Source organism: Bradyrhizobium sp. in8p8, from assembly GCF_000426845.1.
Lineage (GTDB): Bacteria > Pseudomonadota > Alphaproteobacteria > Rhizobiales > Xanthobacteraceae > Bradyrhizobium > Bradyrhizobium japonicum_C.
In genome coordinates this window covers 1-57,671 of record NZ_AUGD01000026.1, presented here as the reverse complement: position 1 = coordinate 57,671, position 57,671 = coordinate 1, and the positions used below count along the sequence as shown (strand labels likewise).

The window sequence follows — 57,671 nt, the reverse complement described above, 5'->3', positions numbered from 1 at the left end:
GCATGATTTGCTGTCGGCTTACCACGCCGTCCATCCCCCGTCGACCGCAATGCACTGTCCCGTCACATAGGCAGAGAGGTCGCTGGCCAGATAGGCCACAGCGCCCTTCATATCGTCCTCGCTTGCCATGCGTGCAAGCGGCGTCCGGGCCACATAGCGGCTCAAAAACGGCTCCGGCGTCGCCCTGAAGACGCCGCCAGGCGCGACCGCATTGACACGTACCTTGGGTGCCATGGTGGTGGCGAGCCACCGCGTCATCTGGATCAGGCCGCCCTTGCTGGCGGCATAGGCGGCCGGGTTCCCGAGCGGGGTCCCCTCGTAGAGCCGCCAGTCGGGTCCAGCGAGGCCGTAGATGGAGGAAATATTGATCACACTGCCATGGCCCGATTTGGCAAGATCCTCGGCGGCGGCCTGGATCAGGACGAAGGGCGCCGTGAGGTTGACCTCGATCGCCCGCCGCCAGGTCGCATCCGACTGCTGCGCGAACGGCACTGCCCAGCCCTCGAGTCCGCTGGTGCCGACGAAAGCCGCGCAATTGACGATGATGTCGATGCCGCCAAAAGCCTCGCGCACCCGCCGCGGCAGATCCTTGACCGCATCGCCCTGCTCGAAATCGCAGTCGAACATGGCTGCCGTGACGGAGTAACTCGCAGTCAGCTTCGCCGCCGCTTCAGTGCCTGCTGACGCAGCGATATCGACCAGCGCGATGCTGGCGCCGAGTTCGGCAAGGCCCCCCGCAATGGCGCGGCCGATATGGCCGGCGCCGCCGGTGATGACGGCAACCCGGCCGTCGAGCGACATCATCTCGCGGAGCGAACGTTCGCTGCTCATCCAAAAATCCTCTGGAATTCGTCGGAGGCGCGCTGCAGATCGTCGAGCCGGCCGACGTCGATCCAGTATTCCCGCAACGGGAAGACCACCGACGGCTTGCCCTTGGCGATGGTGCGCTCGATCAGCGTCGGCATGTCCACGGCCTCGTTGGCGTCAAGATGGTCGAGCACGGCGGGATCGAGCAGATAGACGCCGGCATTGACGAAGAATTTTTGCGTCGGCTTCTCGCGGATGCCGAGCAGGCGGTGATCGTCGAAGTCGATCACGCCAAACGGCACGGTCACCGAATGCTCGCGCACGCAGACGGTGGAGAAGGCCTGATGCTCGCGATGATATTTCAGCATCTGCTCGAAATTCACCGTCGTCAGCAGATCGCCGTTCATGACGAAGAACGGCTGCGTCGGCCGTTCCGGGAGCAGCGACAGCGCGCCTGCCGTTCCGAGCCGCTCGTTCTCCTGCAGATAGTTGATCTCCACGCCCCAGGCCGAGCCGTCGCCAAAATAGTCGCGGATCATGTCGGCCTTGTAGTTGACCGAGATGAAGAACTTGCCGAAGCCGGCCTTGACGAAACCGCCGAGCACGGTCTCCAGGATCGGCTTGTCGCCGACGCGGATCAGCGGCTTCGGGACCTCGTCGGTCAGCGGCTTCAATCGCGAGCCGAGGCCGCCGGCCATCAGCACGACCCAATGATCGGATTGCTGCGCGAGCGCGAGATCGTCGATCAGCTTGACCTCGACCACCCGCCCCTCGGTGTCGACCAGCGGAAGTTGGTGGATGGAGTGCTTGCGCATCAGATTCAGCGCGGCCGGATTCGAGATGCCGACCGGCGCCGTGATCGGCGTGCGGTTCATCACCAGGCTGACGGAAGCGTCGAGCCCCGTACCGCCGAGCAGCGCGCGCCGCACGTCGCCGTCGGTGACGGTGCCGACGATTTTGCCCTCGCGCTCGACGATGGCGAGTTGCAGATTGCCCTGATCGATCCGCCGCAGCGTTTCGATCAGAGGGGTATCTTCATTGACGACAAACGCGCCCTTCATGACAAACCAATCCTATTCGTTGCCGGCGAACCCGCCGGCCGCGACATCTTTTGTAACCACCGCGCCCGCGGCGACGACGGCTCCGGCGCCCACCTTGACGCCGACCAACACAACGGCGCAGGCGCCGACATGGACGCTCTCGCCGATCGACACGCCCCCGCACAGCACCGCCCCCGGCGCGATATGCGCGTGATCGCCGACGATGCAATCGTGCTCGACCACCGCGCGCGTATTCACCAGCACGTTCCGCCCGATCCGCGCCGCCGGCTGGATCACGGCACCCGCCATCACCTGTGCGCCGGCGCCGAGTTGCACGTCGGAGGCGATCACGGCGGAGGAATGCGCGATCACGGGAAACCTGTAACCCTTCTCTGCGAATCGATCGAACAAGGCCCGCCGGCCCGCCAGCCCCGAATCGCCGCGCGAGGCGCGATTGCCGAGACCATTGGCAAGCTCGACCCCGTCGGCCGGCATCTTGAGGACGTCGTCGTCTGATCCCGTGATCTTGACGCCGCCGATGGCCGCGCCGATGCGCGCGGCATCGCGATCAGCGACGGCTGCGGGACGGATGCCGCGGCTCAGTAACGCCTCGACGACGACGCGGGCGTGACCGCCGGCACAGAGCACGATCAGGCTCATGGCTCCAGCGCCTCGTTGGCCGCGTAGTCGCGCGAGGCGGTCTTGCCGAGATAACTCCAATATTCGATCGGCGGGACGCCATTGCCCGGGCGCTTGACGCCGAGATTGTCTTCGGTGAAGCGCTCGCCGGCGCGCACCGGGCGCAGCGCGACGAGGCTGCGGCGCGCCACTGCGCGGTTTGGAATCTCCTCCGGCGCCGGCACCTTGCGACCGTCGCCGAGCGCGGCCTCGACGTCGCGTATCGCGGCGATCATCGCCGCCATCTCGTCCGGCTCGATCGAAGCCCGGTGATCGGGGCCCGGAAGATTGCGGTCGAGCGTCAGATGCTTTTCGATCACGGTGGCACCGAGCGCTACCGCTGCCGATGCGATGTGGATGCCCCGGCTGTGGTCGGAGAAGCCGACCGGCAGGCCGAACGCCTCGCGCAGCGTCGCCATCGCGCGCAGATTGATCGATTGCGGATCGGCCGGATATTCGGTCGTACAATGCAGCAGCGTGACCCTTGCACGCAGCTCCATCCAGGTCGCACGATCGAGCAGGAGTCTTGCAAAATCGGCAGACGTAGGCTTTGCCGTTGCATCGCAAAGATAACCGAAGGCGATGACGCCGAGCGCCTGCTCCACTTCGGCGAGCGTCCCCATCCCGGTCGACAGGATGATCGGCAGCCGGAACCGCGCCAGATGCAGCAGCAGCGGCGCATTGGTGAGATCGCCCGAGCCGACCTTCAGCGTGGACACGCCGACGCGGCGGACCAGATGCGTGGCGCTGTCGGAATCGAACGGCGTCGACATATACGTGATATTGGCCGACGCGCAGGCTGCGGCTATCTGCTCCTCGTCGTCTGCGCTGAGCTCGAGCGCGCGCAGCATGTCGAGCTGCGACTGCGCCGCGCCGGTGGTCGCCTGCTGGTAGCTCGCCTTCGCGGCTTCGGCCGTCGCGAGCTTGTCGGCGCGGAACGACTGAAACTTGACCACATCGGCCCCGGCTCGCGCCGCCGCCTCCACCAGGGCCAGCGCGCGTGCGCGGTCGCCGTTGTGGTTGACGCCAGCCTCAGCAATGATCAGGGTTTTGCGATGCATGGGGTTTCGTCGCTGGGCAAAGCGAAATCGCCCGCCAATCAAGCGGTTGTCTTAGTCGAGCACGCTGGTAAAAGCAACGCAAGCGGGCGGTTTGCGGCATTCCCCAACGGGACCCGCAAGAGCCCGTGGAGCGACGAATCACGCCGATTCGCGACGACGGGACACAGGATAGTCTGTTGCCAATGACGAACTCGCCCGAGATATTGTTCCTGCTGGTCGGCCGCGGTGGATCGAAGGGCCTGCCAGGCAAGAACCTGCGCGAGATCGGCGGCCTCAGCCTGACCGGCTACAAAGCGATTGCCGCAAAACAGTCCCGCTACTGCTCGCGCCTGATCGTCTCCAGCGACAGCCCCGAGATCCGCGCCGAAGCGACGCGGTATGGCGCCGAAATGCTGTTCGAGCGACCGGCTGAGCTCGCGACCGACACCGCCTCATCCAACGACGTGGTTCTGCACGCCATGGACTGGATCGAGACGCATGAGAAGCGGCGCTACGACGCCATCATGCTGCTGGAGCCCTCCTCGCCCTTCGCGACGCCAAAGCATTTCGACGAGGCCGTCGAATTGTTCGCCGCGCGCAAGGCGAGCCTCGTGGTCGGGATGCGCGAGACCGAGGTCTCCTCGATCTTCGTCGGCACGCTCGGCGAGGATGGCTCGATCGGCGGCATCGTCGAGAAGATGCTGGCGACGACGGCGCAGCGGCGCCAGGACCAGCCCGTCGAAGTCACCATGAACGGCGCGCTCTATCTCGTCGGCTGGGACGCGATGCGCAAGCATCGCAAGATCTACGCCGATCCGTCGGCAAGCTACGGTATCATGATGGACCGCATGCATTCGATCGAGATCGAGAGCGCGGCCGACCTCGCCTACGCCTCCTATGTCATCGAGCATGCCATGCTCGATGCCTCGCCCTGGCGGCAGCGGACATGAGCGCACGCCGCCGCATCGCCGTCGTCACGGGTTCGCGCGCCGACTACGGGCTTCTGCGGGGCATTTTGGCGCGGCTCAAGGCGGCCGATGACGTCGCGCTGAGCGTGATCGCCTGCGGCATGCATCTCGTGCCGCGCTTCGGCGAGACCTGGAAGATCATCGAGGCCGACGGCTTTCCGATCGCGGCAAAAATCGATCTCGCGCTCGACGACGACCGCGCCGAAACGATTGCGCGCGGCACCGGTATCGGCGTCAGCGGTTTTGCCGAGGCGCTGCCAAAGCTCGCCCCCGACGTCCTCGTCGTGCTCGGCGACCGCTACGAGGTGCTGGCCGCCTCGGTTGCGGCGACACTGCTGAACATTCCGATCGCACACATCCATGGCGGTGAGATCACCGCGGGCGCCTTCGACGATGCGATCCGTCATGCCATCACCAAGATGGCCTGTCTGCATTTCGTCGCGGCCGAACCCTATCGCCGGCGCGTGATCCAGATGGGCGAGCAGCCCGATTTTGTTTTCAACGTCGGCGCGCCCGGCCTCGATCTGGCGGATAGCACGCCGACGCTGACCCGTGCCGAGTTGTTCGCAAAGCTCGGCATCGGCGGTCCCGAGCGCTTCCTGCTGGTGACACTGCATCCGACGACGGCGCAGCCGGAGGCCGACGCCGCCAACGTCACTGCCCTTCTTGGCGCGCTTGCCGACATCGGGGATCGCAGCTTCATCTTCACCGGCGTCAACGCAGATCCCGGCTATCGCGCCATCGACGATGCGATCCGGGCGTTCGTCGCGGCGCGCCCCGATCGCGCCCATCTCTTCACTTCGCTCGGGAGCGAGCGCTACTGGTCCGCGCTGCGGCTTGCGGATGCCGTGGTCGGCAACTCCTCCAGCGGCATTCTGGAGGCCCCGGCCGTTGGTGTGCCCACGATCAATATCGGCGATCGCCAGAAGGGCCGGCTGCGCGCCGCCTCGATCATCGACTGCCCCGCCGATTCGCAGCTCATCCTGGCAAGCCTGCGCAGCATCTTCGAGGGCGGGTTCCGGCCCGATCCGGCCCGTGTGCCGCCCTACGGCCGCGGGGGGGCCTCCGAGGCTATCGCTGGAACCCTTCGAAAGACCGACCTCAAGCGCGCTTTCCCGAAGCATTTCTACGATTTGGCGGTCACGCCGGAACCGCCCGGAGCGACCGTATAGTACCGGCCAGTTGTTGCCTGAGCCGCGCCCCAGGCTGTATAGATCGGGACGAGCTTGAGACGAACCGCGCTCGTTCCGGGAGAACGCGACATGACGACGATCGATTCACTTTCCGACGTGACGCCGGTGGCACGCGCCGTCGAGATTGGTGAACTTCCGATTCCGCCCTATCGCGGCAACACGCTTCCGGCGATCGACTATGACGCGCATCCGGCCTATGGCGGCATGCTGCCGAAGCCGACCTTCCGCGAGCGGCTCTATGCGCTCAACGTGTTCGCACGCACCTTCGCCTTCGTCACCATTCGCCGCATCGTCGACTACGACAACATGCCGCTGCTGACCAAGGAGGCCGGCTTCAGCGGCCTCAATGCAAAGACGGCGCTGCGCTACATCTCGATGTTCGCAAGCATCCGTGCAAGCCGCGCGATCGGCTGGCTGACCGGTGCGCGCCGTCCCGCGCAGCCGGCAAACCCGGCGCTGCTCAACAAGATCAAATCCGACGGCATCGTCTGCCTGAACCTCACGCCCGACGAGATCGAGCAGATCCGCGGCGTGACCAATCCGGGCTTCGCCAAGCTCGACGAGCGCCGCGCCAACATTCCGCCGGAGAAGCGCAAGTTCGACGACAACGTCTACTGGTGCACGCGGTCCGCCGATCCGCAGGCGTTCGCGACCGTCGAGTCCATCTTCAAGCGCTACGGCATCATGGAAGCGGCGAGCGCCTATCTCGGCCGCCCCGCCGGCGTGAAGCACGTCAACGCGCAGATCAACGATCAGGATCTCGCATTCTGGAAGCGTGTGTTCCCGGACACGCAGCTTGCCGATCCCTGGGGCAGCTATCTGCACATCGATGCCACCTACGGCATGCTGAAATGCGCGATTTACGTCCATGACATCGGCCCGGATGGCGGCCCGTTCTGCTACATCCGCGGCAGCCAGAACGCGAAGATCGGCTGGTTCGAAGGCATGATCCGCCGCACCAACGATTTCTCGGGCTTCTCCGGCCGCCGGCCCGACGCGCGCAAGAAGTTCATGGCGCTGCCGGCGTTCCTGCGCAAGAAGGCTGACTTCGGCGGCGACCTGCCCGACAATTCGCCCGAGGTGGCACGCCTGCGCGAAGGCCATTTCGCCGCAACCTCGAACTACGGCAATTGCGTGCTGTTCGACGGCAACGGCATGCATCGCGGCGGCATGGTCAACAAGGGCGAGCGCCGCTGCCTGTTCATCCTGCTCGCGGAAATCTGACGCGAAGCTTGCGGCTGCGCACTCAAGCGCCGCGCAGCTTGCTCGGACGCTTGAGATATTCGGCAAGCTGCTCGGGGCTGAAGTAAGCCGCCTGGCTGCGCAGCGGGCTGTCCTTGCGGATGAAGGCAAGATCGATCTGGGCGAGCGCGCCGTCGAGCGAGCGCATATGCCCTTCCAACACGTCGTAGACCGCAAAGCCGGCGTCGTCGCAGAAGCGCACGATATCGGCGAATTGCGGAATGCCGTGCCGCATGGGCATCATGGTGGTTTCGAGGATCATGAGATCGATCTCGCTGATCCGCGTGCCGAGCCCCTTCAACACCTCGATCTCGGCGCCCTGCGTATCGACCTTGAGGAATACCGGGTGCTCGAGCGTCTCCGGCAATAGCGAGTCGAGCCGCCGCATCGGCGTCTTGCGCGCCTCGCCGTCGAGCGCCTTGCCCTCGACCTGCGCGAAGATGCTGGAGCCCGAGATGTCGTCATGGACGTTGAAGGTGATCTCGCCGTTCTCGGCGCCGGCCGCCACCAGGAAATACTCGGCGTTGAGCCGCTGCTTGAGCTGCTCCAGCAGCGGGCGGCATTCCGTCACCGGCTCGACCAGGAAGTACTTGGCGCGCGGGAATGCGTCATAGATCGGCGACGTGCCGAATGCGATGCCGACGTCGACCACCGTCTTCACATCGAAGCCGAGCGACTTCAGATGCTTGAAGAACAGGCCGAAATTCCTGACCGGCGCGTTGGTACGCATCAGGCGCAGGCCGATCGGTTCCAGGACGTTGTTGATGGCCTGAAACGCGGCAGAGACGAATGCCTTCATGAAGCGAGCGCCGGTTGGGCAGAAGCCGAGGTGGAGGATAGCGATCGCAAAATGCCTATACGAACAATGCATTTGCCACAGTTTGCAATCGACTGGTCGGTTTGGTAGATCAGCCCGGCAAGCCGGTCAAGCGACCGCCCCTCCGGTAAAGACAGCGACATCAGCATGAAAGTACTCGTGACCGGGAGCTCCGGCTTCATCGGCCAGGCATTGGTGCGGCGCCTGCGCGCCGAACATTGCGAGGTCGTGGGACTGGACAAGGTTCCGGCCGAGACCACCGATATCGTGTGCGATATCCTCGATGCCGGCGGGCTGACGAAAGCCGTCACCAGCGCCGCACCCGATGCGGTGGTTCATCTCGCCGCCCGCATCGATCTCGATGAGAAGACCGACCTTGCCGGCTACACCGCCAATATCGAAGGCGTCGAAAACCTGGTCGAGGCCGTGCGGCGCACGCCGTCGGTGCGGCGCGCGATCTGGACCTCGTCGCAGCTCGTCTGCCGCGTCGGCTACGTGCCGACCAGTGACACCGAGTACAGGGCCGACACGCTCTACGGCAAGAGCAAGGTGCGGACCGAGGAGATCGTCCGCAGCGCCGACGGCGCGGAGCGCGAATGGTGCCTGGTGCGCCCCACCACGGTCTGGGGTCCCGGTATGAGCGCGCACTACCAGCGCTTCCTGCACATGATCGAGCGCGGCCACTATTTCCACGTCGGGCACGGCCCGCTCTGGAAGTCCTACAGCTATATCGAGAATATCGCCTTCCAGTATTGGCGTCTGCTGAGCGTGCCGGCGGAGCAGATTCATCGCCGGACGTTCTATCTCGCCGACTACACGCCGATCGATCTGATCGCGTGGAGCGACGCATTTCAGCGCGCTTTCGGATCGCGCCCGATCCCGCATCTGCCGACCGGCGTCGCCCGCACGCTGGCGCTTTGCGGCGACGCCGTGAACGCGATCGGATTGAAGCGGTTTCCGTTCAATTCGTTCCGCCTCAACAACGTGCTCACGCAGTATCAGTTCGATCTGGCGCCGACCGCCGCGGTCTGCGGGCCGCTTCCCTGCGACATGGAGCAAGGCGTCGCGGCAACCGTTGCGTGGCTGCGCAACATCTCCGCGCGCTGATATCAGGTCACCGTCCTGTTGAGCCCGAGCTCACCCGTTTCCAGCGGCGCCCTGTCCCGTAGCCTCGCAAGATCCAGTACCAGCCCGGTCGCCGCCATCGACACCAGCACCAGGGCCGAATTGGCCATGCCGAGGGGTCCCTGAACCGGGCTGAGCAGGACGCTGGCGAGCGCGAACACGAGCAGCAGCAGCGGCGTCATCAGACCGGAGTGCCGGCTTCCGGCCGCGCTCCAGCCGGCCACGCCTCCCCAGATCGCGACGTAGAGGATCGCGCCAACGAGGCCGAAATCGATGAAGGCGGCGGCCCAGACGCTCGGAAAGAAACCATAGATCAGCGCTTCCCGCAGTTCGGCCTCCATAACTGCGACCTGATCGTTCTCCGGGAAGAAGATCCGCAGCAGAGGCGACAGCACGCCGACCTCGTACACGCCCCATTGGGGCGTGAACTTGTCGCGCGCCTTCCAGACGATATCGACCGTCCGCACGCCATGGGTCAGATAAAAATACGTGCTCAGCCCGATCATCGCGCTGCGTGACGATATACGCCTGGATTCGATCGCCGACGCGACGTAGCCGCGTGGCTTGACGTTCCAGGCTTCAAGCATCATCGCCAGCACGGCTTCCGTCGAGCTCGTGCCGGTGGACGGTGGCGGGGCCGCCTGCGCCTCGGCGACCCGCTTGTTGAGCTCGGCTAGAGTGATCGCCTCCGCAGGCTTGGCGCGGTGGGCTTCGCTAGATGTCGCGGGCGCACCAGCTGCCATGGATGTATCGCGCTGGTTCTTCTCCTGCTGCAATTCAGCGATCAGGGGCGACATCTGGATACAGAAGTTCTGCCGGCTGGACCAGATCGCGCTCGAATAGACGGCGAACAGGCCCACGACGATCACGGTCTTGAGCAGGAGATAATGGCCTCGCGGCAGAAGCGTTCGCCCCTGGGCGAGGCGCACCAGCATCGCCATCCCGACCAGCACGAGAACGAACAGGATCGGCATCCGGCCCGAATAAAGCAGCGCATACCCGACCGGCGAGATGATGGAGAGTTGCGCCAATGCGGCGGCCCATCCCCTGATCTCCTCTCCCCTGAGCAAGAACAGCACGAGGGAGGCGAAGCCAAACGAGAACATCATGTAACCGCCATAGAGCAGCGGCGTGCGCCTGATCGCAACCGTGTCGACGAGCCCTGGCGCACAACGGAGCAGCTCGGAATAGCTGGAGTTGCTCACGCCGCTGAGCACCGTCCGGTCGAGCGCCACCAGCGCGATGCCGACGATGCCGAACAGCGACGCGGCCATGGTGACGTTGTTGAGCAATCGTGCAGAAGGCGGCGAGGAGCGGCCCTGGCCTGCGAACCAGCGATCGAAGGCGAGCTTGCCGCCCCGATAGGACAGCAGGAAGATCGCGAGCCCGATCGTAACCACGGTCAGCACCGCCGTCGACGGCTGCCCCGGATAGTTGATCGGCCCGACGGCGACAGCGAAAAGCGCCCCGAACCAGATCACGGTCATCAGAATCGCGGGCGATGCGAGAGTGCCGACCAACGGAATGGGCCGCTGCTGCAATTTGCCGTCCAAGAAGCGCCCCTCGGGTTGCGGCGTGAGATTGCCTTGACGTTTACCCATGAATTGCCCTCAGGGGTAGAGCATGTCTGGATCGGTGGGAAGGCCGACCGTCTCGGTTGCGGCGGGTTCCCTGAAGCTCTCGCGCATCCTGTGGGTGGCAAAGCCCGTCAGGGACACGAACAGCGCCGCGCTGGCGATTCCGCCAGCAAGAGCCGCACCGTAGATGCCGAGCACGGGGATCAGCGCCACGTTCAGCGCGGTCGATACCGCGGCGGAACCGAGATTGCAGACCAGGAGATATTTGTCCGACCGCGCCGCATAGAGCGCATAGGATGGAACATCCGCCAGCATGCGCAGGAATATCCCCGGCAGCATGGCGTAGAACACGCCGATGCTCGCCGCGTAGGTCGACAGCCCGAGTAGCGCGAGCATGGGCCCCATGGCAAAGGCCGACAGGATCATCGTGGCGCAGACCAGTGCCAGCATCGACCAGAAGAACGAGCGCAGCGCCGTGCGATAGGCATTCCTGCCCGCCGCATAGCCCGCAATGACCTTCGGCAGGAACTGGTGCGACACCGAGCCGCCCAGTGACAGCAGGCCGATCAGGATCGTCGAATAGAAGGTGTAGATGCCGAGCGCATCGCGGCCGACGAAGGCGTCGATAACGAAGCGATCGACATAGGAAATGACCAGCGCTCCCGCGGCCGTCAGCATGAAGGGACGCGCAACCCAGAGGCCCTCGCGGATGTTCTTGAAGTCCGGCCGGTATCCCCCGAGCTCGCGCCACGGCAATTCGGAGAGCGAGAACGCAGAAAAGGCAATCGCCGCCACCCCACCGAGCGCCCACCAGACCATCACGGTTTCCAGCGTCCGCGTCGAAGGCGCCGCGAGCATCAGAACGGCGATCGCATACACCCAGATCCCGCCGCGCAGGAAAACGCCGATATAGGCCCTCACCGGCCGCCAGGTAATGATCAGTATCCGCGTCGCCTCCAGCGAGACGTGTTCGGTGACGAGGATCAGGATGAACCACGGCGCCAGACGCGCCGGAAAGGAGCCCGCGGCGATCGCGACGGCAATCGCGATGCCGACCGCCACGAGCGCGGCCGTGCCAAGCACCATCTGGTCGGCGATAATGCGCGCACGCCGCTCTGGTGTCGCCGGCACCAGTTCGCGCAAGGTGTAGGAGTAGAACTCCAGACCGACCGCGAGCAGCGCGAAGGCCAGCGCCGCGGTCAAAAGGCCGTACTGTCCCATTTCGGCGGGCGACAGCATGCGCGCCAGCAGCAGCGACAGCAGGAAGCGGCTCGCCAGCGTCAGCGCGCGCAGGACCAGCGCCGCGACCGTGCCGGCGACCGCCGGGCGCGTCACGAGGTCAAACAGACGAGATCGCATCAAGCTGTTCCATCACCGCCGGCCGTCAACATCGGTTGGCGCGTTCCCCACTGTAACGTCAGGCAGCGGTCTACAGGACTTCAGGAATTTCGGCAGGTGCGCGTTCAGCGAACGCGCCAGCGGCTCGACCGATGCGCGCTGCGCCGCGTTCTCGGGATCGAACTTGCGCCAGCCGAAATAGTCTCCCTCGACGCTGATCGACGCCAGATGACGCATGATCGCACGGCGGGTGGTGTCGAGATCGTCGGGGGATTGCCACCGCGCCAGCCGCTCGGCGACACCGTCGACTTCGCCCGTGCTGCGGACGTGCAAGAAATGCTGCTCGGTTGCGTAATACGGCTCGGTCGCGACCGAGCACAGCCCGGCGAGCGCCGCCTGGAAGCCGATGGTGCCGGTAAAGGTCACGGATACCGCGCACTTTCCGATCAGGAGATTGGCCGGCACGTCGTAGGGCACCAGCACCACGGAGGGCAGCTTTGCCAGCCGCTCGAACAGCTCGCGCTGGCGGAAGCCGAACTGCAGCGGATGATCCTTGACGAAGATGCGGTAGCCGGCGCGACCGAGCGCCTCGCAATAGCGCGCCACCACGTCGTCATGCGCCAGCATGCCCTGCTGCTCGAGCCAGTAATCCATCGAGGCCTCGGGGAAGAGCTGAAGCCCGAGGAACACCCGCCGCTCGCGCGGCACTTCGGCGAGCCGCTTGTCCCAGCCATGGTCGAGCAGGCCGAGGACCGCCACGTCGCGCATGCGCACCTTGTGCTTCAACCGCTTCAGCGCGTCGAGATAGTGGCAGTTGTAGCGATCGCGCTTGAGGAAGCGCCAGACGTTGAAGAAGGCGCCACGCAGAGCGTAGTAGCCAAAGATCCGCCAGAACCTGGCCAGCGAGAACCGCTTGGCGTCGCGGACATAGGCCGGCGCAAAATCTTCCCTGCAGAGCTGGCCGACGGCCGCATCGATGTCTTCTCGGGACGGCTCGCGCAGCCAGACCGGCCTGCCGCGGCGCATCAGCATCACCTGGTCCGGGATGATCGAGGTCGTCATCTCCAGGAAGTCGATACCGCGCCGCCGCGCGATGCGCTCCATCACGTCCATGACGTAGCGGTCGATGGTGAAGGTCATGACCAGATCGGGGCCAAGCTTGTCAAAGGCCTGCTCGATCGCCTGCGTCATGCCGCCGATCATCCTCAGCGCGAGATCGCGATCGATGCTCCTGAGCACGCGACAGCGCAGGATGATGTCGGCGCATCCTTCCGCGCCGAACCGGTCGAGCGCTGCGGACGCCGCATCACCCGTGTCCGCGAAGCGATAGAAGTCGTCGACCAGCGAATAGTCGCCGTCGTCGCGGAGATCGCTGAGCACGACCGCGTCGGCGAACTCCATGCGCGAGGCCAGGTACTTCCACCAGGCCGTCGTGCTGTGAATGGTGAAGAAGACGATCCGGGGCATCAGCTCTTGTTCGTTGCCCCGGCGAGGAAGGGACTGCTCGGCAGGTTGATGCAGCGCGTATTCATGTCCTCGGCGACGGGGAGCGACGCGCGCGGGCAGTCGCGGTACATCGGCAGCAGGTGCATCGGCGTCCAGAGCGGCCGGGCGCGGATGCCGTGGCCGTGCAGGGCCTCGAGCAGGCGGTCACGCTCGGAGGAATATTCGCGGTCGAGCACCAGCGTGTTGAGCCAGTAATTGCTCTCGGACCCCTTCGGCTCGCGATAGATGCGTGCCCAGGGGAAGTCGCGGAAGGCATCGAGATAGCGCTCGGCGAGCGCGCGCTTGGCCGCGACCATTCCGGCCAGCCGCTCCATCTGCGCGCAGCCCAGCGCGGCATTGATGTTGGGCAGGCGGTAATTGTAGGCGACCTCGTCGTGCTCGAACGACCAGGCGTGCGCCTTTTTCGCCGTCGAGGTGAAGTGGCGGGCGTGGCGGGCATGAGCCTCGTCGTCGGTCACGATCATGCCGCCGCCGCCTGTCGTGACGATCTTGTTGCCGTTGAAGCTCAGCACCGCCGAGTGCCCGAAAGTGCCGCAGCCCTTGCCGTTCAGGCGCGAGCCGAGCGACTCGGTCGCGTCCTCCACGATGACCAGATCATAGCGCGCGGCGACCGCGCCGAGCGCGGCCATGTCGACGGGATGCCCGAAGATATGCACGGGAACGACGGCACGCAGCCTTCGTCCGGTGTGCTTATTGACCCAGGCGCCGTTCTGCCGCACCGCGATTGCGTCCAAATGCGCCTCGAGCGCGCGCGGGTCGAGCCCCAGCGTGTCCCACGTCGAATCGACGAAATGCGGCACAGCGCCGGCATGGCTCACGGCATTGGCGGTGGCGACGAAGGTGATCGAGGGCAACAGCACCTCATCATTGGCTTCGACACCCTCGAGCATCAGCGCCGCGTGCAGCGCGGCGGTGCCGTTGACGATCGCAACCGCGTGGCGCGAACCGGTCGCTTCCGCCACCATCTCCTCGAAACGGGTAACGTATTTGCCTGCCGACGACACCCAGTTGGTGTCGATGCAGTCGAGCACGAGTTCACGCTCGCGCTGCCCGAAACGCGGCTCATGCAGCTCGACCGGGCGCTGCGCCGAGCCGAGCGCGGCATCGACGGCATCGAGCACCGGCTTGAGGTCAAGCATGGCGGGACGGTTCTGGCTCGCTTGCGCGGAGGACATGCTCATCTGGCTCACAGCGTGTAGGCATTGACGCGATAGCGGGCTAGGTTCTCCTGCTTGGTGAACCAGGCGATGGTCTGTTCGAGCCCTTTGCGCAGGCCATCCACCCCGCCGAAACGTGGCGACCAGCCGATCAGCTCTTGCGCCTTGGCATTGGAGGCCCAGAGCCTCTCGACCTCGCTGCGCTCGGGGCGCACGCGCACGTCGTCGTGCTCGATCTCGATCTCGGCTTCCATCAGCTCGGCGATCAGCCGCGCGGTGTCGCCGATCGAGATCTCGAAGGCGCTGCCGATATTGATGACTTCACCGATGCCGGCCTTGGAGTCGAGTGCCGCCAGGAAGCCGCCAACGGTGTCGGCGACATAGTTGAAGTCGCGCGTCGGATGGATGCTACCGAGCTTGATCTTGCGCGCGCCCGCCGCAATCTGCGTGATGATGGTCGGGATCACCGCGCGCGCCGATTGCCGCGGCCCGTAGGTGTTGAAGGGACGCACCACCGTCACCGGCGTGCCGAACGAGCGCTCGAACGACAGCGCGAGCTGATCGGCGCCGATCTTGGTCGCCGAGTAAGGCGACTGGCCCTGGAGCGGATGCTCCTCGGTGATCGGGACGAATTGGGCCGTGCCGTAGACTTCGCTGGTCGAAGTATGGATCACCTTCTCGACGCCGAGATCCCGCGCCGCCTGCAACACGTTGAGCGTGCCGCGGATGTTGGCTTCCACATAGGTGTCGGGCGAATGATAGGAGTACGGAATCGCGATCAGCGCGGCGAGATGCAGCACCGCGTCGCAGCCCTTCATGGCGGTGCGCACGCCGTTGGGGTCGCAGACATTGCCGGCGAAGACGTCGAACTCTTTCCTGATGTCAGGCGGCGAGGAATCCAGCCAGCCATGCGCGCCCATGCTGTTGTAGTGCACGAAAGCGCGCACCGCGACGTTGCGCCGGACCAGCTCTTCCGCAAGGTGCGACCCGATGAAACCGCCCGCCCCCGTCAAAAGTACTTTTCGCAAAGTTCCTGTTCCCCTCTGGCCGGCCGCCCGACCCGCCTGCCGACCTGATACGGCCCCGCTTCTAAACATTCCGGCTGCTGGAGGCCAGTTTTGAATGCGCTGCGGTCCCATCAATGGACCGGGAACCGCGCCCCCGAAATACAACCGTGCGGAGCCCACAAATCTTTGAGAAGGATCAACAAATCTCACGCGAGCGGGGAGCAATGCCCGGCGCTATGCAAATTCGCGGAGGAGACGAATCACACTGTCCTGCTGCGCCGGCGTGATTTCGGCAAAAATCGGCAGCGACAGGATGGTGTTCTGGTCCCGGTATGCATGCGGAAATTGCGCCGCGGTGTGACCGAATCGCGCATAGGCTGGAAGCAGCGGCAGTGCGGTCGGATAGTTGATCGCGGTCTGCACCCCATTGGCGATGAGATGCGCCGCCAGCGCGTCGCGGCGCGGATGCCTGATCGTGTAGAGGTGATAGACATGATCGCGTCCGGGCGCGACCTGCGGCACGCTCACCCCCTCGATCTGGTTGAGGCCGGCATCGTAGATCGCGGCGGCGCGTCGGCGCGCCTCGGTCCAGGCGGCCAGATGCGGAAGCTTTGCCGAGAGGATTGCGGCCTGCATGCCATCAAGCCGGCTGTTGACGCCCTCGATCTCGTGCTGATGCTTCACCAAGCCGCCATGACGCGCGAGCCTCGTCATATGCTCGGCGAGCGCAGCGTCGTTAGTGACCACGGCGCCGGCATCGCCCATCGCACCGAGATTTTTGCCCGGATAGAACGAATAGGTCGCAGCCGCGCCAAACGTTCCGACCATCTGTCCCTTGTAGCACGCCAGATGCGCCTGCGCGCAATCCTCAATCACCCACAATCCGTACTTGTTCGCAATCGCCATGATCGCGTCCATGTCGGCGGGCTGACCGTAGAGGTGCACCGGGATGATGCCGACGGTGCGCGGCGTGATCACGGCTTCGATCGCTGCAGGATCGATCGTGAAGGTCACCCCGTCGGTATCACAGAACCTCACCGTCGCGCCGGCATGCGTGATCATCGCCGAGGTCGAGATCCAGGAATGCGCCGTCGTGATGACCTCGTCGCCCGGCTTCACCTTCAATGCGGCCATCGCGAGATACAGTGCGTCGGTCCCGTTGGCACAGGAGACGCAATGCTCGACCGACGCAGCCTTGGCGAAGTCGCGCTCGAATGCATCGACAAAGGGGCCGCGGATGAAGGCATTGTCGCGGATGACGGCGGCAATCGCCGCGTCGATCTCGCCCTTGATGCTTTGGTACTGGAGCTGGAGATCGGCGAAGGGAACCGCCATTCGTCACTTCCGCAAGGTCAATAGCCGCGCCGGATTGCCGGCATAGGTGCCGGCAACGGTGATATCCTTCGTTACCACCGAGCCCGCGCCGATCACGACGTCGTCGACGATCGCCACCGGCAGGATCGTGGAATTCGAGCCGATCGACACCCGATTGCCGACCCTGGTCTCGCGCCACAATTCCTTTCGCCCGCGCGCGGGCCCACCGCCCGCAAACGTGTCATTGATGAACATCACACCATGGCCGACGAAGCAATCCTGGCCGATGCTGACGAGTTCGCAGACGAAACTGTGCGATTGCACGCGCGTGCGGGCGCCGATGACGACATCCTTCTGGATCTCAGTGAACGGCCCGATGAAGCAGTTATCGCCGATTGTACAGCCGTATAGGTTGCACGGCTCGACCACCGCGACACCGACACCGAAGTTGACGTCGCGGATCCCGATCGGGTTGCGCGCTGGGCCACTCACGAGGCAATGCCCAAGCGGCTGCGACGCGGCACGAAACGAAGCGGCACCTCCTTCCCGGTCTCGATGGACTCGTAGAGTGCGGAGATCAACTCAAGGCTCTTGCGGCCCTGCAGCCCATCGACTAGCGCGGCGCCGCGGTCGGCGAGACACTCGACGACATGCTGATAATAAGCCTGATGGCCGAAGCCATAGACGTTAGGCGGGTTGACCGAGTATTTTTCGATCACGTCGTTGTCCAACGGCAGCTTGTTGACGAAGCGCCAATGACGAATCTGGTTCATAGCAAAGCCGCCGATCTCAACCGTACCCTTCTCGCCGAGGATTGAGATCGAGCCTTCGAGATCGGCCGGCCGCACAGCGGTCGTGGCTTCGATAACTCCCAGCGCACCGCTGCGGAATTTCAGCGTCGCGACCGCCGTATCCTCAGTCTCGATGTTCACAAGCGCGGTGGTGCTACGCGCATGAACGCTGACTACATCGCCGAAAAACCACTCCAGCATATCGATGTGGTGGCTCGCCTGGTTGGTCAGCACGCCGCCGTCCTGGGCCCAGGTACCGCGCCAGGCGTCCTGATCGTAATAGGTCTGATCCCGACACCAGCGCACGCGCACCGTGCCGAGCACGAGCTTGCCAAACCGGCCGGCATCGAGCGCCTCACGCGCCTTGACGATCGGAACGTTGAAACGATTCTGCTTGACGACGAACAGCTTCACGCCAGCTTCGTCGCAAGCGCGGATCATTTCGTCGGCGTCCTGCAACCGGAGAGCCATCGGCTTTTCGACGACGACATGCATACCGGCGCGCGCGCAGGCAATCACGTGCTGCGGATGCATCCCGCTCGGCGTCAGCACTGCGACGGCGTCGATATCGTCACGCGCCAGCATCGCATCTATATTGTCATGCGCCGCAACACCGAATTTTGAGGCAATCGCATCCGCCCGTGCGCGATCGGAGTCGCAAACAGCAACAAGACGCGCGCCCTCGATATGGTTGCCGCCCAAAAGGTCGGAGTGGCGCTTGGCGATGCGCCCGCATCCCAGCAGGCCGAACCGGATCATGAGACCTCGATGTTCTCCGCCGGCGGACAGGAAGCTGAGGTTCTGAGCCTGCCGGTCAAGTGACCTATATTAATAAAAACGCGAAAGAATCAAGGCCTTACCTGTGCAATATCCCCTGTCCGGGCACGCTTCGCACATTGCACACACTCAATGGATGGGTTATTCGAACTGCGATATGGGGTTCCCTGCTGACATCAGAGATCGGGAGGCCGGAGACGGAGTTCGTTTAGCCGGCAACGACCGTGGCCTCGCCCTCCTGATTCTGGTCCATCTCGGGTTGGGCTGCGTTTCGTTAATCTTTGTTGCACAGGCCTATTCCCACTATCACATTTTTTTCCGCTACGAGTCTCTCCCCAAGGCGATCGCTACGATTGCGGCATTCGCCGTGTTAACTCTCTTGTTCGTCCGCGCCAGTTTCAGCTTCGGTTATTTCGTGGGCTACTACCTCTTTGTGATGATCGCAGGCTACCTCTGGCTGAATACCTTTTCCGAATTCGGTTACAACCATCGACTGAGCGGCTTCTCGGCGGCAGCGTCTTTGGTGGCGTTCCTAGTTTTCGCGCTCTACCAGCCGACCTTGCCGCGATTGCTGACGCTCTCGTCGCGTGACTTCGAGCGCCTCTTGGGCTGCCTCGTGCTGATCGGTGCCGCTATTGCTGCCATCAGCGCTTGCTATAATTTCAGACTTGTTTCGATCGAGGACATCTACAGATATCGGGAGACCCTATCTGCGCCAACAGTCGTGAACTATCTGGTCGGGATTGCGACGACCGCGTTGCTACCCTTTGCATTCGCCTGCTACGCGCTTCGCGGTAGCTACTGGCGTGCCAGCGCCGTCCTGATCGTGCTACTATTGTTCTATCCGATTACACTAAGCAAGCAGGCTTTCTTCGCTCCAGCCTGGCTCATCGTTATGCTCGCCGCGACGCGGTTGATGGAATTACGAGCAACCATCGTCCTGTCCCTTCTAGTACCAACCGCAACCGGCATGATCCTGTTTGTCCTGTTCCGACATAGTCTTTTCCCGGAACGATCTGCGATGCCCATTTTCCAGCTCGTCAATCTTCGCTTGATCGCCATCCCGTCACTTGCGATGGATTATTACAACGAGTTCTTCTTCTCACACGACCTGACCCGTTTCTGCCAAATCAGCTTCCTGAAGCCGTTGATGTCTTGCCCCTATCAAGAGCCGCTCGCGGTAGTCATATACAACTGGTTTGGCATCGGCGGTTATATGAACGCATCCCTATTCGCGACGGAAGGCGTTGCATCGGTCGGACCGGTGCTTGCCCCTGTCTCGGCGCTTGCCTGCGGCATCGTAATCTCCATCGCCAATGGAATGTCCGCCGGTCTTTGCCCCCGCATCATTCTGATATCGGGCGCACTATTGCCGCAGACCCTCATGAACGTTCCGTTCACGACGGTGATGCTGACGCACGGCGCGGTGTTGCTGTTTTTCCTCTGGTACGTGATGCCACGCGGCGCCCCCGAACAGGGGCACTGAAGACCGTGCGCGTACTCATCCTCAATGCGGACTATCCACGGTTCCTGGCTTGGCTGTACCGCCGCACGCCCGGACTTTCTCATTCCCCTTACACTATGCAGATCGCGGCCCGAAATGCCAGCTTGTTCGGCGTCGCCGATTTCTACTCGCGCAATTTCGTCGCGGCGGGACATGTCGCCGCCGACATTCACATTAACAATCCCTGGATGCGAGCGGCCTGGGCGCGCGAGCACGGCCTCGCCCTCGAACAGCCACCAACACCAGGCTCCGAGGTGCAGTGGCAAGCTATTCCCAACTGGCTTCAGCGCGCGATTGCACCGTTCAAGCCCGCACTAAGACCGCTGGCGCGTAAGGTGGGCCTTAGCCCGCGCCTGGACGCGCAGGCGGAAACAATCCTGTTGGCTCAGATAGAGGAGTTTAGGCCGGACCTCGTCCTCAACCAGGACGTGTTCCACGTCGATGCGCCTCTCGCGCGGCGGATCAAGAGCATCGGTCGCACGATCCTGATCGGCCAGGTCGGGATCGCCCCTTCCCGAGGCGCTGACTGGTCGGCCTATGACTTGATGATCTCGCAAATCTTTCGAGTTGTGCAGTCCTTTCGCAATGCGGGAGTCAGAGCCGAGACGCTCCATCTGGCTTTCGAGCCAAAGATCCTCGACATTCTTCCGCCGGCGCCCGAGCGAAACATAGACATCTCGTTCGTCGGCGCCATCTCAGCGGACCACCAGCAGCGGGTGTCGCAACTTGAGGCGATTGCGCGGAAGTACGACCTGAAGCTGTATGGTAGCGGCCTGCACACCCTTCCTTCATCGTCGCCGCTGCATCGCTGCTATCAAGGTGAGGCGTGGGGCGTAGAGATGTATCAAGTGCTCCGTTCCTCTCGTATCACTCTCAACTCGCATATCGACATGGCGGGAGCGGAGGCGGGCAACGCACGCCTGTTCGAGGCGACGGGCGTCGGGACGTTCCTCCTAACCGATTTCAAAGACAATCTTCACACGTTGTTCGATGAACGCCGCGAGGTCGCGGCCTGGCGTTCGGTCGGCGACTGCCTCGGTATGATCGATCGCTACCTCGCCAATACGGACGAGCGCAACGCGATTGCCGCAGCAGGGCAGGCGCGGACGCTTTCGACCCACACGTTCAGGCAGCGGGTCGACGATATCCTCGGCTTCATCGACGGAAAATAGCACCTCGAAACGAGGCTTCTCCGCCCTTGACGGTTCGGGTCAAAATAGCCAAAGTGCCGCAGCGCAGGGACGCTATGTCACTATAATTACAGCGCTTTTCCTTTGAGGCCCCCCGATGGAACACGTCGAACATGTTAGATTCGGCGAACAGCTCTATGCGATCATCGTTCGCGCCTCGTTCCGCGAGCCGGGCATCACCTTCTTCTCATCGCCCGAGTTGTCACAACAGCTCGCCTTCATGAGCCATCCGGAAGGCAAGAGCATTGCGCCTCATCGTCATAACAGGGTGACGCGGGAGGTGCATTTCACGCAGGAAGTCCTCCTCATTCAGAAGGGCAAGCTTCAGGTCGATTTCTACACCGAGGCCGAGGAGTATCTGGAGAGCCGCATGCTCGGCGCCGGCGACATCATCCTGCTCGTCGGCGGCGCGCACGGCTTCCACGTCATCGAGCCGCTCGAGATGTTCGAGATCAAGCAAGGCCCCTATGCCGGCGAGAACGACAAGACGCGCTTTCCCGAGGTGGCAGTATCAGAGACGCGGATCAAGGGTCCGGCGCTGTGAGTGGTCCTTTCGTTCCCGTCAACACGCCGCTGCTCGATGGCAACGAAGCCAAATATCTTGACGAGTGCGTCCGTACCGGCTGGATCTCGTCGGAAGGGCCGTTCATCAAGCGCTTCGAGCAGGCGATGGCGAAAGCTGCCGGAAGGCAACACGGCGTTTCCGTGACCAACGGCTCGGTCGGCCTCGAGATCGCCGTGCATGCGCTGGCTCTCGAGCCCGGCGACGAAGTCATCATACCGACCTTCACGATCATCAGCTGCGCGTCGGCCATCGTGCGCGCAGGTCTCGTCCCCGTCGGGGTCGACTGTGATGCCGCGACCTGGAACATGACGATCCAGGGCGTGGAAGCCGCGATCACGCCGCGCACGCGCGCGATCATGCTGGTCCACATTTATGGCCTGCCGGTCGATCTTGATCCGATCCTGGCACTCGCCCGCAAGCACGATCTGAAGGTGATCGAGGACGCCGCCGAGATGCATGGCCAGACCTATCGCGGCGCGCCCTGCGGCAGCTTCGGCGACGTCTCGACCTTCAGCTTCTACCCCAACAAGCACGTCACGACCGGTGAAGGCGGCATGATCCTCACCGACGACGACGCTCTTGCCGATCGTCTCGCGAGCCTTCGCAATCTCTGCTTCCAGCCGCAGCAGCGCTTCATCCACGAAGAGCTCGGCTGGAACGCGCGTATGACCAACCTCCAGGCTGCTCTCGGCGTCGCCCAGGTCGAGCGCCTACCGCGGACCGTCGAGATCAAGCGCCGCATCGGCCGACTCTACGAGAGCCACCTCGAGAACGTCGAGGGCATCCGCCGCCCCGTTCCCCGCACCAACTATGCTGACAACATCTATTGGGTTTACGGCGTCGTTCTGAACGACGACGTTCCCTTCGATGCCAAGGAGGCCATGCGGCGCCTTGCGGAGAGAGGCATCGGCACGCGGCCGTTTTTCTGGTGCATGCACGAGCAGCCCGTGCTCCGTCGCATGGGATTCATGCTGAACGAGCGACACCCAATCGCGGAGCGCATCGCTCGTCGCGGTTTCTATCTGCCGAGCGGCCTTGCACTAACCGAGGACGAGATCGCGCGATCCGCCCAGGCTCTTAAGGAGATTCTGGCGTGAGCGTGTTTGCCGACTACGCGCCGTGGTACGACCTTCTATACCGGGACAAGGATTACGCCGGGGAGGTCGATTTTGTCGAAGCCCGGCTGCGCGACCACGGTATCGCCACAGGCAAGCTGCTGGATCTCGGCTGCGGCACGGGCGTGCACGCGATCGAGTTCGCGCGCCGCGGCTGGGACGTCGCCGGCGTCGACCTCAGCGCCGACATGATCGCCAGCGCGAAAGCACGCGCGGCGGAAGCTGGGCTCGATATGCCCTTTCAGCAGGGCGACGCCTGCGAGGCCGGCGCAGAAAGCGACTATGACGCAGTCGTGTCACTGTTTCATGTCGCCAGCTATCAGAACGATCGCGAGCGACTCGAGGCGCTGTTCCGGACCGCGCAGGCGGCATTGAAGCCGGGCGGCGTTTTCCTCTTTGACTATTGGTATGGCGGCGCCGTACTGGCCCAAGGCGTCGAGACGCGCGTCAAGGTCATCGAGCAGCTTCCGTTGCGCCTGACGCGAATCGCGCAGTCGGAGCACGACGAGCAGAAGGCAACGGTACGCGTTAAGTACACTCTGTTCTGCGAAGACACCGAACGCTCGACGATCCGGCGCGTCGACGAGATCCACCGGATGCGCTACTGGTTTCCGTTTGAGGTCGAGGCATCGCTGAGGAACAGCGGGTTCGAGCCGGCAGGCAGTTATGCCTGGTTGTCTGGCGCCGCGCCGAACACGAAAGACTGGGCAGCCTATTCGATCGCGAGAAAGGCCGCGCAGCCGTGAAACGCTACCACGTCGGCATTTTCCTCGAACTTCCGCTCGACGTCGGCGGCGGTTTCCAGCAGTCGCTCACCGACATCATGTGGATGCGCGACTGGGCCAAGACCGTGGGTCTGGAGGTCACTGTATTCACGACACTACCGGACAACGTCGCGATCCTTGCCGATCTCGGCATCAGCAGCGAGTATCTGAAGCTCGGCTGGCTCGACCGCCTGTTCCTGTTCCTCAGGTACCTGGGACCGTTCGACCTGATGCAATTCACCATGCGCGCGTGTGCGCCGTTCGAGAAGAAACTGAGCCGCGCCGGCGTCGACATCGTCTACTTCACCACCACCTCGAACTGGAACTTGGTGCTCTACAAGCTGCCGTTCATCATTACGATTTTCGACGGCTGCTTCCGCGACAGTCCCGAGTTCGACGAGGTTCGCGAGTTCGGCCAGTTCGAGCGCCGCGACATCGTATGGCGCAGTGCCGCCACCAAGGCCGCCGTAGTCATCACCAACGCCGATGAGCTGATCGACCTGCTGTGCCGGCGCTACGCTATGGAGCGCGATCACGCCGTCTGCATTCCGTTCTCGCCGTCCGTCTACATGTCTCGACCGGGCACGAGTGAAGAGGCCCAGGATGCCGCGATTCTCAGGAAGCACCATCTTGAGCCCGGCTATTTGTTCTATCCGGCGCAATTCTGGTCGCACAAGAATCACGCCACCATCTTGCTTGCGATGCACCTGCTCAGGGCCCAGGGAGAGCGGCACACATTGGTGCTGTGCGGCTCAGACCCCGGCGCGCGCGCCGCCTTCGAGGCTCTGGTCGCACAATACGAGCTCGGCGATTCCGTGCGTATGCTCGGGTTCGTTCCCTCAACGGAACTGGGCGCGCTCTATCGCGGCGCCAAGGCGCTTGTCATGGCCACCTATTTCGGCCCCACCAATCTGCCGCCGCTGGAGGCGTGGGCGGTCGGCACGCCAGTGATCTATCCCGAAGCCTTCAAGGCGCAGGCCGGCGACGCCGCCGTTCTGTTCGACTACGATGATCCCACATCCCTCGCCAGGGCCATCGTCAAGGTCGGCTCGGTCGAGGAGCGTACCCGGCTCGTCGCCGCCGGCAAGCAACGGCTCGCTCATTTCGCCGAACGGATCGACGAGGGGCATCGCCAGCTTGCCCGGCACCTGATGCGGCTGCGATACCGCCGCTACCCCCGAATCTACTGACGCTAGTTCGGCACGGCCGCCAGCACTCGCCCACGCACCCGCTCCATCAGAAGCGGACTCGCTGCGATGGCAACGACCACGAGCCAGATCGTGCATTCTGCTAGGAAGCGCAGCAGCCCTGCTCCCGGCACAAGGCCCCGGATCGCCAATCCAAGGCCCCATCCACCGAGCATGATCAGGGCCATGATCGTGATCAGGACCAGCATGTGGCGGATCGGATGGGCCAGCGTCTGGCGCACGATCACGAGCGTCAGGATTCCGACCTGGGTCAGCAAGTCGCTTGCGACGATCGCGATTGCGGCGCCGAGCGAACCGAGCCGGGGAATCAGCACGGCCGAAAGGATCAGGAAAACGACCAGTTGGACTCCCTTGGTCCGCACCAGCAGATCGCCCCGATTGCTGTGATTGGCGAAGCCAAGGGCCATCAGGGAGGGCGCGACGACAGCTGAACCTATCAGCACCGTGACGGTGAGCGCGGCATCGTTCGGAATGCTGCCATGCGTCCACAATGCGAAGAAGTCCGACCAGAACGGCAACAGCCCGCCAACGATCAGGCTGGCCGTCGCGGTGATGAACAGCGATCCGTAGGCATAGAGGCTGCGCAACCGCACAATGTCGCCGATCGCAAAATCGTGGCCGAGCTCGGCGCCGATCGGCAATGTCATCTGGATGCAGACACCCCGCAGGAAGCTAGAGATGACGCGGATCAAGCCCCATTGCGCGACCGCTACGCGATCGGTAACCATCGCGCTGACCAGCAGCATCGGCGCATTGGCGAGCGCGATCTCCGTCAGATTGGCAACCGCGAACGGCAGGGCAAGTCGGAATTGCGCGGCATTCCATCGCCAGGACCGCGGCGCGAGCGCGCCTCCGCGCTTCAAGAACGGCAGTTGGCGCGGCGCGTCGTAGACGATCAGGAACATCGCGAACAGGATCTGCGGCGCAACCAAGGTGATCGCGACCGCAAGCAGGCTGCCGAGCCACGCAATCGCGATGAGCTGCCCGATCTGTCCGACCAGGAGCGCGACATTCTGCGCCCACACGGCGCGACTGTATTTGCCGCGCACGCGATAGAGCCCGGAGACGAGATTGGCCGGCAGGGCGAGCAGCGTACCGACCGTCATGACGATCATCGCAACATTGAAACTCTCACTGCTGTGAAACCCGAGGACCATCGCCGGCGAAAACAGCTCGGCACCCGCAATCAGCAAGACGCCGAGTCCCACGACGATCGCCAGATAGAGCCGCATCATGCGGGCGTAGAAATTCGCCGTTCGTCCATCGCAATCGGCGCAGGCCTTGAATGCAAGAAAGCGGTTGATAGCGCGAAGCTGCAGGCCGGCATCGGCAACGACGACGAGGCTTCCGGCCGCATAGAGCGCGAGCCAGGCCGCGAGCGTGTCACTGCTCCAGAAGTGCAGGAACATCGGGATCAGAAGAAGCTGCTGCGTCAGAGCGAGCAGCATTTGCACGAGGTTCGCAGACCAGCCGTGAATGAGCCGGTAGAAGCGTCCCCCCTCGCGTCCTGGGCTGTCCGGCCCATCAACTCGCGTATCGGTCAAGCGCTTCTTTCTTGGTGTGCGAGAGGGCTGAGCCGCGCCTCGATCGCCGTCGACAGTGGACCAACAGATGCGCCCACCGCAACGATCAACAGGAGGCTCCTCCAGAGGAAAACCAACGTGGATTTGGTCGCCGCAAATTTGCGTCTTACGGCCGTTAGACGGCTTAAGCAAGGGCATCCAGTTCGTCCCGTTCAATTCGGTTCTACCCGAAGATCGAGCGGCAAGCCTGCATCAGCGCCAGTTTACGAATTCTAGTGTGACCCGTGAAGGACCCGATTGCCGAAGAGACGAGATGCCACCTGCCCCAGAAGCCTCCTGTTCTCCACGATAGTGGCTAAGCGAGAGGATACGTAAACTGTAGGAATGAGGACAAGTGTCATTGTAGCCAGAGACACCATCCAATTGAAGTCGTGAAGAAACGGATGGAGGAGACTGAAGGCAAGAAGGAAGAGAGGATAGTGGATCACGTACAGCGTGTAGGAAAAGTTCGAAAGCCTGACAAGCGGGCGCGCGAATTGGCGGTGAGAGACTGATGCGGAGCGGACGACGACGGATAGGGCGATTGTAGCCAGCATTGAGTTCACCACCATAATCTTCTGAGCCGATGAGGTTTCGTATGGCAGAAGTATATCGCTCCAAAGGTGCCCGCCTCCGATCAAGAGAAGAGTGAGCAGTAAGATAGAAGCGAGCGCCGCGACAACCGGAAAGAAATATCTTGAATGAAGCCAGCGAGCCACATAGGCAATGGCGAGGCAAAATCCGCTGAGCCAGATCAATAAGAACCATAGGAAGAGACCATTCCGCCCGTAGATCAGCATACCGACCAAAAGTGCAATCGGAGCTAGGCGAGAAACGGACAAGCCGTTCCAGAGCCGCGCGACTAGGAAAGTCGAGACGTAGAACCACCATTCATAGCTCAACGTCCATAGCGGCCCGTCCATACTGATCGGGGGCGGAACGAACGGCACTGCTCCATATAGGAGAAGCAAAGTACTGGGCAGCGCGCTCCATTCCACTTGGACGCGTTCTCTCGCCAAGAAAAGTTCGCCCCCCAAGCGAAAACTCTCCGCCCCATGCAAACCAAGCCCTGAGACAATGACATAGACCAGCAACGTGACGGCGACAGCCAGAAGCAGAGGAGGATAAATTCGTACCACGCGCGCTCGGGCGAATTCGGCGGATCGGAAAGTTCCATTTGGATTTCGGTGACGTAGCGTGCTGATGCAGATCATGAAGCCGCTGACGACAAAGAAGGCGTCAACGGCGTATGTGGAGATCAGGCTCGTCAGGATATGACTCGGTGTGCCGGTACCAAAGTAGGGAAGGACGAATACCTGGAAGCCGTGGACGTACGCAACGATCAAGGCACTCAGACCACGCAAGCAGTCCATGAGGTGCGAAGTAGTAGTGTCGAGGCCGATGCCAACGTTCTTTGCCATTTCGATCCCTCGGCCGCACGAAAATAGAGAGCATTCACATGCTAGGTTGGATATCGACAGGCAAGTTTGACATCGTCACGAGCAAGATTAGTCACCTCGATCGCCGCTTCCGGCCTTGATCGGGGCATGGGGACTCGGAACCAACCCTGATCAATGGAGTATCAAGTAGCCCAAATGCGAATCAATCGTCCAGTGGGAGGAGTCCTCCACCCCGGTGTGGGCTTGACGTGCCTCGATCGCAGTGCTGAGGCGAGCACTGGCTGGTTCGTTCCCGCCCTGTTCCAAGGGGATTCCAAAAATCCCCGAAACATGAGGGCTGAAGCTATCGGTGTTTAAAGTCCCGTCCTGTCCATCCATGTAAGTTGTCAAACCGCTTGAAGATTTAGGCGCGGAGGCCGACACCCCAAGAACACCATCCCCATTCAGGTCCTGATGGAAGCTCGGCTCTAGCGCCTCCAGCACCGAACTTGAGCCCGATACGATCGCGCCGCCAGTCCCGTTGGAAACAACTGTGCCGTTCGAGTCGGTATTCCAAACCGTGTATTGGTCGCTACCAGGCACATGCAGTGCAATCTCATACCCGCTCGCCGTCTGCTCGGCTCCAATGAAGGTCCAGCTACCGAACTGACCCACAGTGACTACCGCCCCGCTATATTTCAGCGTTGGCCCCGTCCCGCCCGAGACTGGACTAAAGTAGAAGTTGTTGCCGGCCTGCACGAGGCTCGTCGAGCCAAACGACTCGATCACGACCGGAGGTAATCCTATCACGCCATCGCCGTTCAGATCCTGATGGAAGCTCGGCTCGAGCGCCTCTAGCACCGAGCTTGAGCCCGATACGATTGCGCCGCCGGTGCCGTTGGAAACAACTGTGCCGTTCGAGTCGGTATTCCAAACCGTGTACTGGTCGCTACCAGGCACATGCAGTGCAATCTCATACCCGCTCGCCGTCTGCTCGGCTCCAATGAAGGTCCAGCTACCGAACTGACCCACAGTGACTACCGCCCCGCCATATTTCAGCGTTGGCCCCGTCCCGCCCGAGACTGGACTAAAGTAGAAGTTGTTGCCGGACTGCACGAGGCTCGTCGAGCCAAACGACTCGATCACCACCGGCGCTACAGCAGCGGGGAGTCCTATCACGCCATCGCCGTTCAGATCCTGATGGAAGCTCGGCTCGAGCGCCTCTAGCACCGAGCTTGAGCCCGACACAATCACGCCGCCGGTGCCGTTGGAAACAACTGTGCCGTTCGGGTCGGTATTCCAAACCGTGTATTGGTCGCTGCCAGGCACATGCAGTGCAACCTTATACCCGCTCGCCGTCTGTTCGGCTCCAATGAAAGTCCAGCTACCGAATTGGCCCGCGGTGACTACTGAGCCGCTATATTTCAGTGTGGGCCCTGTCCCGCCCGATGCCGGATTGAAGTAGTAGTTGTTGCCGGACTGCAAGAGGCTGGTCGAGCCAAACGACTCGATCACCACCGGCGCTACAGCAGCGGGGAGTCCTATCACGCCATCGCCGTTCAGATCCTGATGGAAGCTCGGCTCCAGCGTTTCCAGCGCCAAGCTCGAGCCCGACACGATCGCGTCGCCGGTGCCATTGGAAACGACCGTGCCATTCGCGTCGGTATTCCAAACCGTGTACTGGTCGCTACCAGGCACATGCAGCGCGACCTCATACCCGCTTGCGGTCTGTTCGGCTCCAATGAAGGTCCAGCTACCGAATTGGCCCACCGTGACTACCGAACCGCTATATTTCAGCGTTGGCCCCGTCCCGCCCGAAACAGAATTGAAGTAGTAGTTGTTGCCGGACTGCACGAGGCTCGTCGAGCCAAACGACTCGATCAGAACAGGTGTGAGCTCTCTGATGAGAGTCGTACCCGTCACATTACCATCGGCAAACTGGAAATGCTCGACGTTCGTTACGGTGTCGGTGCCGTCAGGCGGATTGGCGCGTAAATCGGCCACCGTAAAAATCTGCGTCGCCGAATCGTAGGAGATGCCGTAGTTCGCCCGATTGCCCGAGTACACCGCGGTATCGGTGCTGGCGCCGCCGATGATGGTGTCGTTGCCACCGCCGCCAGTGATCGTGTCATTCCCCGAGCCGCCGTTCAGCATGTTGGCAATGGCATTGCCAACAATGACGTCGTTGCCGGAGCCGCCGATCGCGTTGTCGATGTAGGAGCGCGCGTCGCCGTTGTAGAGATAGGCATTGTAGACGTTGCCTGATGCATAATGGCCGTTGCCGAGATAGGCCAGCTGCACGTTGGAGAATACCGACGAGGCGCCGGGATTGAGGTTGATGCTCAGGTTGGTCGTGTAGTTCGACAGGTCGTACGTATCGACGCCCCCGCCGTCCCAGATGGTCTCGTAGATGCGGTTGGCCGAGCCGCCGACGCCATCGCCGGATGCGAGCTGACCGACGCCATTGATGAACTGCTGCCCCGTGGTCGGATTCCAGGTGTAGACGGTGTTGCCGCTCTGGGCCGTATAGTCAGCGCCATACATCGTCTGCAGCGCGAGGATATCGTTCGCCATGTAGGTCTGCGAATATCCGTACGCTTCGTTCGTATAGCCGCCCGTTGTCGAAGCGCCGACATAGCTGCGATAACTCATAACGGTGTATTCGCTGCTGTCATGCGCGCTGGGCACCGCGACGTTGCCGGGGCCACCGGCCTCCTGGCTATGCTTGAGGCCCAGGGCATGGCCGAGTTCGTGCAGCGCCGTGGTGAAGTAGTAGTTGCCGAGCTTGGCCAGCGAGAAATTGTATTGGTTACCAAACCAGATGTCGCCGCCTGGCGCATAATTACCGGGATAGTAGGCGTAGGCGGTCGGATTGGCTGCCGGCGACTGTGCGATCATGAGGTCGGCGCCGTTCGTGCCCGCATACTGGATGTCAGCGTTGGTGTAGCCGAGGATCAGCCCGACCGCGTAGTTGATTGCCGCCCGAATCTGCGTCGGCACCGAGGCAAAACCCGACGTGGTCGGCTCGCCGTCGCCGCCATAATAAGGGTTAGAGTAGTCGCCGGACGCGTCGGGAAAGCTGTAGGTGATCGTGCCGGTCCATTTGTAGCCGGATAGCAAACCGTCGATCTCGGCGTTGTTGGTGGCACTGACGTTAACAGCGGTGGCCAATGGACCCTCCGGGAGCAATCCGATCGCGCGATTCGGGCGACGGCGCGTGATTCTAGCTTCAGAGGTAAACGTTTGGCTTAAATTTGGCGCCTGTGACTGCCACTCTTCCATAAGACTGCGTTAGCCACCAAATCCCGTAGTCATACGGGCACGGCACGAGAGCTCGATCCCACGACGCCCCCGTAATTTGCAGGGTCTCATGAAAAGACGTTCACTCCCGGCCGGCCTGCTTGGCGCTTTGATGGCGTTCGGTGGGCTGGACTATCAACCCCTCGGAGGAGTGCCAGTCATGGCCAATAAAGCCAATACAAGCGCCAGCGGTGGCAGGAGCAGCACGGCGGGGCACGCACCTTCGATGCCAATGGCCCGCGATCCCGCCGCTGCGGTGGCAGAGGAATACGAAGCAGCGCGTCGGAAAGGAACGCGGGACGCCTTCGAACTCTTCATCGCGCGTCATGGTGAGTCCCCCCTTGCCGAGCAGGCGCGCGCCGAACTGAAACGCCTGTCGCGCTGATCTCGGCCCCCATAAGGCATGGCATTTCGGCAGGCCGCATCGGCGCCGAGCCGGCTTGTCGCGTGATCTTTCGGCATTATGGTAGGCCGCAATCTGTCCCGGAGCCTTTCACGATGCCCATTCCGCATGCCTCGGAAGCCCTGTCGCGTTTCACTGTGCTCGATCTGACCCGCGTCCGCTCCGGCCCTACTTGCGTGCGACAGCTCGCGGACTGGGGCGCCAATGTGATCAAGATCGACGCGCTGACCGAGGACGCCGCCGGCGAGCAGCCGGGCGGACCGCGGCGTGGTTCCGACTTCCAGAATTTGCACCGCAACAAGCGGGCGATGACTCTGAACCTGAAGGACGAGCGCGGCCTCGCCGTCTTCAAGCGTCTCGCCGCCAAGGCCGACGTCGTGGTCGAGAATTTCCGCCCGGACGTGAAGAAGAAGCTCGGCATCGACTACGACAGCCTCGTCGCGATCAATCCGCGCATCGTTTATGGCAGCATCTCCGGCTTCGGCCAGGATGGCCCCTATCACAAGCGACCCGGGTTCGATCAGATCGCGCAAGGGATGGGCGGGCTGATGTCCATCACCGGCGCGCCGGGCGAAGGGCCGATGCGGGTCGGCATTCCAGTGGCCGACCTTACCGCCGGCCTGTTCTGTGCCATGGGCATCCTTACGGCGCTGCTGGAGCGCGAGGTCTCGGGCAAGGGGCAGTGGGTGCAGACATCACTGCTGCAGGCCCAGATCTTCATGCTCGATTTCCAGGCCGCACGCTGGCTGATGGAGAAGGAGGTCGCCCAGCAGGCCGGCAACAACCATCCGACCAGCATCCCGACCGGCGTGTTCAAGACTTCAGACGGCTACATCAACATCGCCACCACCGGCGGGCGGATCTGGGAGCGCTGCGCGCAGGCGCTCGGCGCGCCGGAACTCTATGCTCACCCCGACTATGCGACGGCCCCTGCCCGCTCCAAGAACCGCGACGCGCTCAACGCCGAGATCGAGAGACGCACGGTGACGAAGTCGACCGAGACCTGGGTTCGCGAGCTCAACGAGGCTGGCGTGCCCTGCGGGCCGATCTATGCGATTGACCAGATGTTCGAGGACGCGCAGGTCAAGCATCTCGGCATCGCACAGGATGTGCCGAACGAAGAGGGCCGCCACATCCGCCTGGTCGGCCAGCCCGTGAAGCTGTCGCGCACGCCAAGCCGAATGGTGGCGCGGCCGCCGGAATTCGGAGAGCAAACCGAGGAGGTGCTGAAGGAGTTCGGATTGTCAGCCGACGAGATCGCGAGCCTTAGAAAAGCCCGCGTCATCTAAGGGCTCATTTTAACGAGGATTGTAGGCGAATCTGACGGCGAATTCTCATAGGCCTTGCGAAACCGGAAAATAAGCTCGGTCATCGGCACCACTCCAAGTGACGGCCTCCACTCGTGAAACAAGCAACTTAACCGACAATGGTATCGACGAAGAAAGCTCGGCTCACACCTCGGAGGACCTAATCAGATCTCCGCGCGGGCGGCCGGCTAGGCGGCGGCTCGTTCAAATCTTGAGCCCAAGAAGCACCCTTCGCAACTCTTGATTGCGAATGGTCAGAGCTGACACAGGATGAAGTGAGGAAACCTCCAGCGACGATAGCGGCAATACCCACAGTCCTCATTCCGCAAGTCAGCAACAAACCTTTCAACTGAAATGGAGCTTCCTGCATCACAGCGGACCACAAGGAACTGAAAGAGGCAGTTTAGCAAAGGGGGCCGACGTTGTCGATATCGGACTCCGCAGCTGCTTAGAGAAACGGGTCGAGTAGATCAACTTGCTTCAGTTGACCAGATCCTTGTTCGAGCCGCCTATTACGCGTTACCGCGCGCAGGTGGATGAAGGCTCGAGCTACTGGACTTGGCGAGCAAACCGATCAGGCTTGGCCGTTTCGAATCCGACGCGGACGAGCTATCTCTCCAGCAGATCAATGTGACTACACGAACGACCGCGATTTTTTCGAAGGACGTAGCGAGCGCAGGCCGCCAAGACAGAGCACCTAAAGGTAAGAAGGTCTGCGACAGAAGGCGCCGCCACTCCTATCTCGGGCAACAATGACAGGCGGCATAGCGTCGCACTGGTTGATATACCCAAGACATGCATCTGAACGCTGTACATTTCTTGAAGTTTCTGATTGCATCTCGAAACGTCTAGGACAACCGTCGGAATTACCGATGAGTTTGATGCGCAGACTGCGTCGGAAGCTATTCCCGCCCCACGGGGTCGTAGAAGGCTACGAAAACGAAGAGCTTGTCGAGACAATTCTCCGCAAGACAATCGCCTTCCAAGCGGAAGAAAACTGGCCTCTCGTTGCAAATGTAGGGTCGGTACTCGATTTCGGCGGCGGAGCTGGGATCCACTACAAGATTGCGCGGCAAACGTCGCCGGATACTCGCTGGGCGGTGGTAGAAACGCCAGCAATGGTCCGTCGCGCAAGTAAGCTGGCAACGAACCGGTTAAGGTTCTTCAGCGAAATCCACGATGCCGCCGACTGGCTTGGAAGCATCGATCTAATGCACTCAAATGGAGCGATCCAGTATGTAGATGATGCGATTGGCACCGTGAAGGCTTTGTGCGCCGCCAGACCCGCTACAATGGTTTGGTATCGCGTGCCTATCAGCAATGGATCGGCCAAGAAGGAGACTCAGAAATCTTTCCTTAGTCATAATGGGCCAGGCAAGATGGCAGTGGAAAGCGATAAAGTGGTGAAGTACACCCGGTGCTGGATTCCCCAAGCATCGTTTGTCGATGCGCATCAAGGTTACGCTCTGATTGAGCGTGGCCCAGATCCGCGAGAGCGAGGCACTCAGCACTTCTACTTCGCGCAGATAGAATAGGGCGACGACTGTATTCGTAGACAACAAGCGACGGCGAAAGCGGTGGAAGTTGCAGTGGGGTGTTCCCGCCCGTGCCGCTGGCGGCACAGCAAGGGGAGCCGCGCTATCAGGCGAGAGCGACGGGAATTGCTCGGAGGGCCGCCAATGCCCGTTGGCTAGACACTTGCCACAAGCCACGCATCGAGACCTCCTGCGATTTGGGAATATGGAGATCGAAGTTGCCGTCCTCGATGATGAGCAACGTGTGATTACTCACGATGGCCTGATGGTGGGGCTGGGTCGCTTGCGGCTGCCCAAAGGGCGTCAGTACTACCGGAACGGCGCCAATCTCCCTTGCTTCTTGACAGCCAAGAGTTTGAGGCCTTTCTTCGGTGAAGATCTTGTTAGGATAGCCGGCCAGATCGACTTCCGCACCTTGCAGGACACTAGGGCGTTTGGCTACACGCCAAACTTCCTCTGAAAAGTCTGCGATGTGTTTGTGCGCGCCCAAGGTGCCCGTGTCGAAAGGCTACTCAGTGCACAATTGCCAACGGCGCCGGCATTTCGCGAAGCAGCTGAACGTCCAGATATGATTCGCCTCCCTGATCAGGCTGCGGATCATCACGAGAAGGAGTTCGGCCTCAGTGCGAACGAGATCGAGCGGCTCCGGGACGCCAAGGTGGTGTGAACGTTACGTGCACCGTCTGCAACGACAAAGCCCGGCGCAAGCCGGGCTTTGCTTCTTGCTGACGCCTTTTTTGATCTTAGTACCGGCTTAGTACTTGGCGACCACCGGGCCACCGAACTGATAGTTGATGCCGGCGCGCAGGATGTGATCGGTGAAGCGCGAGGAGACGTTGGCGCTGATCGCGGCGGCCGGTGCCAGCGTGAACGGACCGGACGAGAAGCGCCCGAGGTCCATGTAGAGATATTCGAGCTTGGCGCTCCAGTTCTGCGTGATCTTGCCTTCGACGCCCGCACCAACGGTCCAGCCCGCGCGGGTCGTGGAGTTAGAGCCGACCGAGGCGATCGCCACGCCAGCCGGGGTGAAACCGGTCATGGTGCCCGTGGTCTTGATCTCGCCAAACGCCAGACCGCCGGTGCCGTAGAACAGGACCTTGGGGGTTGCCAGGATGCCGATGCGACCGCGAAGCGTGCCGAACCATTGAAGGTGCTGATCGACCGTCAGAGTAGTGCCGGCCAGACCGCCCGGGGGGAGGAACGTCAGGCCAGGAAGACAGGGCCCGCCGGCAGGCGCCACGCCGACGCAGCTGAAGGTCGCGCGGCCCTTTTCGTCGGACCAGTTCAAGTCGCCCTCGATGCCGTACACCCAATTGGCGCTCTGCCAGTTGTAGCCCGCTTGGCCACCGGCGACGGCGCCGTTCATGTCGAACGAGCCGCTCGTGATGGATCCCGCCGGAGGTGCGATCGCTGCACCCGTGACCGAGTTGAAGTAGGATACGTCGGTGCGCGAACGGCCCCAGCTGTATCCGCCGTTGGCGCCGACGTAGAAGCCGGTCCATGTCCAGACTGGCTCGAGGATTGGCGCCTTGACATAGGGCTTTGCTGCCAGATCGGCGGCCAGCGCGCCGGTGGCAAACAGCGACATCGCAGCCGCCATTCCGATCACTATCCGCTTCATGGAACTCCCCCTTGCAAGATTTCGTGATCGGAATATACGCCGTTGCCGTCCCAACGGCTGTGCCGCAGCGGCAACATCCAGCAACATTCGAGTTCCCGGTAGTGTCCGAGCCGAAACACTACCACCCCACTAAATCATTGATCTCGAACAGGATTGCTCCAGAGGCCTAGCGCGATGTCGCCCTGGTCCCATGCGTCAACCCGACACGGGCGAGCAGACTGTCAATCACCGGCCAGAACAGCAGCAGAATCGCCAGCGTCGTGATCGAGCCGACCAGGCCGTTCGACCAGAACACCTTCAAAGTCCCGCCGGAGCCGATCATGGACAGGCGGAAGGCGTCCTCGGCGCGGTTGCCGAGCACGAGCGCGAGGGTGAACGGCGCCAGCGGAATGCCGATCTTCTTGAAGACGTAGCCGACCACGCCAAATCCGAGCATCAGCCAGATGTCGAAGATCGCGTTCTGGATCGCATAGGCGCCGATCGCGCAGGACACCACGATCATTGGCGCCACCGCCGCAAACGGCACGCGCAGGATCGAGGCAAAGATCGGGACCGTTGTCAGGACCAGCACGAGGCCGACGACATTGCCGAGATACATCGAGGCGATCAGGCCCCAGACGAAGTCCTTGTGCTCCACGAACAACAGCGGACCCGGATTGAGGCCCCACACCATCAGGCCGCCGAGCAGGATCGCCGCCGTGCCCGAGCCCGGAATGCCGAGCGCCAGCATCGGCAGCAACGCCGACGTGCCGGAGGCATGTGCAGCGGTCTCCGGCGCGAAAACGCCCTCGATGCGGCCCTTGCCGAAGCTTTCGGGCTCCTTGGCGAAGCGCTTGGCCAGGTTGTAGCCCATGAACGAAGCCGCAATCGCGCCGCCGGGGGTGATGCCGAGCCAGCAGCCGATGAAGGAGGAACGCAGCAGCGTCACCCAGTATTTCGGCAGGTCCCTCCAGACGCCGAGCACGACGCGCAGCGAAATGCCAGCAGCGTGTCCGCGCAGCGCCAGCCGCTCCTCCATCGTCAGCAGGATCTCGCTGATACCGAACAGGCCGATGACGGCGACCAGGAAATTGACGCCGCGAAGCAGCTCCGGCGAGCCGAAGGTCATGCGGAGATTGCCAGACACGGTGTCCATGCCGATGCCGGCGAGCAACAGGCCCAGCGACATCGAGATGACCGTCTTGTGCTTGGCCTCTCGCCCGAGACCGACGAAGGAGCAGAAGGTCAGCAGATACACGGCGAAAAACTCGGGCGGGCCGAACTTCAGCGCAAAGGACGAGATCATCGGCGCGAGGAAGGTGATCAGCAGCACCGCGACCAGCGAGCCGATGAAGGACGATGTGAACGCCGCCGTCAGTGCCTCCGCGGCCCTGCCTTGCTGCGCCATCGGATAGCCGTCGAAGGTGGTCGCGACCGACCAGGCTTCGCCGGGAATGTTGAACAGGATCGAGGTGATCGCGCCGCCGAACAGCGCGCCCCAATAGATGCAGGACAGCATCACGATCGCCGAGGTCGGATCCATCGTGAAGGTGAGCGGCAGCAGGATGGCGACGCCGTTCGGGCCGCCAAGACCCGGCAGCACGCCGACGAAGATGCCGAGCACCAGCCCGACCATCATCAGGACGAGCGTCTTCCACGTCAGCAGGACCGCAAAGCCGTGGAGCAGGAGTCCGAAAGCTTCCATCGTGCGGGCCCGCTAGCGGCCGAGGGCCGCTTCGAGCGGCCCTTTCGGCATGATGACGTCGAAGGCAATGTCGAAAGTGACGAACATGATCGCCGTGAACACAAGAGCGGTGAGCAGCGACTTCCACAGCGTGATCTTGCCGACGAGCCGCATAAAGCCCGCGATCAGGAGAAAGCTCGCGACATACAGGCCGAGGAACTGCGTCACCAGGCAGAACAGCAGCGTCGGCACGAACACCGCCATCACGCGGCCTGCCTGCGCGCGCGCGACGAAGGTCTCGCGCGTCGCGCGATGCGAGACGAGCGTCGCGATCAGGCCATAGAGGCTGCCACAGCCGAGTATGATCGAGAGATAGAACGGGAAATAACCAGGCTCCGGCCCAGTCGCGTCCCAGGACGCGCCGGTGCGCCAATTGTCGTAACCGAGCGTGGCCGCCAGCGCGAGCAGCAGAAGGCAGATGACGATCTCGACCGTGCCGGAGGAGACGACGGACGGGGAATCGTCTTCAGGCGCTGTCGGATCGTCGACGACGATTTCGATATCGGTTTGGGACATGAGTTGAGCGAATGCTGTGGCCAATCCCCTCTCCCCGCCCGCGGGGAGAAGGTTAAGGTGAGGGGGAGGCTCTAAGAGGACGGTAAGGGTCAGACTAGCGGAGAGTCCCCCTCACCCGGATTGCATCTTCGATGCGATCCGACCACTCCCCGCACGCGGGGAGAGGTGAAGAACGGCAAGCTACTTCGCAACGAAACCGGCTTGCGTCATCAGCGACTTGTTCAGCGCATCGTCCTCCTCGAGGAATTGCACCATGTCCTTGCCAGTGAGGAAGATCGGCTTCAACGCCTGCTTCTCCATGTACTCCTTGTACTCGGCGGTCTGCGTCACCTTGTGGAAGAGATCGACGTAGAACGCCTGCTGCTCCGGCGTAACCTTGCCGGGCAGGAACATCGCGCGCAGCATCAGATATTGCACGTCGACGCCCTCTTCCTTGCAGGTGGGAATGTCGGCCCAGGACTGGGTATCGGTCACCTTGCTGGTGTAGGAAATGCGTTCCTTGTCGAACACGCAGAGCGGCCGCACCTGACCGGCGCGCCAGACTTCCAGATTCTCGGACGGATTGTTGACGTTGGCCTGGGTGTGGTTACCGACCAGCTGGGTGGCGGCCTCGCCGCCGGACTTGTAGGGCAGATAAGAGAATTTCGCGCCGGTCTTCTGCTCCAGGAAGACGGTCAGCACGTGGTCCTCGCGCTTCGAGCCGGTGCCGCCCATCTTGAACGGCGCGCTTGCCGCCTTCGCGGCTGCGACAAATTCCTTCACCGTCTTCGGACCGGCGCTGTTGTCCCACAGCACGAACTGGTCGAGCGCGACCACCGACACCGGCGTCAGCTCGCGCCAGTTGAACGGGATCTTCGCCGACAGCGGCAGCATGTAGATCAGCGAATAGGCGATCAGCACCTTGTTCGGATCGCCTTCGCTCGACTTCATGTACATCAGCGCTTCCGCGCCCGAGGCGCCGCCCTTGAGCGAGACGACCATCGGCTGCTTCATCAGATTGTTCTTCTGGATCGCGGCCTGCATCATCCGCGCCATCTGGTCGGAGGCGCCCCCCGCGCCCGCGGCGACCACGATCTCGACCGGCTTGGTCGGCTCCCAGCCGGCGAAGGCCGGCGTGCTCAACAACAGCGCCGTCGCGGCGCCGACGGCCTTCACTGGAATTCGCACGAGTTTCGTCCCCTGTTGTTTTTTTGAGTTGGTAGTTCGGTAGCTTCTATCCCTGCATTGTGCGGACTTATACCGACGAGTTCAAGCAAACCGGCAATTCAAGCCATATGACTTTCGGCTGACCAAGCAGAAAGCCGACAAGACTCTTTACCTGCCCTTCCAGACCGGCGCGCGCTTGTTGAGGAAGGCATCCATCCCCTCGCGAAAATCTTCGCTCATATAGGCCTTCAGGATCAGGTCCTCGCCCTCTTCGCGCGACAGCGTGCGGCGGATGCGGCGCACCGCTTCCTTGGTCGCTTCCAACGTGAGCGGCGCGTGGCTGGCGACGAGCTTCGCCGTGTCGTCGGCGCGGCGCTGTAGCGTCTCGACGTCGGGCACGACCTCATTGAGCAGGCCGAGAGCCAGCGCTTCCTGCGCCTCGACGAGGCGCGCCTTGAAGATCAGATCCTTGGTACGGGCAGGACCAACCAGCGCGACGACGCGGCTGATGTTGGACATCGACAGGCAGTTGCCGAGCGTGCGCGCGATCGGAAAGCCCATCCGCGTCGTCTCGGTGCCGATGCGAAGATCGCAGCAGGCGGCAATGCCGGCACCGCCGCCGGTGCAGGCGCCGGCAATGGCCGCGATCACCGGCACACGGCACTGCTCGAGCGTGCCGAGCACGCGGTCGATCCGCGCCTCGTAATCGAGCGCATCCTGCGCGGTCTTGAAGGCCCGGAACTGCGAGATGTCGGTGCCGGAGGCAAACGCCTTGTCGCCCGCGCCGGTCAGGATCAGCGCCTTGATCGACCGATCGGCGTTGATTTCCAGGCAGATATCCGCCATGCGATCGTACATGGCGAAGGTCATCGCGTTGCGCGCCTGCGGGCGATTGAAGGTGATCCGCGCGATGCCGTCCTGGACGGAGTAGAGCAGATCTTCGTTGGTCGTCGGTGCGTTCATCGCGCTCTCTTCTTCTCTGACTGGTTCAGGCGTCGAGCCTTCAAGCGGCTTGCGCCTCTAGGCTAAGCAACTTGGGCCTTCGTCATCGGCAACACGTCGCGTCCCTTCAGCACATCCATGGCCGCCAGCACGCCGCCGCTCCGATGCGGGATCTTGGCGAGGTCGAGCCCCATCTCGACGCCGGCGAGCGTACCCATCAGCATCAGATCGTTGAAATGGCCGATATGGCCGATGCGGAACACCTTGCCCTTGACCTTGTTCAGGCCCGTGCCAAGCGACATGTCGAAGTTTTCAAGCACCACCTTGCGGAAGGCGTCGGCGTCGTGTCCTTCCGGCACGCGCACACCGGTCAGCGCCGGGGAATGCGCGGCGGGATCGGCGCATTGCGTCTCCAGGCCCCAGACCTTGACCGCGGCGCGCGTCGCCGCGCTGTGGCGCTTGTGGCGGGACCAGACGTTCTCCAGGCCCTCCTCTTCCAGCATCCTGACCGCTTCGCGCAGGCCGTACAGCAGGTTGGTGGCGGGCGTATAGGGAAAGGTGCCGAGCTTGTTGAAGTTGATGACCTCCTGCCAGTCCCAATAGGAGCGCATGCCCGGATTGGCCTTGGCAACGCTGAGCGCCTTCTCGGAGATCGCGTTGAAGCCGAGGCCGGGGGGCAGCATCAGGCCCTTCTGGGAGCCGGCGACCGAGACGTCGATGCCCCAGGCGTCGTGCTCGTATTCCATCGAGGCGAGGCCGGAGATGGTGTCGACCATCAGCAGCGCAGGATGCTTGACGCGATCGAGCAGCTTGCGCACCTCCAGCGGCGGCGTCACGCAGCCCGTCGAGGTCTCGTTGTGAACGACGCAGACCGCCTTGATCGCGTGCTGCTTGTCCGCAGCCAGGCGCGTCTCGATCTCGGCGAGGTCGGCGCCATGGCGCCAGTCGCTCGGGATGAAATCCACGTCGAGCTTGAACTTGTCGGCAATGCCGCGCCACAGCACGGCGAATTGGCCAGTCTCGCACATCAGGACCTTGTCACCGGGCGAAAACACGTTGACCATCGCCGCTTCCCAGGCGCCGGTGCCGGACGAGGGGAAGATGATCACGGGCTGCTTGGTGCGGAACACGCGCTGCATCGCGGCGAGGACGGCGAAACCGAGTTCGGCGAACTCCGGACCGCGATGGTCCAAGGTCGGCATGTCCATCGCCCGCAGCACCCGATCAGGTACGTTGGTCGGTCCTGGAATCTGTAGGAAATGCCTTCCAGTATGCACGGTCATCGGCGTCCTTCCCGGTCTTTGAGGCTGTCTTGGCTCTAGCGTCGGCACGCTCGATGTGAGGGCTCCGGCGAGCCGTTCGCATATCACTATTCGCCGGGCTTGTCCCTCGCCCGCCTAGCTCCGTCAATGCAGAACAAGCAGGGCTTGCTTGCCAAGGGCCGTGACGGGAGGCAAGACGGTGCCGGCGAACAAGCGAAAGTGGACCATGGCGGCGGAAGTGGCTGGAAAATTGCCGAAATCGGTCCAGAAGGACGGCCTGGCGGCGCGTCTGGCCCGGGAAATCACCGGTGACGTCCTGTTCGACCCCTACAGCCGCGGCCGCTACGCCACCGATGCCTCGTTCTACCAGATCATGCCGGCCGGCGTGGTGGTGCCGCGCAGCATGGACGAGGCACTGCGGGCACTGGCGATCGCCCGCGATCAGGGGCTGAAGGTCACCCCGCGGGGCGGCGGCACCTCGCAATGCGGCCAGACCGTCAATGACGGGCTGGTAATCGATCTTTCCAAGCACCTGAACCGGATCCTGTCGCTCGACGTCGAGGGCCCAACCTGCGTGGTCGAGCCGGGAATCGTGCTCGACGACCTCAACCGCCAACTGAGGAAGCACGGTCTGTGGTTCCCGGTCGACGTTTCCACGGCCTCGCGTGCGACCATCGGCGGCATGGCCGGCAATAATTCCTGCGGCGGGCGCAGCCTGCGCTACGGAACCATGCGGGACAACACGCTGTCGATCGAGGCCGCGCTCGCCGACGGCACGCTGAGCCGCTTCGGCGAGGTTTCACGCGATCTTTCCCTTGTCGAGGTCATGGACAGTACCCGCGCGCTGTTCCGCGACATGCTCGATCTCGGCGCACGCGAAGCCGAGGAGATCTCCGCACGCTTCCCCAAGGTGCAGCGCCGGGTCGGCGGCTACAATCTCGATGCGCTGGTGCCGCGCAACGCCCCGAATAACATGGCCCATCTGTTGGTCGGCTCCGAAGGCACCCTCGCCTTCACCACCAAGGTCGAGCTGAAACTGTGGCCCGTGATCCGCAACAAGGCGCTTGGCGTCTGCCATTTCGGCAGCTTCTACGAGGCGATGGACGCGGCGCAGCATCTGGTGAAGCTAAAACCGATCGCCGTCGAGCTGGTCGACCGCACCATGATCGCACTCGGCCGCGACATCGCGATGTTCGCACCCGTTATTTCCGCAGCGATCAAGGGCGATCCGGACGCGGTGCTGGTGGTGGAGTTCGCCGAAGAGGACCAGGCGGATAATCTGGCGCGACTCAAACAGCTCGGCGAGCTGATGGGCGATCTCGGCTTCGGCTGGAACAACGACACGCGCAAATGGGGTGGCGTGGTCGAGATCGTCGAGCCGGCGCTGCAGAGCGGCATTGCCGATTTTCGCGCCGCGGGGCTCAACGTCATGATGTCGATGAAGCAGGAGGGCAAGCCGGTCTCCTTCGTCGAGGACTGCGCGGTGCCGTTGCCGCATCTCGCCGACTACACCGCCCGCCTGAACGAGGTGTTTGCCAAACATGGCACCAGCGGCACGATGTATGCGCACGCCTCCGAAGGCTGCCTGCACGTTCGCCCCGTGCTGAACCTGAAGCTGGACAAGGACGTCAAGGCGATGCGCGCGATTGCCGAAGAGGCGTTCGCGCTGGTGCGCGAGTACAAGGGCTCGCATTCCGGCGAACATGGCGATGGGCTGGTGCGCTCGGAATTTCACGAGAGCATGTTCGGCGAGCGCCTCGTCGCCGACTTCAAGTACGTGAAGCAGCGCTTCGATCCCGAGGGCGTCCTCAATCCCGGCAAGATCGTCGATGCGCCGAAGATGGACGACCGCTCGCTGTTCCGGTTCAAGCCCGATTATCGCGTAAGCGAGCTGAGAACAGAGCTCGATTGGTCAGCTTATCCCGGCGCGGACGGCGGCTTCCAGGGCGCGGTCGAGATGTGCAACAACAACGGCGCCTGCCGCAAGCTCGAAGGCGGCGTGATGTGCCCATCCTATCGTGCGACGCACAACGAGAAGGATGTCACGCGAGGGCGTGCGAACACGCTGCGGCTCGCGATCTCCGGTCAGCTCGGCCCCGATGCGCTTTCCTCCGACGAGATGATGGAGACCTTAAAACTTTGCGTCTCGTGCAAGGCCTGCCGCCACGAATGCCCGACCGGTGTCGACATGGCCAAGATGAAGATCGAGGTGCTCGCCGCACGCGCGCGGTCCCATGGCCTGACGTTGCGCGACCGACTGGTCGCGTACCTGCCGCGCTATGCCGGCCTCGCCTCGCGCTTCGCGCCGTTGGCGAATCTGCGCAATAACAGCCCGCTCTTGCGAAGGTTGTTGGAGCGGATTGCGGGCATCAGCGCGCGCCGCGCTCTCCCCGCCTTCCGCAGCGATGTGTTCGCACCGCCGGCCGACAGCGTCGGGCCTGAGGGCGGCCGCGAGGTCGTTCTGTTCGCCGATACGTTCAACCGCATCTATGAGCGCGAGAATCTCGACGCCGCGCTGCGCGTGCTCACGGCCGGCGGCTATCGCGTGCACCTGCCGAAGCAGGCAAGCGGCAGCCATCCGCTCTGCTGCGGCCGCACCTTCCTGTCCGCGGGACTCGTCTCTGAAGCGAGGGCCGAACTGGATCGGCTCGTGACCGCGTTCGCGCCCTTCGCCGCGCGGGGCGTGCCGATCGTGGGGTTGGAGCCGAGCTGCCTGTTGACGCTGCGCGACGAACTCGCCTCCTTACGCAAGGACGACGAAGCCAGGGCTGTCGGCGCCCACGCGCTGACCTTCGAGGAGTTTCTGGTGCAGGAAGCCGGAGCTGGCCGGCTGCAGCTCCCGCTCGGCACCGTCGCCGACAAGGCTGTCGTGCACGGCCATTGCCATCAAAAATCCTTCGGCGCCTTCAAGCCGGTCGAGCAGGTGCTGCGCCTTGTCCCGGGCTTGAAGGTCGAGACCATCGAATCGAGCTGCTGCGGCATGGCCGGTGCCTTCGGCTATGGCGCCGACACCTATGACGCCTCGATCGAGATGGCCGAGCTGTCGCTGCTGCCGACCGTGCGGCGCGCGGACCAGGCGACCCTGGTCGTTGCCGACGGCACCTCGTGCCGTCATCAAATCCACGACGGCACCGGACGCGAGGCACTTCACGTCGCCCGCGTGCTCGCGATGAGCCTCGACCGCGCCGAAACCCATTCCACCTCTCAAGCTGCAAAGGAAGCCAGCAATGACTGACCTCACGCTCGATACCGCTCGCAAGATCCTTGATGCCGCCTTCGCGAAGGCCGGTGAGCTCAAGCTCAAGCCGCTGGTCGTCACCATCCTGGACGCGCGGGGCGTGCTCAAGCTCGCAGCCGCGCAGGACGGCACCAGCCTGATGCGCGCCGAGATCGCCCACGGCAAGGCCTATGGCGCGCTCGCCATGGGCATGGGTTCGCGCGCCCTGTTCCAGCGCGCGCAGGAGCAGGCCTATTTCATCGACGCGGTAAACACGATCGCCAATGGCGCGCTGGTGCCGGTCCCCGGCGGCGTGCTGATCCTGGACGGCACGACCCTGCTTGGAGCGGTCGGCGTCTCCGGCGATACGTCCGACAATGACGAGGGCTGCGCAGTGGCCGGGATCGAGGCCGCGGGGCTGAAGGCCAACGCGGGCTGAGCGGGGTCGACACGACGATCTCGCCATCGAACGGCGGCTCCCGACCAAAATTGAAATAAGTGCAAAGGGCCGGTGGCCGGACGATTCGGTACGCCGCGGCCTCACAAGTCAATCAGCGCTGGCGGCGACTACCGAGTGGCCTCCGTGTATTTGGAGCGTTGCTCAAGCGACCGGTTGGAGACATCCGACCGGGATTTCAGAAACTCAGGGCAGTGCTGATTGTCACCGTCCCGGGGGTTTCGGCCCATGCGGGCGCTTTGGCTTCCGCCGACCGCCGTTGCGAAACGTGCCTTGAGATACGACCGACGGCTGAATATCGGGCGCAGGCAGGGCGGCGGAGTTTCTCGGCCCCCGTTAGCCCCGCATCGCGCAGGCACAATACGGTGCGATCGGAATTTTTCTGGTGAAGACAGATACTTGCGAGGGTCTCCCCGCCCTCAGTGACCGCATCCCCCTGAACCGATCATCCTTGCTCTACCCATGGCGCATTTCGCTCCAGCAGACGGCAGGCCTGCTGCAGGGCGGTTGTGATCTCGTCTCGTTCTAGCGACGGGTACTTCGCACGCACGAACTCGTCGATCGACGTGTCGGCCAGCAGGGCAAAGACGGGCCCCGGCGACACGCGCGTGCCCCGAAAGACCGGTTTGCCACCCATGATGCCGGAGTGCCGCACGATGACGGGCTCGTCCGCCGAGATGTTGCCGGCGACGGTATCAATGATAGCGATCCGGGCGAGCCACTCGAGGGGGGATTCGCCGGCCTTGCTCTGGCTGCCCCTGATGCGGCGCATCATTCCCGGCGAGACGAGATGAACCCCGCATCCAAGGATATCCGCCATCGCTGCCTTGGCGGCGAACATCTGGGCGGAGTTTCCGCGGAGGACGAGCAGCAATTCGCCATCGCACATCTCTGCATCCAGCAGTCTCATGACACTATCTCGCACAAATAACTTCCAAATGATCCTCAGCTTGCTGATGCCGGCCGTCGCAGCGCCCTCTGCGGACCATTGTTGATGGCGAAGGTCTGCGACGCGGGGGAGCAGTCCGCGGGCGCGTCGACGAGACAGATGTTGACGACGGTCATTTCAATTTCGCGCTGCCCGCTGATCGCGCTCGCGCAGGACCGCCTCCACCATCCGGCGCAGCCGCCGCATCGAGCCGCCGCGCCAACTCTGCCCGATCGCGGCGCGCTCGACGCCGTCCAGCGGCGGCACCCAGGCCGCATCGAGGCCACACTCCCGTGCGAGGTCATCCAGCACAGCCGGCAGCAGCGCGTCGAGGTCGTCGGCTGACGGTTTCGGGAACATCACGACGCGAAAGCGGTCGCGGATCGGCGAGGGCAACGGCTCGATGCTATTGGCAGTTGCGACGTAGGAGACCTGCGAGACGTCGAGGGTCGTCTGAAGTGCCGGATCAGGATAGCGGGCGCTGGTCTCAACTTCCAAGAAGCCGAGCAGGCAATCCCACAAGCGGCCGTAGTCCGACCGCGTGCCCGCCTTTTCCAGTTCGTCAATGAGCACCAGCGGGTTTCCAATTTTACCTCGCGCAATTGCGAGAAAGGGATGGCAGGGTTCGACCGAATACCAGCGCCGATCGGTGCCGCCAAACACCGCGCCATCGGAGCGCGAGGCGTCCTCCCGCCACACACTGACGCCGAGGATTTCGCCGAGCCGACGGGCGAATCTGCTTTTGCCGGCGCCGGGATCACCAACAAGCAACAGCGGCCGCAGGCGAACGGTCGCGCGGCCGACAAGGTCGGCCAGCGCGAAGTCGATCACGTTCAGTGCATAGGGAAACTCGAATGCAAGCGCGTTGCGGACCCTATGCAGCGGCGGCGCCTCGACCAGCGGCAGGGGCGTATTGATGACGTGCGCGAGTGGTTTGAGAATTTCCTTCAGCTTGGGATTCATCATCTCGCTCTTCTCGAGGTGAGCCACGATGACGTGGCCGGCGGGAATGGCTTCCGCGGTCGCCGCCGGCGTCACTTGCAAGGTGGCTGCCGTTTCCTGCTCTTCGGCCTCCCGTTTTTTCCGGTGCTCTTCCGCTAGCTTCCGCCGGACTGCCGCCTTCGCGGCAGTGACACGCTGCTCCGCAATGCGGCGGCCAAGATAGGCCGCATTCGTCGCCGCCGACGCCCTTCTGGACAGCATGCCGGTGCAGGCCGGCAGCGCTGCCCAGCCGAACGTGAATCCCTCGAGATCGCAGCAGAGCTCCTGCTCCACATGCCTGGCGCTCGCATAAAAAGCCTGGACTAGCGCCTTGCCGACACTTCGGTGCTCCTCGATATAGTTGGAACCATGCGGCGTCGGCAGCGACAGCAGCCGGACGCAGTCGGCCAGGCTGCGCAAGTTCGGCTGGTCCTGAGCGACCGCACGATGGTCGAGCTCGGCCGCCAACTCTAATGCGCTGTCAAGCGTGCGCGCGACCGCCCAAGCGACGGTGTGCGGCAATTGCGGGCACAGCTCATGGATCTCTGCTATCAGCCGCTCGATGACGTGCTGGCTACCATCGGTGACCAGCATGGCATAGCGCAGAAGGCGCGGTACTCCCTTCAGGCGCTCGTCACAGTCGGTGGAATCCGCCGCCGCGCCTGTCGAGACCGCGTTTTCCACGGCACCCGGAAGATCGGCTGTCTCCTCCTCAGAGCCCATGCGTGCCCGCTTGTACGCAGAGCCGGACGAGCGTGGTCGGGCTCAGCGGCTGGGAGAAGAGATCGAGGCAGACGAGATTGGCGCAGGCGAGCGCCATCACTGCTACCGCGGGCTCACCCTCTCCGTCCAAAGCCTTCAGGAGCTGGCCGAGCGCCATCGGCCCTTCCTCGAGCAGGACTTGCTGGATGCGCAGGCGCAAGCCCACCGGAACTGCCACGCCGCTATACGTCCAGACCAGGTTCGCATTGCTGCGCCGCGGCTCGCGGCTTAGCTCTTCAGCCGTCACTTCAAGCGGCTCGAGCTTGAGCTCATCCCATGCGATCAGCGCGAGGCCTCCCTCGTCGAGGTCGAGGACGCGTCGCGCCGGCACGATGTCGAGGCCATAACGACCATCCTCGCGCTGGAGGACGACGGCATCGAGCGCGACCTGCGCGGAGGCAACCTGGGCGCTGGCGACGTAATCGATGGAACGCACCTGCGGATCGAGGGACGCCTGAATCAGCGCATCCCGGACTGTCGGGTGTCGCACAGGGATCGCAGTGGTGGTCTTGGCCGAGATAAAAAAATCGTTCGGGGTCTGGGCGTCTGTCGTGTCACGCATACTCTTGCACCTTGTTTTACCGTCATGGAAAGGACGTAAGCACGTCCGCCTGCGTCCGGTGGTCTTCGATATCCGTCATGGCATCTCGCTGCCCCTTCAGATCTCGATAGTCAGTTTTGGATCGAAGCTCCGGTTGTCCCAGGCGCGCTGCTGCGGCGGCCAGGGTCCGTAGCCTTTTGCGTTCGAAACCACGCGCGTTGCGCCGATCACGGTGTCGTCGGACGCGTGGGTATGGCCGTAGATCCAGAGATCAGCGGGCTTCAGCGTGCCGCGTCCATCATTGGCGGCCGGGCGCATGAGAGCGGTCAGGTCGCTGCGATAGGCGGCGCTGAGGATCTCGTCCGGCCTCGGGGGATCGGACAGCGGCGAAGGCGCGCCGGGATGAGGGGCATGATGAGAGATCACGACCAGCCTGCCCGGACGGGGCCCGCGCATCTGCGATTCGAAGAATGCACGGGCTTGCTGATGCCGGATCAGCGCGTGGGGCGGTCGGAATCGTCTGGCATAGCCCCCGATCCGGATCTTCCGGAAATCGTTCATCCGCTCGCCCGCAAGAAACATGGCGCGATCCGCGTCGCCGAACAGATCGAAATCCGTCCACATTGTTGCGCCGGCGAAAGTGACATCACCGATCCGGACGTAGTCGTGCTGCAGCACATGAATGTTCGTGCCGGCTGCTGCCGCTCTCGCCTTCTCGACCGTCCGATCGATATCGGCGCCGTAGAATTCGTGGTTGCCGGGCACGTAGATCACTGGCCGATCAGGGACGCGTTCGTGCAGCCACCTCACGCCCCGCTCCATGCGGGGGATCAGATCGCCGGCGACCGCCAGGACGTCGAACCGCGGCCGCGCATCGGGAGCCGGCAGGTCCCAGCCTCGCGTCAGTTCCACATGTAGATCCGACACAACCCATAGACGCACGTCAGTCCTCATGCTCATTGTCGCCGTCATCGAGAGGCTCGGCATCGAGCAGCGCCGCCACGAGCTCTTCCGCCAGCTCATCGATGCCAGGCGCGAACACGATGTCCGCCGATCCGCAGAGCGGACATTCGTGGCGGTACGGCTGGTCATCGCACGCGCCCTCGCGCTCACACCGGAATCCAGCCATCCTATCGCTCCAATCTGCGCGCGGGCCGCGTGCCCTTCCGGGGCGCACGCGAAGCAAGGCCCCTGCGGTGGACGGATGTTCTCGCTCCGCCGATGGCTTGGCCTTTTGGCATTGCCCTGGGTGTGTTCGGAAAAGCATTGTGTTGAAAGACCTCAGCATGCTGCAGCGACCGATCCCTCCAGGCCGCAGATGTCACAGGTCCAGCTTGCGCGCTGGACGGCGAGGCTGATGGCGTCTTCGATCTTCGCGCGACTCTCGCCCGAGACCTCGCCCTCCCACTTGATCCAGAGCAGGCCCAGTTTGGTGCCGATGCGGACGAACTTGAAAGTTTCGTTATGCGCCAATGCGGCTTCAATTCTCCGGCAAAGCTGGTCGAGAACATCTCGCCACCCTGACCGGCAGGATGGATAACCGAACGACGCCTGAGGCTTGGCCTGCACGATCGCGAACAGCTTTGGATGAGCCTGCATGAGATCGACGCGCCAATCCGCGGTAACAGTTGTCTCAGGCCTCCTTGTTTCTCGAACTGCCGGGTCCTCGTCAGCGAAACGGTCAGCCAGGCGGTCGTAGCGTCGCGCCACTATCCGGTAGCCATCCGCCATCGAGACACGGACAAGGTGGACGTTCTCCCGGCCTGGCGGGGTCGGAATCAGCTCGCCTTGGACGTGGGCGGCGCAACGGATCATGTAGACACTGCCAACAAAGCAAAGCTGCCCCTCCGCGCCGCACGACTCGCAGGTGCAGGTGGAGCGTGCCTTGGCAAGCGCAATCGCTTCGTGCAGCCTGGCGGCGGTCTGCGGAGTGACGTCGCCGCGCCAGTAGACCCGCAGGCTGCCGGACTTCTTGTCGATCTGGATGATCCGGATCGTCTCGCCCGGCTGCAGCGCCGCTTGCATGCGCGCGCAGACACGCTCCAGCAGATCGCGCCAGCCGTCGGCGACGTCCGGCAAGGTCCGCGCAGGCGGCGGATCGCCGGCGGGATGAAATAAATCCGGGTAGGCCCGCACGAGTTCGCCCCGCCAATCCCTCTCGTCACGCGCCATCACAATCCCTCGCTACCACCGCTGTGACCGAGAACGAACCATAAACAGCGATACATGTCAACGTTCATCTATATACCTAGTGAGATAGGATATGCCCATATCCAGCAAGTTACCTATGGTTATTTGACCGAGCACGGCCTACATTCGGCCCGGCTTCAAGGATTCGCCTACCGGCGAATCCTTGCCCCCTCATCACCCACGGAGAGCCCATGGCCGAGCAAGGAAAACCCGCAAAAGCAGGCAAGACGGCGGTCCCGCAGCCAAGACGCAACTTCTTCGCAACCCTGGACGCCGAGCTGATCAAATCGATCAAGCGCGTCGCTCTCGAGGACGACACCAGTGCCTCGGAGATCCTTGAGGAGGCTGCGAGAGACTGGCTCGAACGGCGGAAGAAGTCGCCAAAGCGCTAGGCTTGCTGGTGGGTCGGCAGCGAGGGCGCGATCGGCTCGGGCGGCTTGGAGCGCACCCTCGCAACGAGTTCGATCGCCTCGGGCGTCCTTTGCGCAGCATGGATCCGCGCCAGGCTCCGCATGTTTCCGCGCGGCGGGTCCGACGGGCAGGCGTGGTGGTTTTGAGGACGAGAGACGACGGAAAGCTCATGCGCGGCCTTCCCTGCCCGGGCGCAGGGCATCGAAGGCCCGCAGCGTCTTCAGCAAGGCTGTCTCGGCCGGACTGAAGCCGCCGCAGCGGGCCGAGCGGCCGAAGCGAAACGCCAACCAGGAGCCGCACAGCTGATCTGCTTTTTGGGCATCGTGCTCGGCGCGATCGATCACGTGAGCGAGCACGAGCGCGCACCTGGGCTCCCCCTCGAGCGCGAGGGACAATAAGGCAGTCATCGCAATGTCGGTCTTGATCCCGCCCAAGCGCGTGATCGGCATCAATGAGCGCGCCAGCGCGATGGCCGCTTCGGCATCCCCTTGCAGCGCCGGCTCGACCTCGGCGCCTTCGATCAGCCTTGTGACCTCCTCGAGGGTGGACCGGACCGCGAGGTACTCCGCCGCCCGAAAAGCGTCCGCCGGCATCGACCGCCACCAGCGCAGCGGCGAGATCTCGACGAGCGCACGGACGATCGGCGATGAGACATCGAGCATCCGGCCATCGTGATCCGCACCCGGATGCGTCGCCGCCCCTCCAGCCGGCGCGGTGCTCTCGATCGGCGCGCCGCCTTCGCCAAGACGGCCGCGGAGACGGGCCTCGCCATCTTGCCGGGGCTCGTGCCCCGGCATTGCCGTGGAATTGGACATCCGGCCGCTCCTACTCCGCGCGCGCGATCGGCCCGGGAGTGCGCGGGCGCACCCACTTGGTGCTGGCCACATGCGCTCCCGCGACGAACTTGGCTGCGACCGCGGCAGAAAAGAAGCGCCAGTCGACCTGGAAGCGCAGGCGATCCTTGATGCCGGCGATCGGTACCACGACGCCCATGGCGAGGAGATCCGCGCGGAGCTTTTTGATGTTCTGCCTGAGGCTTGGGGTCTCGATGTTGCGCACCTCCGATCCGGCCCGGACCACGAACCCTTCGCGATCGTGGTGCCCGCGCGCCCAGATGCAGCAATAATCGAATTCAAGCTCGCCTTCGGCTGGCGGCGCCATCGGCAAGCCGGTCTCGACGACCGCATTCACAGCCTGATTGTCATCGAACTCGGCCTCCGCCGGCAGCTGCCTCACAAGGTTGGCGTTGAAGATCCGGCAGCCGGCATCGAACAGCAGGCGGCGGCCATCGGCCACTAGCCGCTCCAGGGCTGCGGCGTGTTCTCCCGGGCAAGGAAGACCCCGCGGCTCAACGGTGTTGGCCAGGGTGACCAGACCTGCCTCTTTGGCGAGTTCGTTCAAACGATGCGCGAGGCGGAGTCGCGCCGACCATGGCAGTACGTGCGGCTCCTGTGCGTGGAGCAGGTAGGCCTCCGCGCCAAAGATGTTGGAGGCAGCCGCGGCATGCTCGGCGACGCACCTGACCGCGCGGTTGCTCTCCCCGATATAGGCTTCGTCTCGCCCGGCAATGACGTAGCACGCGGACCACAGCTCGCAGGTCGCCGCCAGGCTCCTGGCCATCGACAGCGGAAACGCCGTGACCGCGAGCCGGCCGGCCGGATCGTGGATCTGGCGATAATCCTCGACGCCACCGAACGGGCGATAGATCGTGTGGGTGCAAGGCTGCACCATCGGGATGGTCTCGTTGGGAAATTTCATGGATCGATCTCTCTGTCCTCTGAGAGATCGCGAGGTCGACATCGGACTGGCTGACGCGCCACGCGACGCCCTGCCAGACGTCGCAGGGCGTGGGCCGTCATTGCAGCTTGCCTGGCATGATCCGCAGAGATCGAGGACGCCAGGATTGGCGTCCTCGATGCGCGGAATTGCCAGCGCAGGCCACGGACCGCGACCGATTCATGCGACGCCGTCGCGACGCATGACGTCGCGCCTCGCGATCCGTGCCTAGTCGATAGAGGGGGTGATGCTGGGCAGGACCGTGCCGTCCACCGTGGGCCCGCCCCCGGGCACCAAAGCGCAACCGCCGGTCACATCGGACCGGACACGGAGCATCGGAGAGGACGGAAGAAGGATCGCCGAATCGGCGATATAGTGGCGCTTAGCCATGACTGACTCCTCGTAAGTCGGTTGTGGTCAGGCCGCTCGTCGGTGTTGGTAGCACCGGCGGCGGCCGCCTCGCAGGGATCCGCGAGGGTAAGCTCAATATGCGGTCTGTTCTCGGAATATTCCAGCTGGCACGCCAACTGATGGTTAATGACCGGCAGGCAACAGCATTTTGAGAAAGGCCGGTGTTCTGCCTGCCGAGCATGAGCTGATGCACGAGCACAAGACCGCAGTGGCCGAGCGTCAAAAACGCGGCGCTTGGTAGTCGGGCTCCTCCGTCTCGACCGCCTCATCATTGAGGCCGGGAATTTCGGCAGGCCACTGCGGGATCGGCTGGGGAGGCCTCGTCGGCTGCTGAAGCTTCGCGTTCCTCGGCGAAGCGGCGCCCTCACGCCGAAGCCCGGGCGATTGCCCCGTCTTCCGACGCAGGAATTCGTCGAGCTCCTCGTGAATTTGCCGCTGCCGCTTGAAACCGACCTCAAGCGCAAGCGCATCGCGCCCCGACCTGATTGGATCGGGTTTGACCTTCCAGGAATCGGCCTGCAACGGCATTTCGAGGCCTCCGAGGGGTTCGGACGATGAACCGGCGGTTCGCCTCGCATCGGCACCAGCGGCCTCGTGTAGGCTGTCGTTGCCCGACGTCGCGATGGCCGCAACCGTTGAAGCCAGGCCGGCGACCTCGCTCGGGCGGAGCGGAGCGGTGCTCAGAGCCCTCGGGCCTGCCGGCGATCGAGAAGGGCTGTTCGATGCCACACCCAGTCGAGGCAATCGGGAGGCTTCTCTGCGATGTCCGGACGCTCGTGCGATCGTTTCGGATGAGGAAGCAGTGGCTCGCCTCACGTCCCCGCCGGTGGCCACGCGCCGGCTGCCATTCCCTGGGCTCGCAATGGGCGCGACCGCTGAAGCGAGCGCGCCGACCTCGCTCGCCACGATTGGAGCGGTGCTCGGTACCCTCAGGTCTGCCGGCGATCGAGGAGGGTTGGAGGGCCCGCCCACTCTGGACGGCCGGCGAGCCTCACTGCGATCTCCAGACGTTGGAGCGATCGCCTCGGACGAGAAAGCAGCGGCTCGCCTCACATCATCCCACCCGACGGTTACGTGTTTCTCGTTCTCCGACGTTGCGGTCGGCACAGCGACGATGGATGCCGGCTCAGCGACATTGCTCCACCGGGCTGGTGCGGTGTTCGGCACCACCGGCTTTGCCGGCATTTGAAGATCGCAGCCCACATCCACCTGCAGGGCAGCATCGAGCGCTTCAGCCACTTGCGGGGCAGCCTGGTTCGCCTCGAACTTCGCGTAGAACCCTGCGGCGATCCCGAGCAGATCGTGGCGCGCAATGTCGTCCTTCATCTCGCTGTAGAACGCCCGCGCAATGAGATCCCGGGCAGGGCCGCGGGGGGCGCGATTGACCATAAAGACGTGTTCCTTTGCGGCCTCGATTGCCACCAGGTCAGCAAGGCGTGCACCTCCCTTCACGACCAAGGCTGGCCAGTTGAGTTCGCGAGCGAACCTCGCAACGATAGCAGCATCCTCCGACCTGCCCGTTGCCGCGATCCTAAATTTGCCGCCCGCGAAAGTGACAGACGTCCCATGGAGCGCCAGCGCTTTGGAGTCCGATCGCGCATAAACCTCGTAACCCGCCTTCTGCGCCGCATCCGCGAACTTTTCCCTAAGTTCGCCCGACCGCTTTTTGGGGACAGAATACATGGCGGCGTTTGTCACGATCACGCTCCCCTCCTCCGGCTCTGGATCTTGCTTCGTCGCCTCGCCCTTCTTCTTCAGCTCTCGGCCCTTCGCCAGCTGTTCGATCGCCTCGACCTTCCTGCCCTCATTGCTGGCGCGAAACATCCACCGCGGCCGCCGCTTCTCCGGACTTCCCTCTCCCTTCGCCTTATTCCGGCGCGGGTCGACGTAGGCGTCAATGCCCAGAATCGCGCAGCCAAGCGTAAGCCTCCCCCCGATCAGGGCCCGCACGTACCTGCCGTCGTCGTACAGGAACAGCCGGCTCCATTCGATGCGCTCCTTCGGACCGAAGCCGTGTGGCTTCAACACGCGTTGCGAGAGCCAGCTGTGAGCGTGCGGGTTCGGCTCACCGTCGCTTGCCTCCACGCATTCGACATCCAGCCGCACCGCCATCCCCCGCTCGACAAAGGGCAGCAGCGCGAACGCCGCAAGCGGCAGTAGCAACATACGGTCCACCCCGCGGGGAAGAGCGAAATCAAGAACTCTGCCCTCCTGAGCGTCCTTCCGCTTTTCAGTCGACATGGCCGCGCTGCGAAAACGCTCCCAATTGGCAAACTCTGCGGGCGCTCCTATCGGCAGCAGCACGCCGCCTCCGACGTGAAAAGGGGCATAGCGGCGGTAGTCGACATGTCTGAAGCAATCGGTCGCGACGGAGCAGGTCTGATAGGCGAACCGCGCCGCTGCAGTATGACGGTTCTTGCGCTTGAGAGGTTCGGAGTGGATGGAGCAATGCGACATGATGACCTCGAACGTGTAATGGACGTCGTCAACATCGCATGAGCTCTTGCAAGCCAGAAATTGCATTCATTGCACGCTGAGGACCGTTCTGTTCATCGGTCGTGCGCAATCCATGCCATAACCATAGCAACCCGTCTCTCTGCGGATGCGCTACAAACAGATTGGAGCGGCTCGCCGGAGCTGGACAGATCTCCGCGCGATCATGGCCGACGGAGCAAAGCTCGCGCGCCCGAAGGCATACACATAAGGTCACAGCCGAAGACGCCCGGCTCAACCCGTCGTGACCTCAAGCTGCATCACCAGGTGAGCTAGACGCGCCGATTTGGGCCGCCGGTAACCGGCGGGTCAATGGCATGCGCACACGCACACTGTTCTGACGCAGGTCTTTCGCGATGCGCTCCCGAAAGCTCTTCATGAAGTGCCTATCATGTGCCCCGGGGCTAGCCCCGAGAAATTTCTGCAGTGCCATCTTCGTGGAGATGCCGATCTCGTTCGCAAGCATGTTGGACATCGCCGTAGCCCCCTCGGACACCAGCTGGTCAGGGTTGCCCTCCTTGCCCTTTGCCCGCCGAATGCATTCCTTCACGAACTCGACCGTCAGCCGTTCGCCACGGCGGGCACGCGTCAGGATGTCGACACAGGTCGCCTCGTCAACCGATGGCGCGGCGAGATCCAACGCAGCGCTGAGCGGCACGAGATACACATCCTCTCCATAACGGTCGAACAGATCCGGCAGATTCATGTAGAGCTGGGCGGTGCGCGGCTCGAAGCCCGCTTCCAGGCGGCACCACTTCAGGAACACCCGGCCAGGGAGGCCGGCCTTCGCCTCGCTCAGGGACCTACCTATTTCCACGGCCGTCCGCGTCAGCAGTCTCACACCCAGGCGGATCACGCCGGCAAGCTTGCGCAGTTCCTCTGCCCTGTCCGGCGCAACTTGATCGTAATTGAACTGCTCCGCGCCCCTCACGATGGGTACTCCTGTTGACATGTCTCGTTGCAAACCTTGCATTAATAATGAGAGCACATTTCAGAATTTGTCAACAATATCAAAATGATGGCAGCTTGCGACAGCCTCAGCAGAGCGCATCCCTGCGCCGAATGCGAAAAATATTCGCATTCGCTGCAAGCCCTAGTCGACGCGGGGAAACCCCAAGCCTGGTGCGCCGCCTCCATCATGGTAGCGATCCAGCTGTGGTGCGCCCTGCGCGACAGACACCGACAACATGTCCGAGCACGGTCGCCACACCTGTTGATGGTCGCCCATACGGGCGCGACGCACGAGTTCAGCAATCGAATCCATCACCACTGCGTGACACGCCAGCCAAAGGCGTCGCCAGCGCCGCTGGCACGGCAATTCCGTCTCGCCGGGACGGCCATCCAGCATTCCCGAGAGAGTTTTCAACACGCGCAAGATTCCATTGTACGCTTTTGAATCGAAAGGTCGAATTTTGATCGCACCGTATAATGCCGGCATTATACCCGCATTATGCCGGCACGATCGGCACCGCGGGGACACCCCGCGCGACCTACTGGTTTTCAATCCGCATCTGGCGCCCAGGCAAGCTGGCTTGGCACGCTTCCGTGGCGTGCCTCGTCGCCCCTTCCTCAACCACGGCTCGGCGAAATCGAGCAACACTGAAACCTTCCCGAATTACAGAGAAAGAGCCAGTTCGAGAACGTCGCTAGCAGGGGCCAGCTGCCGGCGCAGACCATGTGTCGTCCGTCTCGACAGATGCACGCAGCAATTGGCTTTCAAACGATCGATGCCAGGCGGCAGGTTAGACCTCTCTAGCGTCTGGCGTGGGCATCGTGACCTGCCCCTGAGTATTTCCTCCAGATGGAGTTAGAGTCCGGCCTGAAAAGGACGGACAGATGAAGCGAGCAAGGTTCACGGAAGAGCAGATTATCGCCGTGTTGAAGGAGCATGAGGCCGGGGCGAAGACGGCCGACCTGGCTCGCAAGCACGGGATTTCCGAGGCGACGATCTACAACTGGAAGGCCAAATTCGGCGGCATGGATGTCTCCGAGGCCAGGCGGTTGAAAGCGCTCGAGGAGGAGAACGCGAAGCTGAAGAAGCTGTTGGCCGAGCAGATGCTCGATGCGGCCGCGCTACGCGAGCTT

50 protein-coding genes are annotated in these 57,671 nt (G+C 63.1%); 18 read left to right on the top strand and 32 right to left on the bottom strand.

The annotated features are described in order from the left end of the window. Window positions 1-18: 18 nt before the first annotated feature. Genes K408_RS0134185 through neuB form a run of 4 tightly spaced genes read right to left on the bottom strand, consistent with a single transcriptional unit; the run spans window position 19 to window position 3,586 of the window. Window positions 19-831, bottom strand: a complete 813-nt coding sequence (locus K408_RS0134185) for an SDR family oxidoreductase (protein WP_024343061.1) — start codon at window positions 829-831, stop codon at window positions 19-21. Then, a complete protein-coding gene (locus K408_RS0134180) occupies window positions 828-1,868 on the bottom strand; it encodes a nucleotidyltransferase family protein (protein WP_024343060.1) in 1,041 nt (346 codons plus the stop codon). Before K408_RS0134180 ends, K408_RS0134185 begins: the two co-directional genes overlap by 4 nt. 12 nt (window positions 1,869-1,880) lie before the next feature. Beyond that, window positions 1,881-2,507, bottom strand: a complete 627-nt coding sequence (locus K408_RS0134175; RefSeq protein WP_024343059.1) for a NeuD/PglB/VioB family sugar acetyltransferase — start codon at window positions 2,505-2,507, stop codon at window positions 1,881-1,883. Further along, on the bottom strand, window positions 2,504-3,586 hold the full coding sequence (gene neuB / locus K408_RS0134170; protein ID WP_024343058.1) for an N-acetylneuraminate synthase: 1,083 nt from the start codon (window positions 3,584-3,586) through the stop codon (window positions 2,504-2,506). Before neuB ends, K408_RS0134175 begins: the two co-directional genes overlap by 4 nt. 182 nt (window positions 3,587-3,768) lie before the next feature. Between neuB and K408_RS0134165 the strand changes: the two genes are divergently transcribed. The 3 genes from K408_RS0134165 (at window position 3,769) to K408_RS0134155 (ending at window position 6,950) form a co-directional block, all read left to right on the top strand. Further along, window positions 3,769-4,515 (top strand): acylneuraminate cytidylyltransferase family protein, encoded by a 747-nt coding sequence (locus tag K408_RS0134165; protein ID WP_024343057.1) that lies wholly within the window; start codon window positions 3,769-3,771, stop codon window positions 4,513-4,515. Further along, on the top strand, window positions 4,512-5,705 hold the full coding sequence (gene neuC / locus K408_RS0134160) for a UDP-N-acetylglucosamine 2-epimerase (RefSeq protein ID WP_024343056.1): 1,194 nt from the start codon (window positions 4,512-4,514) through the stop codon (window positions 5,703-5,705). The genes K408_RS0134165 and neuC overlap by 4 nt, the downstream gene beginning before the upstream one ends. 90 nt (window positions 5,706-5,795) lie before the next feature. After that, window positions 5,796-6,950: a phytanoyl-CoA dioxygenase family protein gene (locus tag K408_RS0134155; protein WP_024343055.1), complete on the top strand. Its 1,155-nt coding sequence runs from the start codon at window positions 5,796-5,798 to the stop codon at window positions 6,948-6,950. Window positions 6,951-6,972: 22 nt separating this feature from the next. On the opposite strand, the gene K408_RS0134150 is transcribed toward K408_RS0134155, so the two are convergent. Beyond that, window positions 6,973-7,767 carry an FkbM family methyltransferase gene (locus tag K408_RS0134150; protein WP_024343054.1) on the bottom strand — a complete coding sequence of 265 codons (795 nt, stop codon included), beginning with the start codon at window positions 7,765-7,767 and terminating at the stop codon, window positions 6,973-6,975. A gap of 165 nt (window positions 7,768-7,932) precedes the next feature. On the opposite strand from K408_RS0134150, the gene K408_RS0134145 reads away from it, so the two are divergent. Further along, window positions 7,933-8,892 (top strand): NAD-dependent epimerase/dehydratase family protein, encoded by a 960-nt coding sequence (locus K408_RS0134145; protein WP_024343053.1) that lies wholly within the window; start codon window positions 7,933-7,935, stop codon window positions 8,890-8,892. Window positions 8,893-8,894: 2 nt separating this feature from the next. Here the strand turns inward: K408_RS0134145 and K408_RS0134140 are convergent, their stop codons facing one another. The 8 genes from K408_RS0134140 to K408_RS0134105 form a co-directional block, all read right to left on the bottom strand. After that, entirely contained in the window at window positions 8,895-10,511 is a 1,617-nt protein-coding gene (locus K408_RS0134140; protein WP_024343052.1) for a hypothetical protein, read from the bottom strand. Between the two features lie 9 nt (window positions 10,512-10,520). After that, a complete protein-coding gene (locus K408_RS0134135) occupies window positions 10,521-11,846 on the bottom strand; it encodes an MATE family efflux transporter (RefSeq protein WP_024343051.1) in 1,326 nt (441 codons plus the stop codon). A gap of 12 nt (window positions 11,847-11,858) precedes the next feature. Next, complete coding sequence (locus K408_RS0134130; protein WP_024343050.1) at window positions 11,859-13,292, bottom strand: hypothetical protein; 1,434 nt, start codon at window positions 13,290-13,292, stop codon at window positions 11,859-11,861. Continuing rightward, on the bottom strand, window positions 13,292-14,512 hold the full coding sequence (locus K408_RS0134125; RefSeq protein WP_245265973.1) for a LegC family aminotransferase: 1,221 nt from the start codon (window positions 14,510-14,512) through the stop codon (window positions 13,292-13,294). Before K408_RS0134125 ends, K408_RS0134130 begins: the two co-directional genes overlap by 1 nt. A gap of 5 nt (window positions 14,513-14,517) precedes the next feature. Then, a complete protein-coding gene (locus K408_RS0134120) occupies window positions 14,518-15,516 on the bottom strand; it encodes an NAD-dependent 4,6-dehydratase LegB (RefSeq protein WP_024343048.1) in 999 nt (332 codons plus the stop codon). Between the two features lie 213 nt (window positions 15,517-15,729). Further along, on the bottom strand, window positions 15,730-16,830 hold the full coding sequence (locus K408_RS0134115; RefSeq protein WP_024343047.1) for a DegT/DnrJ/EryC1/StrS family aminotransferase: 1,101 nt from the start codon (window positions 16,828-16,830) through the stop codon (window positions 15,730-15,732). Between the two features lie 3 nt (window positions 16,831-16,833). Beyond that, complete coding sequence (locus tag K408_RS0134110) at window positions 16,834-17,301, bottom strand: acyltransferase (RefSeq protein WP_024343046.1); 468 nt, start codon at window positions 17,299-17,301, stop codon at window positions 16,834-16,836. Next, complete coding sequence (locus K408_RS0134105; protein ID WP_024343045.1) at window positions 17,298-18,359, bottom strand: Gfo/Idh/MocA family protein; 1,062 nt, start codon at window positions 18,357-18,359, stop codon at window positions 17,298-17,300. The genes K408_RS0134110 and K408_RS0134105 overlap by 4 nt, the downstream gene beginning before the upstream one ends. Before the next feature lie 175 nt (window positions 18,360-18,534). Between K408_RS0134105 and K408_RS39470 the strand changes: the two genes are divergently transcribed. The 6 genes from K408_RS39470 (at window position 18,535) to K408_RS0134075 (ending at window position 24,705) form a co-directional block, all read left to right on the top strand. After that, the gene (locus tag K408_RS39470; RefSeq protein ID WP_155251401.1) at window positions 18,535-19,863 is read left to right on the top strand and encodes a hypothetical protein; all 1,329 of its coding nucleotides are present in this window, start codon (window positions 18,535-18,537) and stop codon (window positions 19,861-19,863) included. 5 nt (window positions 19,864-19,868) lie between these two features. Further along, window positions 19,869-21,053, top strand: a complete 1,185-nt coding sequence (locus tag K408_RS0134095; RefSeq protein ID WP_024343043.1) for a CgeB family protein — start codon at window positions 19,869-19,871, stop codon at window positions 21,051-21,053. A 115-nt stretch (window positions 21,054-21,168) separates the two neighbouring features. Beyond that, a complete protein-coding gene (locus tag K408_RS0134090; RefSeq protein ID WP_024343042.1) occupies window positions 21,169-21,615 on the top strand; it encodes a cupin domain-containing protein in 447 nt (148 codons plus the stop codon). Next, window positions 21,612-22,733 (top strand): DegT/DnrJ/EryC1/StrS family aminotransferase, encoded by a 1,122-nt coding sequence (locus K408_RS0134085; RefSeq protein WP_024343041.1) that lies wholly within the window; start codon window positions 21,612-21,614, stop codon window positions 22,731-22,733. Before K408_RS0134090 ends, K408_RS0134085 begins: the two co-directional genes overlap by 4 nt. Then, window positions 22,730-23,497, top strand: coding sequence for a class I SAM-dependent DNA methyltransferase (locus K408_RS0134080; protein WP_024343040.1), 768 nt, complete (start codon window positions 22,730-22,732; stop codon window positions 23,495-23,497). The genes K408_RS0134085 and K408_RS0134080 overlap by 4 nt, the downstream gene beginning before the upstream one ends. After that, a complete protein-coding gene (locus tag K408_RS0134075; protein ID WP_024343039.1) occupies window positions 23,494-24,705 on the top strand; it encodes a glycosyltransferase in 1,212 nt (403 codons plus the stop codon). The genes K408_RS0134080 and K408_RS0134075 overlap by 4 nt, the downstream gene beginning before the upstream one ends. A gap of 2 nt (window positions 24,706-24,707) precedes the next feature. Here the strand turns inward: K408_RS0134075 and K408_RS0134070 are convergent, their stop codons facing one another. The 3 genes from K408_RS0134070 to K408_RS41540 all read right to left on the bottom strand — a co-directional run bounded on the left by K408_RS0134070 (window position 24,708) and on the right by K408_RS41540 (window position 30,835). Continuing rightward, complete coding sequence (locus tag K408_RS0134070; protein WP_155248776.1) at window positions 24,708-26,267, bottom strand: MATE family efflux transporter; 1,560 nt, start codon at window positions 26,265-26,267, stop codon at window positions 24,708-24,710. A gap of 251 nt (window positions 26,268-26,518) precedes the next feature. Continuing rightward, window positions 26,519-27,706, bottom strand: coding sequence for an acyltransferase family protein (locus tag K408_RS0134065; protein WP_024343037.1), 1,188 nt, complete (start codon window positions 27,704-27,706; stop codon window positions 26,519-26,521). A gap of 150 nt (window positions 27,707-27,856) precedes the next feature. Then, the gene (locus K408_RS41540; protein WP_024343036.1) at window positions 27,857-30,835 is read right to left on the bottom strand and encodes a M10 family metallopeptidase C-terminal domain-containing protein; all 2,979 of its coding nucleotides are present in this window, start codon (window positions 30,833-30,835) and stop codon (window positions 27,857-27,859) included. 289 nt (window positions 30,836-31,124) lie between these two features. Here K408_RS41540 and K408_RS0134055 point away from each other — a divergent pair, with 289 nt between their 5' ends. The 4 genes from K408_RS0134055 (at window position 31,125) to K408_RS0134040 (ending at window position 34,669) form a co-directional block, all read left to right on the top strand. Next, window positions 31,125-31,349: a hypothetical protein gene (locus K408_RS0134055; RefSeq protein ID WP_349509779.1), complete on the top strand. Its 225-nt coding sequence runs from the start codon at window positions 31,125-31,127 to the stop codon at window positions 31,347-31,349. Between the two features lie 113 nt (window positions 31,350-31,462). Then, window positions 31,463-32,656 carry a CaiB/BaiF CoA transferase family protein gene (locus K408_RS0134050; protein WP_024343034.1) on the top strand — a complete coding sequence of 398 codons (1,194 nt, stop codon included), beginning with the start codon at window positions 31,463-31,465 and terminating at the stop codon, window positions 32,654-32,656. An 890-nt stretch (window positions 32,657-33,546) separates the two neighbouring features. Further along, entirely contained in the window at window positions 33,547-34,209 is a 663-nt protein-coding gene (locus K408_RS0134045) for a class I SAM-dependent methyltransferase (protein WP_024343033.1), read from the top strand. Window positions 34,210-34,414: 205 nt separating this feature from the next. Continuing rightward, window positions 34,415-34,669, top strand: coding sequence for a hypothetical protein (locus tag K408_RS0134040; RefSeq protein ID WP_024343032.1), 255 nt, complete (start codon window positions 34,415-34,417; stop codon window positions 34,667-34,669). A 294-nt stretch (window positions 34,670-34,963) separates the two neighbouring features. Here the strand turns inward: K408_RS0134040 and K408_RS0134030 are convergent, their stop codons facing one another. The 6 genes from K408_RS0134030 to K408_RS0134005 all read right to left on the bottom strand — a co-directional run bounded on the left by K408_RS0134030 (window position 34,964) and on the right by K408_RS0134005 (window position 41,440). After that, window positions 34,964-35,830: an outer membrane protein gene (locus K408_RS0134030; protein ID WP_024343031.1), complete on the bottom strand. Its 867-nt coding sequence runs from the start codon at window positions 35,828-35,830 to the stop codon at window positions 34,964-34,966. A gap of 166 nt (window positions 35,831-35,996) precedes the next feature. Next, window positions 35,997-37,514, bottom strand: coding sequence for a tripartite tricarboxylate transporter permease (locus K408_RS0134025; RefSeq protein WP_024343030.1), 1,518 nt, complete (start codon window positions 37,512-37,514; stop codon window positions 35,997-35,999). A 12-nt stretch (window positions 37,515-37,526) separates the two neighbouring features. Beyond that, window positions 37,527-38,069, bottom strand: coding sequence for a tripartite tricarboxylate transporter TctB family protein (locus K408_RS0134020; RefSeq protein ID WP_024343029.1), 543 nt, complete (start codon window positions 38,067-38,069; stop codon window positions 37,527-37,529). A gap of 180 nt (window positions 38,070-38,249) precedes the next feature. Then, entirely contained in the window at window positions 38,250-39,230 is a 981-nt protein-coding gene (locus K408_RS0134015) for a Bug family tripartite tricarboxylate transporter substrate binding protein (RefSeq protein WP_433994162.1), read from the bottom strand. Window positions 39,231-39,383: 153 nt separating this feature from the next. Beyond that, a complete protein-coding gene (locus tag K408_RS0134010) occupies window positions 39,384-40,178 on the bottom strand; it encodes an enoyl-CoA hydratase/isomerase family protein (protein ID WP_024343027.1) in 795 nt (264 codons plus the stop codon). 62 nt (window positions 40,179-40,240) lie between these two features. After that, window positions 40,241-41,440 carry a pyridoxal-phosphate-dependent aminotransferase family protein gene (locus K408_RS0134005; RefSeq protein WP_024343026.1) on the bottom strand — a complete coding sequence of 400 codons (1,200 nt, stop codon included), beginning with the start codon at window positions 41,438-41,440 and terminating at the stop codon, window positions 40,241-40,243. 205 nt (window positions 41,441-41,645) lie between these two features. Here K408_RS0134005 and K408_RS0134000 point away from each other — a divergent pair, with 205 nt between their 5' ends. Both K408_RS0134000 and K408_RS0133995 read left to right on the top strand, forming a co-directional pair. Further along, entirely contained in the window at window positions 41,646-44,654 is a 3,009-nt protein-coding gene (locus K408_RS0134000) for an FAD-binding and (Fe-S)-binding domain-containing protein (RefSeq protein WP_051160768.1), read from the top strand. After that, complete coding sequence (locus tag K408_RS0133995; protein WP_024343024.1) at window positions 44,647-45,075, top strand: GlcG/HbpS family heme-binding protein; 429 nt, start codon at window positions 44,647-44,649, stop codon at window positions 45,073-45,075. The genes K408_RS0134000 and K408_RS0133995 overlap by 8 nt, the downstream gene beginning before the upstream one ends. A gap of 463 nt (window positions 45,076-45,538) precedes the next feature. Here K408_RS0133995 and K408_RS39460 read toward each other — a convergent pair whose 3' ends face one another. The 6 genes from K408_RS39460 to K408_RS43005 all read right to left on the bottom strand — a co-directional run bounded on the left by K408_RS39460 (window position 45,539) and on the right by K408_RS43005 (window position 50,477). Continuing rightward, window positions 45,539-46,003, bottom strand: a complete 465-nt coding sequence (locus K408_RS39460) for a DUF433 domain-containing protein (RefSeq protein ID WP_024343023.1) — start codon at window positions 46,001-46,003, stop codon at window positions 45,539-45,541. Window positions 46,004-46,159: 156 nt separating this feature from the next. Next, entirely contained in the window at window positions 46,160-47,725 is a 1,566-nt protein-coding gene (locus K408_RS41535) for an AAA family ATPase (RefSeq protein ID WP_024343022.1), read from the bottom strand. Continuing rightward, window positions 47,715-48,326 (bottom strand): hypothetical protein, encoded by a 612-nt coding sequence (locus K408_RS39450; RefSeq protein ID WP_024343021.1) that lies wholly within the window; start codon window positions 48,324-48,326, stop codon window positions 47,715-47,717. Before K408_RS39450 ends, K408_RS41535 begins: the two co-directional genes overlap by 11 nt. 96 nt (window positions 48,327-48,422) lie before the next feature. After that, entirely contained in the window at window positions 48,423-49,259 is an 837-nt protein-coding gene (locus tag K408_RS0133970; RefSeq protein ID WP_349509780.1) for a metallophosphoesterase, read from the bottom strand. Continuing rightward, window positions 49,249-49,434: a hypothetical protein gene (locus K408_RS0133965; RefSeq protein WP_024343019.1), complete on the bottom strand. Its 186-nt coding sequence runs from the start codon at window positions 49,432-49,434 to the stop codon at window positions 49,249-49,251. Before K408_RS0133965 ends, K408_RS0133970 begins: the two co-directional genes overlap by 11 nt. 152 nt (window positions 49,435-49,586) lie before the next feature. After that, entirely contained in the window at window positions 49,587-50,477 is an 891-nt protein-coding gene (locus K408_RS43005; RefSeq protein ID WP_024343018.1) for a hypothetical protein, read from the bottom strand. Window positions 50,478-50,686: 209 nt separating this feature from the next. On the opposite strand from K408_RS43005, the gene K408_RS0133955 reads away from it, so the two are divergent. Next, window positions 50,687-50,887: a ribbon-helix-helix protein, CopG family gene (locus tag K408_RS0133955; protein ID WP_024343017.1), complete on the top strand. Its 201-nt coding sequence runs from the start codon at window positions 50,687-50,689 to the stop codon at window positions 50,885-50,887. A gap of 186 nt (window positions 50,888-51,073) precedes the next feature. Here K408_RS0133955 and K408_RS0133945 read toward each other — a convergent pair whose 3' ends face one another. From K408_RS0133945 to K408_RS0133925, 4 genes are all read right to left on the bottom strand, one after another. Continuing rightward, window positions 51,074-51,721: a hypothetical protein gene (locus K408_RS0133945; protein ID WP_024343016.1), complete on the bottom strand. Its 648-nt coding sequence runs from the start codon at window positions 51,719-51,721 to the stop codon at window positions 51,074-51,076. Window positions 51,722-51,731: 10 nt separating this feature from the next. Then, window positions 51,732-52,664: a DUF4357 domain-containing protein gene (locus tag K408_RS0133940; RefSeq protein ID WP_024343015.1), complete on the bottom strand. Its 933-nt coding sequence runs from the start codon at window positions 52,662-52,664 to the stop codon at window positions 51,732-51,734. Window positions 52,665-53,312: 648 nt separating this feature from the next. Then, window positions 53,313-55,616: a MobA/MobL family protein gene (locus tag K408_RS40520; protein ID WP_024343014.1), complete on the bottom strand. Its 2,304-nt coding sequence runs from the start codon at window positions 55,614-55,616 to the stop codon at window positions 53,313-53,315. A gap of 220 nt (window positions 55,617-55,836) precedes the next feature. Next, window positions 55,837-56,517 (bottom strand): DUF3102 domain-containing protein, encoded by a 681-nt coding sequence (locus tag K408_RS0133925; protein WP_196232440.1) that lies wholly within the window; start codon window positions 56,515-56,517, stop codon window positions 55,837-55,839. A 905-nt stretch (window positions 56,518-57,422) separates the two neighbouring features. Here K408_RS0133925 and K408_RS0133920 point away from each other — a divergent pair. Further along, window positions 57,423-57,671 (top strand): transposase (locus K408_RS0133920; protein ID WP_028146119.1); only part of this gene is annotated, 249 nt, incomplete at its 3' end.

Coding starts and splice junctions, on each gene's coding strand:
- K408_RS0134185 (WP_024343061.1), bottom strand. CDS start 831: ATGAGCAGCGAACGTTCGCTCCGCGAGATGATGTCGCTCGACGGCCGG.
- K408_RS0134180 (WP_024343060.1), bottom strand. CDS start 1,868: ATGAAGGGCGCGTTTGTCGTCAATGAAGATACCCCTCTGATCGAAACG.
- K408_RS0134175 (WP_024343059.1), bottom strand. CDS start 2,507: ATGAGCCTGATCGTGCTCTGTGCCGGCGGTCACGCCCGCGTCGTCGTC.
- neuB (WP_024343058.1), bottom strand. CDS start 3,586: ATGCATCGCAAAACCCTGATCATTGCTGAGGCTGGCGTCAACCACAAC.
- K408_RS0134165 (WP_024343057.1), top strand. CDS start 3,769: ATGACGAACTCGCCCGAGATATTGTTCCTGCTGGTCGGCCGCGGTGGA.
- neuC (WP_024343056.1), top strand. CDS start 4,512: ATGAGCGCACGCCGCCGCATCGCCGTCGTCACGGGTTCGCGCGCCGAC.
- K408_RS0134155 (WP_024343055.1), top strand. CDS start 5,796: ATGACGACGATCGATTCACTTTCCGACGTGACGCCGGTGGCACGCGCC.
- K408_RS0134150 (WP_024343054.1), bottom strand. CDS start 7,767: ATGAAGGCATTCGTCTCTGCCGCGTTTCAGGCCATCAACAACGTCCTG.
- K408_RS0134145 (WP_024343053.1), top strand. CDS start 7,933: ATGAAAGTACTCGTGACCGGGAGCTCCGGCTTCATCGGCCAGGCATTG.
- K408_RS0134140 (WP_024343052.1), bottom strand. CDS start 10,511: ATGGGTAAACGTCAAGGCAATCTCACGCCGCAACCCGAGGGGCGCTTC.
- K408_RS0134135 (WP_024343051.1), bottom strand. CDS start 11,846: ATGCGATCTCGTCTGTTTGACCTCGTGACGCGCCCGGCGGTCGCCGGC.
- K408_RS0134130 (WP_024343050.1), bottom strand. CDS start 13,292: ATGCCCCGGATCGTCTTCTTCACCATTCACAGCACGACGGCCTGGTGG.
- K408_RS0134125 (WP_245265973.1), bottom strand. CDS start 14,512: ATGAGCATGTCCTCCGCGCAAGCGAGCCAGAACCGTCCCGCCATGCTT.
- K408_RS0134115 (WP_024343047.1), bottom strand. CDS start 16,830: ATGGCGGTTCCCTTCGCCGATCTCCAGCTCCAGTACCAAAGCATCAAG.
- K408_RS0134105 (WP_024343045.1), bottom strand. CDS start 18,359: ATGATCCGGTTCGGCCTGCTGGGATGCGGGCGCATCGCCAAGCGCCAC.
- K408_RS39470 (WP_155251401.1), top strand. CDS start 18,535: ATGGGGTTCCCTGCTGACATCAGAGATCGGGAGGCCGGAGACGGAGTT.
- K408_RS0134090 (WP_024343042.1), top strand. CDS start 21,169: ATGGAACACGTCGAACATGTTAGATTCGGCGAACAGCTCTATGCGATC.
- K408_RS0134065 (WP_024343037.1), bottom strand. CDS start 27,706: ATGGCAAAGAACGTTGGCATCGGCCTCGACACTACTACTTCGCACCTC.
- K408_RS0134055 (WP_349509779.1), top strand. CDS start 31,125: ATGGCCAATAAAGCCAATACAAGCGCCAGCGGTGGCAGGAGCAGCACG.
- K408_RS0134050 (WP_024343034.1), top strand. CDS start 31,463: ATGCCCATTCCGCATGCCTCGGAAGCCCTGTCGCGTTTCACTGTGCTC.
- K408_RS0134045 (WP_024343033.1), top strand. CDS start 33,547: ATGAGTTTGATGCGCAGACTGCGTCGGAAGCTATTCCCGCCCCACGGG.
- K408_RS0134040 (WP_024343032.1), top strand. CDS start 34,415: ATGGAGATCGAAGTTGCCGTCCTCGATGATGAGCAACGTGTGATTACT.
- K408_RS0134030 (WP_024343031.1), bottom strand. CDS start 35,830: ATGAAGCGGATAGTGATCGGAATGGCGGCTGCGATGTCGCTGTTTGCC.
- K408_RS0134025 (WP_024343030.1), bottom strand. CDS start 37,514: ATGGAAGCTTTCGGACTCCTGCTCCACGGCTTTGCGGTCCTGCTGACG.
- K408_RS0134020 (WP_024343029.1), bottom strand. CDS start 38,069: ATGTCCCAAACCGATATCGAAATCGTCGTCGACGATCCGACAGCGCCT.
- K408_RS0134010 (WP_024343027.1), bottom strand. CDS start 40,178: ATGAACGCACCGACGACCAACGAAGATCTGCTCTACTCCGTCCAGGAC.
- K408_RS0134005 (WP_024343026.1), bottom strand. CDS start 41,440: ATGACCGTGCATACTGGAAGGCATTTCCTACAGATTCCAGGACCGACC.
- K408_RS0134000 (WP_051160768.1), top strand. CDS start 41,646: ATGGCGGCGGAAGTGGCTGGAAAATTGCCGAAATCGGTCCAGAAGGAC.
- K408_RS0133995 (WP_024343024.1), top strand. CDS start 44,647: ATGACTGACCTCACGCTCGATACCGCTCGCAAGATCCTTGATGCCGCC.
- K408_RS39460 (WP_024343023.1), bottom strand. CDS start 46,003: ATGAGACTGCTGGATGCAGAGATGTGCGATGGCGAATTGCTGCTCGTC.
- K408_RS41535 (WP_024343022.1), bottom strand. CDS start 47,725: ATGGGCTCTGAGGAGGAGACAGCCGATCTTCCGGGTGCCGTGGAAAAC.
- K408_RS39450 (WP_024343021.1), bottom strand. CDS start 48,326: ATGCGTGACACGACAGACGCCCAGACCCCGAACGATTTTTTTATCTCG.
- K408_RS0133970 (WP_349509780.1), bottom strand. CDS start 49,259: ATGAGGACTGACGTGCGTCTATGGGTTGTGTCGGATCTACATGTGGAA.
- K408_RS0133965 (WP_024343019.1), bottom strand. CDS start 49,434: ATGGCTGGATTCCGGTGTGAGCGCGAGGGCGCGTGCGATGACCAGCCG.
- K408_RS43005 (WP_024343018.1), bottom strand. CDS start 50,477: ATGGCGCGTGACGAGAGGGATTGGCGGGGCGAACTCGTGCGGGCCTAC.
- K408_RS0133955 (WP_024343017.1), top strand. CDS start 50,687: ATGGCCGAGCAAGGAAAACCCGCAAAAGCAGGCAAGACGGCGGTCCCG.
- K408_RS0133945 (WP_024343016.1), bottom strand. CDS start 51,721: ATGTCCAATTCCACGGCAATGCCGGGGCACGAGCCCCGGCAAGATGGC.
- K408_RS0133940 (WP_024343015.1), bottom strand. CDS start 52,664: ATGAAATTTCCCAACGAGACCATCCCGATGGTGCAGCCTTGCACCCAC.
- K408_RS40520 (WP_024343014.1), bottom strand. CDS start 55,616: ATGCAATTTCTGGCTTGCAAGAGCTCATGCGATGTTGACGACGTCCAT.